53 protein-coding genes, 1 tRNA gene and 1 riboswitch (1 of these 55 only partly in view) are annotated in these 55,368 nt (G+C 69.8%); of the genes, 23 read left to right on the plus strand and 31 right to left on the minus strand.

The annotated features are described in order from the left end of the window. Positions 1-393: 393 nt before the first annotated feature. Entirely contained in the window at positions 394-840 is a 447-nt protein-coding gene (locus tag C5708_RS15970; RefSeq protein WP_242922662.1) for an Rrf2 family transcriptional regulator, read from the plus strand. A 3-nt stretch (positions 841-843) separates the two neighbouring features. Here the strand turns inward: C5708_RS15970 and C5708_RS15975 are convergent, their stop codons facing one another. After that, entirely contained in the window at positions 844-1,275 is a 432-nt protein-coding gene (locus C5708_RS15975; RefSeq protein WP_242922664.1) for a CBS domain-containing protein, read from the minus strand. Between the two features lie 73 nt (positions 1,276-1,348). Then, positions 1,349-1,993 (minus strand): rhomboid family intramembrane serine protease, encoded by a 645-nt coding sequence (locus C5708_RS15980; protein ID WP_242922666.1) that lies wholly within the window; start codon positions 1,991-1,993, stop codon positions 1,349-1,351. A gap of 258 nt (positions 1,994-2,251) precedes the next feature. Here C5708_RS15980 and hfaA point away from each other — a divergent pair, with 258 nt between their 5' ends. The 3 genes from hfaA to hfaD are packed head-to-tail and all read left to right on the plus strand — an operon-like array spanning position 2,252 to position 4,866. After that, positions 2,252-2,680, plus strand: coding sequence for a holdfast anchoring protein HfaA (gene hfaA / locus C5708_RS15985; RefSeq protein WP_242922668.1), 429 nt, complete (start codon positions 2,252-2,254; stop codon positions 2,678-2,680). 1 nt (position 2,681) lies between these two features. After that, a complete protein-coding gene (gene hfaB / locus C5708_RS15990; protein WP_242922669.1) occupies positions 2,682-3,698 on the plus strand; it encodes a holdfast anchoring protein HfaB in 1,017 nt (338 codons plus the stop codon). Then, on the plus strand, positions 3,667-4,866 hold the full coding sequence (hfaD, locus tag C5708_RS15995) for a holdfast anchor protein HfaD (protein WP_242922670.1): 1,200 nt from the start codon (positions 3,667-3,669) through the stop codon (positions 4,864-4,866). The genes hfaB and hfaD overlap by 32 nt, the downstream gene beginning before the upstream one ends. Here the strand turns inward: hfaD and C5708_RS16000 are convergent. After that, the gene (locus C5708_RS16000; protein WP_242922671.1) at positions 4,853-5,251 is read right to left on the minus strand and encodes an NUDIX domain-containing protein; all 399 of its coding nucleotides are present in this window, start codon (positions 5,249-5,251) and stop codon (positions 4,853-4,855) included. The two genes, hfaD and C5708_RS16000, sit on opposite strands and share 14 nt — an antisense overlap. Positions 5,252-5,381: 130 nt before the next feature. Between C5708_RS16000 and C5708_RS16005 the strand changes: the two genes are divergently transcribed. Beyond that, on the plus strand, positions 5,382-8,279 hold the full coding sequence (locus C5708_RS16005) for a M16 family metallopeptidase (RefSeq protein ID WP_242922672.1): 2,898 nt from the start codon (positions 5,382-5,384) through the stop codon (positions 8,277-8,279). An 83-nt stretch (positions 8,280-8,362) separates the two neighbouring features. On the opposite strand, the gene C5708_RS16010 is transcribed toward C5708_RS16005, so the two are convergent. Next, positions 8,363-9,145 (minus strand): hypothetical protein, encoded by a 783-nt coding sequence (locus C5708_RS16010; protein ID WP_242922673.1) that lies wholly within the window; start codon positions 9,143-9,145, stop codon positions 8,363-8,365. A 171-nt stretch (positions 9,146-9,316) separates the two neighbouring features. Here C5708_RS16010 and C5708_RS16015 point away from each other — a divergent pair, with 171 nt between their 5' ends. After that, positions 9,317-9,865 (plus strand): PAS domain-containing protein, encoded by a 549-nt coding sequence (locus tag C5708_RS16015; protein WP_242922674.1) that lies wholly within the window; start codon positions 9,317-9,319, stop codon positions 9,863-9,865. Between the two features lie 11 nt (positions 9,866-9,876). On the opposite strand, the gene C5708_RS16020 is transcribed toward C5708_RS16015, so the two are convergent. From C5708_RS16020 to C5708_RS16030, 3 genes are all read right to left on the minus strand, one after another. Continuing rightward, positions 9,877-10,821: an aldo/keto reductase gene (locus C5708_RS16020; protein WP_242922676.1), complete on the minus strand. Its 945-nt coding sequence runs from the start codon at positions 10,819-10,821 to the stop codon at positions 9,877-9,879. A 79-nt stretch (positions 10,822-10,900) separates the two neighbouring features. After that, the gene (locus C5708_RS16025) at positions 10,901-12,562 is read right to left on the minus strand and encodes a choline dehydrogenase (RefSeq protein ID WP_242922677.1); all 1,662 of its coding nucleotides are present in this window, start codon (positions 12,560-12,562) and stop codon (positions 10,901-10,903) included. Positions 12,563-12,650: 88 nt separating this feature from the next. Further along, positions 12,651-13,307 (minus strand): DUF998 domain-containing protein, encoded by a 657-nt coding sequence (locus C5708_RS16030; protein ID WP_242922678.1) that lies wholly within the window; start codon positions 13,305-13,307, stop codon positions 12,651-12,653. Between the two features lie 151 nt (positions 13,308-13,458). On the opposite strand from C5708_RS16030, the gene C5708_RS16035 reads away from it, so the two are divergent. From C5708_RS16035 to C5708_RS16045, 3 genes are all read left to right on the plus strand, one after another. Continuing rightward, positions 13,459-14,079 carry a TIGR02466 family protein gene (locus C5708_RS16035; RefSeq protein WP_242922679.1) on the plus strand — a complete coding sequence of 207 codons (621 nt, stop codon included), beginning with the start codon at positions 13,459-13,461 and terminating at the stop codon, positions 14,077-14,079. Positions 14,080-14,201: 122 nt separating this feature from the next. Next, positions 14,202-14,630, plus strand: a complete 429-nt coding sequence (locus C5708_RS16040; RefSeq protein WP_242922680.1) for a class I SAM-dependent methyltransferase — start codon at positions 14,202-14,204, stop codon at positions 14,628-14,630. A 115-nt stretch (positions 14,631-14,745) separates the two neighbouring features. Next, complete coding sequence (locus C5708_RS16045; RefSeq protein WP_242922681.1) at positions 14,746-14,976, plus strand: flagellar basal body rod C-terminal domain-containing protein; 231 nt, start codon at positions 14,746-14,748, stop codon at positions 14,974-14,976. 98 nt (positions 14,977-15,074) lie between these two features. Here the strand turns inward: C5708_RS16045 and rpoD are convergent, their stop codons facing one another. Both rpoD and dnaG read right to left on the minus strand, forming a co-directional pair. After that, positions 15,075-17,030 carry an RNA polymerase sigma factor RpoD gene (gene rpoD / locus C5708_RS16050; RefSeq protein ID WP_242922682.1) on the minus strand — a complete coding sequence of 652 codons (1,956 nt, stop codon included), beginning with the start codon at positions 17,028-17,030 and terminating at the stop codon, positions 15,075-15,077. A 76-nt stretch (positions 17,031-17,106) separates the two neighbouring features. Next, positions 17,107-18,987 (minus strand): DNA primase, encoded by a 1,881-nt coding sequence (gene dnaG / locus C5708_RS16055; RefSeq protein ID WP_242922683.1) that lies wholly within the window; start codon positions 18,985-18,987, stop codon positions 17,107-17,109. 155 nt (positions 18,988-19,142) lie between these two features. On the opposite strand from dnaG, the gene C5708_RS16060 reads away from it, so the two are divergent. After that, on the plus strand, positions 19,143-20,282 hold the full coding sequence (locus C5708_RS16060; protein ID WP_242922685.1) for an acyltransferase: 1,140 nt from the start codon (positions 19,143-19,145) through the stop codon (positions 20,280-20,282). Here the strand turns inward: C5708_RS16060 and C5708_RS16065 are convergent. The 6 genes from C5708_RS16065 to C5708_RS16090 all read right to left on the minus strand — a co-directional run bounded on the left by C5708_RS16065 (position 20,279) and on the right by C5708_RS16090 (position 23,801). Continuing rightward, the gene (locus C5708_RS16065) at positions 20,279-20,638 is read right to left on the minus strand and encodes a hypothetical protein (protein ID WP_242922687.1); all 360 of its coding nucleotides are present in this window, start codon (positions 20,636-20,638) and stop codon (positions 20,279-20,281) included. The genes C5708_RS16060 and C5708_RS16065 overlap by 4 nt on opposite strands. Further along, positions 20,631-21,008, minus strand: coding sequence for a hypothetical protein (locus C5708_RS16070; RefSeq protein WP_242922689.1), 378 nt, complete (start codon positions 21,006-21,008; stop codon positions 20,631-20,633). Before C5708_RS16070 ends, C5708_RS16065 begins: the two co-directional genes overlap by 8 nt. 334 nt (positions 21,009-21,342) lie before the next feature. Then, complete coding sequence (locus C5708_RS16075) at positions 21,343-22,215, minus strand: sigma-70 family RNA polymerase sigma factor (protein WP_242922691.1); 873 nt, start codon at positions 22,213-22,215, stop codon at positions 21,343-21,345. Between the two features lie 35 nt (positions 22,216-22,250). Continuing rightward, a complete protein-coding gene (locus tag C5708_RS16080; RefSeq protein ID WP_242922692.1) occupies positions 22,251-22,637 on the minus strand; it encodes a hypothetical protein in 387 nt (128 codons plus the stop codon). Positions 22,638-22,758: 121 nt separating this feature from the next. Continuing rightward, on the minus strand, positions 22,759-23,457 hold the full coding sequence (locus tag C5708_RS16085) for an HAD family hydrolase (protein WP_242922694.1): 699 nt from the start codon (positions 23,455-23,457) through the stop codon (positions 22,759-22,761). Between the two features lie 89 nt (positions 23,458-23,546). Further along, a complete protein-coding gene (locus C5708_RS16090; RefSeq protein ID WP_242922695.1) occupies positions 23,547-23,801 on the minus strand; it encodes a hypothetical protein in 255 nt (84 codons plus the stop codon). 181 nt (positions 23,802-23,982) lie between these two features. Between C5708_RS16090 and C5708_RS16095 the strand changes: the two genes are divergently transcribed. Beyond that, positions 23,983-25,707 carry a phospholipase D-like domain-containing protein gene (locus C5708_RS16095; RefSeq protein WP_242922696.1) on the plus strand — a complete coding sequence of 575 codons (1,725 nt, stop codon included), beginning with the start codon at positions 23,983-23,985 and terminating at the stop codon, positions 25,705-25,707. A gap of 7 nt (positions 25,708-25,714) precedes the next feature. Here the strand turns inward: C5708_RS16095 and C5708_RS16100 are convergent, their stop codons facing one another. Together C5708_RS16100 and C5708_RS16105 are read right to left on the minus strand one after the other, a co-directional pair. Further along, positions 25,715-25,963 carry a DUF1272 domain-containing protein gene (locus C5708_RS16100; protein ID WP_242922697.1) on the minus strand — a complete coding sequence of 83 codons (249 nt, stop codon included), beginning with the start codon at positions 25,961-25,963 and terminating at the stop codon, positions 25,715-25,717. 17 nt (positions 25,964-25,980) lie between these two features. Continuing rightward, on the minus strand, positions 25,981-27,717 hold the full coding sequence (locus tag C5708_RS16105; protein ID WP_242922698.1) for a D-aminoacylase: 1,737 nt from the start codon (positions 27,715-27,717) through the stop codon (positions 25,981-25,983). Positions 27,718-27,916: 199 nt separating this feature from the next. Between C5708_RS16105 and carA the strand changes: the two genes are divergently transcribed. The 4 genes from carA (at position 27,917) to C5708_RS16125 (ending at position 34,509) form a co-directional block, all read left to right on the plus strand. Beyond that, complete coding sequence (gene carA / locus C5708_RS16110) at positions 27,917-29,083, plus strand: glutamine-hydrolyzing carbamoyl-phosphate synthase small subunit (RefSeq protein WP_242922699.1); 1,167 nt, start codon at positions 27,917-27,919, stop codon at positions 29,081-29,083. Positions 29,084-29,138: 55 nt separating this feature from the next. After that, positions 29,139-30,281, plus strand: coding sequence for a patatin-like phospholipase family protein (locus C5708_RS16115; protein ID WP_242922700.1), 1,143 nt, complete (start codon positions 29,139-29,141; stop codon positions 30,279-30,281). 144 nt (positions 30,282-30,425) lie between these two features. Further along, entirely contained in the window at positions 30,426-33,713 is a 3,288-nt protein-coding gene (gene carB, locus C5708_RS16120; RefSeq protein WP_242922701.1) for a carbamoyl-phosphate synthase large subunit, read from the plus strand. Positions 33,714-34,122: 409 nt separating this feature from the next. Beyond that, positions 34,123-34,509 carry a nuclear transport factor 2 family protein gene (locus C5708_RS16125; RefSeq protein ID WP_242922704.1) on the plus strand — a complete coding sequence of 129 codons (387 nt, stop codon included), beginning with the start codon at positions 34,123-34,125 and terminating at the stop codon, positions 34,507-34,509. A 36-nt stretch (positions 34,510-34,545) separates the two neighbouring features. Here C5708_RS16125 and C5708_RS16130 read toward each other — a convergent pair whose 3' ends face one another. Beyond that, positions 34,546-37,263 carry a TonB-dependent receptor gene (locus C5708_RS16130; RefSeq protein ID WP_242922705.1) on the minus strand — a complete coding sequence of 906 codons (2,718 nt, stop codon included), beginning with the start codon at positions 37,261-37,263 and terminating at the stop codon, positions 34,546-34,548. Positions 37,264-37,433: 170 nt separating this feature from the next. Then, a complete protein-coding gene (locus C5708_RS16135) occupies positions 37,434-38,270 on the minus strand; it encodes a DMT family transporter (protein ID WP_242922706.1) in 837 nt (278 codons plus the stop codon). A 170-nt stretch (positions 38,271-38,440) separates the two neighbouring features. Between C5708_RS16135 and greA the strand changes: the two genes are divergently transcribed. The 3 genes from greA (at position 38,441) to C5708_RS16150 (ending at position 40,549) form a co-directional block, all read left to right on the plus strand. Continuing rightward, entirely contained in the window at positions 38,441-38,914 is a 474-nt protein-coding gene (gene greA, locus C5708_RS16140) for a transcription elongation factor GreA (RefSeq protein ID WP_242922707.1), read from the plus strand. Positions 38,915-38,998: 84 nt separating this feature from the next. Continuing rightward, complete coding sequence (locus C5708_RS16145; protein ID WP_242922708.1) at positions 38,999-39,988, plus strand: ELM1/GtrOC1 family putative glycosyltransferase; 990 nt, start codon at positions 38,999-39,001, stop codon at positions 39,986-39,988. A 27-nt stretch (positions 39,989-40,015) separates the two neighbouring features. After that, on the plus strand, positions 40,016-40,549 hold the full coding sequence (locus C5708_RS16150; RefSeq protein WP_242922709.1) for a hypothetical protein: 534 nt from the start codon (positions 40,016-40,018) through the stop codon (positions 40,547-40,549). On the opposite strand, the gene C5708_RS16155 is transcribed toward C5708_RS16150, so the two are convergent. The 5 genes from C5708_RS16155 to C5708_RS16175 form a co-directional block, all read right to left on the minus strand. Further along, positions 40,546-41,460: a hypothetical protein gene (locus C5708_RS16155; protein ID WP_242922710.1), complete on the minus strand. Its 915-nt coding sequence runs from the start codon at positions 41,458-41,460 to the stop codon at positions 40,546-40,548. The two genes, C5708_RS16150 and C5708_RS16155, sit on opposite strands and share 4 nt — an antisense overlap. After that, on the minus strand, positions 41,457-42,398 hold the full coding sequence (locus C5708_RS16160) for a glycosyltransferase (RefSeq protein ID WP_242922712.1): 942 nt from the start codon (positions 42,396-42,398) through the stop codon (positions 41,457-41,459). Before C5708_RS16160 ends, C5708_RS16155 begins: the two co-directional genes overlap by 4 nt. Next, positions 42,395-43,549 (minus strand): GNAT family N-acetyltransferase, encoded by a 1,155-nt coding sequence (locus tag C5708_RS16165; protein WP_242922714.1) that lies wholly within the window; start codon positions 43,547-43,549, stop codon positions 42,395-42,397. The genes C5708_RS16160 and C5708_RS16165 overlap by 4 nt, the downstream gene beginning before the upstream one ends. 122 nt (positions 43,550-43,671) lie before the next feature. Then, on the minus strand, positions 43,672-44,169 hold the full coding sequence (locus C5708_RS16170) for a GAF domain-containing protein (RefSeq protein ID WP_242922716.1): 498 nt from the start codon (positions 44,167-44,169) through the stop codon (positions 43,672-43,674). Between the two features lie 14 nt (positions 44,170-44,183). Beyond that, on the minus strand, positions 44,184-44,750 hold the full coding sequence (locus tag C5708_RS16175) for a TMEM165/GDT1 family protein (protein WP_242922718.1): 567 nt from the start codon (positions 44,748-44,750) through the stop codon (positions 44,184-44,186). Between the two features lie 66 nt (positions 44,751-44,816). Next, positions 44,817-44,939: riboswitch (yybP-ykoY riboswitch) on the minus strand. Positions 44,940-45,091: 152 nt separating this feature from the next. On the opposite strand from C5708_RS16175, the gene C5708_RS16180 reads away from it, so the two are divergent. Both C5708_RS16180 and C5708_RS16185 read left to right on the plus strand, forming a co-directional pair. Then, positions 45,092-46,390, plus strand: a complete 1,299-nt coding sequence (locus C5708_RS16180; protein WP_242922720.1) for an amidohydrolase family protein — start codon at positions 45,092-45,094, stop codon at positions 46,388-46,390. Beyond that, complete coding sequence (locus tag C5708_RS16185; protein ID WP_242922722.1) at positions 46,387-46,920, plus strand: GNAT family N-acetyltransferase; 534 nt, start codon at positions 46,387-46,389, stop codon at positions 46,918-46,920. Before C5708_RS16180 ends, C5708_RS16185 begins: the two co-directional genes overlap by 4 nt. A 108-nt stretch (positions 46,921-47,028) precedes the next feature. Here the strand turns inward: C5708_RS16185 and C5708_RS16190 are convergent, their stop codons facing one another. Beyond that, positions 47,029-47,856 (minus strand): oxidoreductase, encoded by an 828-nt coding sequence (locus C5708_RS16190; protein WP_242922724.1) that lies wholly within the window; start codon positions 47,854-47,856, stop codon positions 47,029-47,031. A gap of 100 nt (positions 47,857-47,956) precedes the next feature. Here C5708_RS16190 and C5708_RS16195 point away from each other — a divergent pair, with 100 nt between their 5' ends. Beyond that, positions 47,957-48,859 carry a LysR family transcriptional regulator gene (locus tag C5708_RS16195; RefSeq protein ID WP_242922725.1) on the plus strand — a complete coding sequence of 301 codons (903 nt, stop codon included), beginning with the start codon at positions 47,957-47,959 and terminating at the stop codon, positions 48,857-48,859. A gap of 123 nt (positions 48,860-48,982) precedes the next feature. On the opposite strand, the gene C5708_RS16200 is transcribed toward C5708_RS16195, so the two are convergent. The 3 genes from C5708_RS16200 to C5708_RS16210 form a co-directional block, all read right to left on the minus strand. After that, positions 48,983-49,447: a chemotaxis protein CheW gene (locus tag C5708_RS16200; RefSeq protein ID WP_242922726.1), complete on the minus strand. Its 465-nt coding sequence runs from the start codon at positions 49,445-49,447 to the stop codon at positions 48,983-48,985. Further along, positions 49,447-50,949 carry a PAS domain-containing methyl-accepting chemotaxis protein gene (locus C5708_RS16205; protein WP_242922727.1) on the minus strand — a complete coding sequence of 501 codons (1,503 nt, stop codon included), beginning with the start codon at positions 50,947-50,949 and terminating at the stop codon, positions 49,447-49,449. The genes C5708_RS16200 and C5708_RS16205 overlap by 1 nt, the downstream gene beginning before the upstream one ends. A gap of 514 nt (positions 50,950-51,463) precedes the next feature. Further along, complete coding sequence (locus C5708_RS16210) at positions 51,464-52,069, minus strand: DUF3011 domain-containing protein (protein ID WP_242922728.1); 606 nt, start codon at positions 52,067-52,069, stop codon at positions 51,464-51,466. A 120-nt stretch (positions 52,070-52,189) separates the two neighbouring features. Between C5708_RS16210 and C5708_RS16215 the strand changes: the two genes are divergently transcribed. After that, positions 52,190-52,999 (plus strand): transporter substrate-binding domain-containing protein, encoded by an 810-nt coding sequence (locus tag C5708_RS16215; RefSeq protein WP_242922729.1) that lies wholly within the window; start codon positions 52,190-52,192, stop codon positions 52,997-52,999. A gap of 350 nt (positions 53,000-53,349) precedes the next feature. Here the strand turns inward: C5708_RS16215 and C5708_RS16220 are convergent. Further along, positions 53,350-53,422 (minus strand) — tRNA-Ile (locus C5708_RS16220). Between the two features lie 187 nt (positions 53,423-53,609). Between C5708_RS16220 and C5708_RS16225 the strand changes: the two genes are divergently transcribed. After that, positions 53,610-54,356 carry an SIMPL domain-containing protein gene (locus tag C5708_RS16225; protein WP_242922730.1) on the plus strand — a complete coding sequence of 249 codons (747 nt, stop codon included), beginning with the start codon at positions 53,610-53,612 and terminating at the stop codon, positions 54,354-54,356. Positions 54,357-54,408: 52 nt separating this feature from the next. Here the strand turns inward: C5708_RS16225 and C5708_RS16230 are convergent, their stop codons facing one another. Further along, positions 54,409-55,308 (minus strand): penicillin-binding transpeptidase domain-containing protein, encoded by a 900-nt coding sequence (locus C5708_RS16230; RefSeq protein WP_242922732.1) that lies wholly within the window; start codon positions 55,306-55,308, stop codon positions 54,409-54,411. After that, positions 55,305-55,368 carry the 3' portion of an aspartate 1-decarboxylase gene (gene panD, locus C5708_RS16235; protein WP_242922733.1) on the minus strand. The gene runs 293 nt beyond the window's last position, so only the last 64 of its 357 coding nucleotides appear in the window; its start codon lies off the right edge, out of view; its stop codon occupies positions 55,305-55,307. Before panD ends, C5708_RS16230 begins: the two co-directional genes overlap by 4 nt.

The raw sequence follows: 55,368 nt of genomic DNA on the forward strand, positions 1-55,368 counted from the left end.
CGGTGAAGAGCGGCGTGTTTAAAAGCCGCTAAACCCTTTGTCAACCGGCTCTTTCGAGCTTTTTTCTCATCGTCGGCAGGGCCGTTTCAGAGACCAAAAACCACCCACGGGCCGCCGAGGGGCTTCCCTCACAAGTCCGGAGCGATTCAGTTGAGGCTGGGGAACCTAGTCTCGAACCCTTCCGAAATCAAGAGAGTTTTTCGCTCTCCGTCGCCCGGCGGGCCCGCCGTTCCCCGGCGAGGGGCGGCTTGTAGGCGGCCCCTCCGGACGGCGCAAGCGCTCATTTCATCAAACCGTCGCTTTTCCACAGGAGCGCGACCTGTCCACAGACCGCGGCGCCCTTGCCCCCTCGCCTTCCCCTCCCCTATTGGAATGCAGGGAGATCGAACGGACATGCTGTCACACAAAGCCCGCTACGCGCTGCGCGCCCTGGTGGAACTAGCGCGCGAAGGCGAAGGCGCCCAGCTCACCTCCGGCGAGATCGCCCTGCGCGCCGACGCGCCGCGCAAGTTCCTGGAGGCGATTCTGCTGGAGCTGGCCCGGCGCGGCCTCATCGTCAGCCGGCGGGGCAAGTTCGGCGGCTACGCCCTGGCGCGCGACGCCGGCGCGGTGAGCTTCGCCGAGGTGATCCGCATCATCGACGGCCCGCTGGCCCTGGCGCCCTGCGTCAGCAAGACCGCCTTCCGCAAGTGCGACGACTGCCCGGACCTCGACACCTGCGCCCTGCGCGAGGCGCTGAGGCAGGCGCGTGACGCCACCGCCGACGTGCTGGAAGGCTACAGCCTGGCCGCCGCCGCCAGCCTGGGCGGCGGAGTGGACGGCCCGCTCGAACCGGCCTGAGGTTCAGCCGGCGGCGATATAGGCCTTGAGGTGCTCGGCCTCGGCCTCGGTCTCGGCGATCTTGTTCTTAACCAGGTCGCCGATCGACACGATGCCGACCAGCCGCCCGTCGCGGACCACCGGCAGGTGGCGCACGCGACGGTCGGTCATGCGCGCCATCAGCGATTCGACCGTCTCGGTTGGTTTGGCGAACAGCACTTCGCGGGTCATGCAGGCGGAGATCGGCTGGCTCAGCCCGGCCGCCCCCTGTTCGGCGACCACCCGGACGATATCCCGCTCGGAAAGGATGCCGACAACCACGTCGTCGCCTTCGATCACCACCATGGCCCCGACCCGCCGCGTGTGCAGGAGGGCGGCGGCGGCGGCCACCGTCTCGGCGGGCGAAGCGGTGAACACCAGATCGCCCTTCTCCTTCAGAATCTGGGAAACAAGCATACGCGTACTCCCTCGCTCCTTTGGTCGAACAAGGGTCTCGCAAATCGCGTCCCGGATCAAATCCTAACGGCGGTCAGGCCCGGCGCAGCGCCCGGGCGAACGGGCCGACCAGCAGCAGGCCGGCGGCGTAGCCGGCCACGTGGGCCTCCCAGGCGATCGGCGCTCCGCCCGACCCCGGGGCCGAGCCGAACAGGCCGAAGGCGACATTGATCACCAGCCATGCCCCGGCCATGGCCAGCACGCCTCGGCTGGCGAAGGGCGCGAGGCCGCGAGCGCCGGGAGCGACGCGCGAGGCCGCCCCCAGGAAACCCGACACCGCTCCCGACGCGCCGATCAGCGGCGCCAGGCCGTGCGGGTGCGCCAGGGCGTAGCCGAGGCCCGACAGCACTCCGCACACTATATAGAAGAGCAGGAACGCTCCGGCCTGGACGGCGCGGGGCCCGAAAAGCCGGGCCACCGGCGCGCCGAAAGCCAGCGCGCCCAGCGCGTTCATCCCGGCGTGAATCCAGCCGCCATGCAGGAAGAGCGAGGTCAACAGGGGCAGGACGCGCCCTTCGGACAGTTCGGCGGGGACCAGGCCGTAGCGGGCGATCAGGGCGTCGCCGCCGCCCAGGACCTGTCCGGCGTAGCTCGCCAGGATGGCCGCCACGACGACCAGCACCTGCCAGGGGGCGTTGAATGCGGGAGCCTGGTCGCGCTGTCGACGCTCGTCGTCCAATACCGCTTCTCCATCCTGCATCCGCAGGTCTAGGCCGCCCGGCGCCATGAAAGTCATGCAGCATGCGGACGGTTCGCCCGCGCCTCATCCACGGGGGGCCTAGTTACGGCAGCCGTCGCCCCATTTCGAGACTTTTCGTCTTTCGCGTGTCAAGCTTAACGAATTCGCGATATCTGCGGCCGTAAAGCAATCCCTGCAATTCTGTTCGCTGCGCCCGTCATGACGTCGGTTGCGGCCTGGCTGTGGGGGAAGGCCGACATGGCTGACATGCTCAAGATCGCCGCGCCACTGGCCCTGGGCGTCGTCGCCCTGGCGGCCGGCGCGGCCTCCGCCCAGACCATGACCACCAATTCGGCCTCCTATAACGCCGGCTACGGCCGCATCGCCGGCCAGGAGAACCGCGCCGTCGAGTTCAACACTCGCGACGCCAACGGCAACCGGGTGATCGTCGACGGGGTCATGCTGACCGGCGCGGACCAGAGCAACTTCTCGCGCACCAGCAGCGGGTCCCTGGACGCCATCAGCGGCGTCGGCGGCCTGGGCTCGTCCACCGCGATCGGCAACAACCTGAGCGTGATCACCCAGGGCAACTACAACACCGTCATCGTCAACTCGACGCAGACCAACAACGGCAACGTCAGCGCCGGGACGAACGTCTCCGGGGGCGTGGGGTCCAATGGCAAATAAGATGAACATGCGCCGGGCCGCGACGGCGGTCCTGATCGCGGCCGGCTCGATCGCCCTGGCCTCCTGCGGCACCGTGGCCGGGCCTGGCGGCAACTACGCCAGCCCGATCGGCAACGCCCCGGTCACCACCAATCCGACGCCCTATTCGCCGGCCCTGGTCTGCCTGGGCGACTACGCCCGCAAGTACAACATGAACTCGCCGCGGGTCGCGGTGGGCCGCATCGCCGACTACACCGGCAAGGAAGAATCCGACGGCTCCGGCCGCAAGGTGACGCAAGGCGCCTCGCTGATGGCCATGACCGCCTTCGGCAAGGCCGGCGCGCGGCTGGTCGAGCGGTTCGACACCAGCGTGTCGGAACTGGAGCTGAAGTACGCCAACAACAAGCTGATCGCCGACGGCGACCCGCCGCCGCCCGGCGGCCCGGTCGATTACCGCAAGATCATGGCCGGCCAGGTGCCCGGCTCCGACTTCTATCTGGTCGGCGGCATCACCGAGCTGAACTTCAACATCCACTCGGCCGGCGCCACCGCCTATGTCGGCGCGGTCAAGGCCAAGGACCCGAAGGGCAACCTCGGCGCGCGGGTGTTCGTGATGAACATCGCCATGGACCTGCGCCTGGTCGACACCCGTTCGCTGGAGGTGGTCGACGTCATCTCCTACCAGAAGCAGATCGTCGCCCGCGAGGTCAGCGCCGGCTTCTTCGACATCCTCAACGGCAACGTCTTCGACCTGTCGGCCGGATCGGGCGCGCTCGAACCGGTGCAGCTGGCCGTGCGCTCCCTGATCGAGCGGGCGGTCGTCGAGATGATGGCCAACCTCTACGGCATGCCGGGCCCGCAAAGCTGCCTGCAGACCGATCCCCTTGGCGCGGGCGCCCGCACCACCGGACTGACCGGCGCGTTCACCCCGGCCTACAACAATGTGGCGACCAACAATGCGCAGACTCGCGAAGATCCTTCTCGCTGGAACGCTAATCGCGATTCCAATGTCTCCGCCGCTCTGCGCGGTCGCTACTAGCCAGACCGTCTCGCCGCCGAGCAGCGTCCTGAACAACCAGGTGCAGCTCGGCGACGTGTTCGCCACCCAGACCCTGAACGTCGTCGACGTGTCGGGGACGACGTCGGCCGTCACCACCGCCACCGGCAACAGCCTGTCGGGCGCCGTCCAGAGCGGCTCGGTCGACGTGCGCTCGACCCAGTCGCTGAGCGGCGCGGTCGACGCCTCGACCCTGCTCAACGCCGGCGGCTGGACCGGCTCGCAGGTGACCATGGTCACCTCGGCCTCGGGCAACGCCGGCACCGCCGCTTCCTATGGCGGCGGGGCGCTGACCGGGACGTTCAGCCAGAACGCCGGCCCGACCACCGTGACCGCCACCAACCAGTTCGAGGGCCCCAACGCCCAGATGGGCGGCATCAACAACGCCACCCAGGCCGTCGCCAACTCGCAGTCGATCGCCGTGGTCGGCGGTTCGGCCGACGTCGCCATCCGGCAGACCAGCCAGGCCCTGACCCAGGCCGACGGCGGCGCGGTGTACAGCTGGACGCCCGGGACGGCCAGCTTCACCGCCTCGGCCATCTCCAACAACGTCAACGCCACCGGCCAGAGCGGTTCGACCCAGAACCTCAACATCACCCAGAGCATGACCGGGGTGCGCACCCAGGCCTCGCACTTCATCACCGGCGGCAACAGCCAGACGGTGAGCGGCCAGACCACCGCGGCGGCCAACAACGTCGCCATCAGCAACGACACCGGCCCGCTGACCGTCGCCGTCAACCAGGACAATCAGAGCTATCTGCGCTCGCAGGCGGACGTCTCGTCGTTCCTGTTCGGCCTCGGCTCGGCCAACGCCTATGGCGTCGGCAATTCGGTGACGGCCGGCAATCTCGGGACCTCGACCTCGATCGACAACACCCAGAACAATTCGGGCGGCGGCGTCGACGTGGTGTCGAACTACACCGGCAACACCGGCTACGACGCGTCCAGCTCGGCCACCGCCGTCGGCAACTCGGTCACGGCCTACGCCTGCTCGACCTGCTCGGGCACGGTCAAGGCCAACAACAACCAGATCAACAGCGCCGACATCGGCGCCAGCAGCACCTTGACCATCAACGGCTCCAACCGGTCGGTGGCCGGGGTGTCCACCGCCATCGGCAACACCGCCACCTTCTACGTCAGCCACCCCTGAGGCGCAGGGCCGGCAGGACCGCCAGCCGCAGCAGCGGCGCCAGGTCCGGGCCGTCCCCGCCGACGGGCCGCCAGACGACGTCCTCGATCTCGGCCCGGGCGCGCGCCTCCCCCGCAAAGGCGGTCACGAAGATCCGGCCGCTCACCTGACGGCCGGGCTCGTTGGCGGCGGGCGCCGAGAACTCGCCAAGTTCGTCCAGGTCGGCCGGCGCCAGGCGCACGCCGATCTCTTCCTCCACCTCGCGCACGGCGCAGTCGCGCGCCGATTCGCCCGGCGCATACTTGCCGCCGGGCAGCATGAACCGGCGCGAGCCGCGCTTGCGGACGAGCAGGATGTCGCCGCCCCGGATCAGGGCGACCGCGGCGATGCGGATCGAAGCGGGCATGCTCGCATCCTGTCCGGATTCGCCCAGGTCGCGCCGCCTTCGCGACAACGACGCAAAATTCGGTCTTGCCGTGGTCATGTTCGCATGGCGATCTTCCGCCTTCGATCCCATGCCCAAGGCTCTCCCCTTCATGAACCACACCTTCCGCCTGGCGCTGCTGGCCAGCGTCAGCCTCTCGCTCGTCGCCGGCGGCGCCGACGCCGCCGTGCGCCTGCCCCATTTCGGCAAGGACAAGGCGGCCGCCCCGGCCGCCGCCGCGCCGGCCCAGGCCGACGCCGGCAGGAGCGCCTGGCCGCAGGCGGCCTCGGACGTGGCGGCCGACCCCGCCATCCGCTTCGGCGTGCTGGCCAACGGCATGCGCTACGCGATCATGAAGAACGCCACGCCGACCGGCCAGGCGTCCATGCGCCTGCGCTTCGACGCCGGCTCGCTGATGGAGCGCGACGAGCAGCAGGGCCTGGCGCACTTCCTGGAGCACATGGCCTTCAAGGGCTCAGCCCACGTGCCGGCCGACGAAATGGTCAAGATTCTCGAGCGGCACGGCCTGGCCTTCGGCGCCGACACCAACGCCTCGACCTCCTGGGACGAGACCATCTACAAGCTCGACCTGCCCAAGGCCGACGACGAGACGGTCGACACCACCCTGATGCTGCTGCGCGAGGCCGCCGACCAGCTGACCCTGTCGCAGGACGCCATGAACGGCGAGCGCGGCGTCGTGCTGTCCGAGGAACGCGCCCGCGACACCCCGCCCCTGCGGGTGTTCATGGCCCGCATGGACTTTTTCCTGAAGGGCCAGCTCGCGCCCCGCCGCATGCCGATCGGCAAGGTCGACGTCCTCAAGAACGCTCCCGTCTCGCTGATCCGCGATTTCTACAGCCGCTACTACCGTCCGGACCGGGCGGTGCTGATCGCCGTCGGCGACTTCGACGTCGACGCCCTGGAAGCCAAGATCAAGGCCAAGTTCGGCGACTGGAAGCCCGCCGGCCCCGCCGGACCCGAACCCGACCTCGGCGTGGTCGCCAAGCGTGGGACCGAGGCCAAGGTGTTCGTCGAGCCGGGCGCGCCGACCAGCGTCCAGGTCGCCTGGATCGCGCCGCCGGACCTGACCCCCGACAGCCAGGCCAAGCGTCGCCGCGACCTGGTCGAGAGCCTGGGCATGGCCGTCCTCAATCGGCGGCTGGAGCGGATCGCCCGCAGCGGCGAGCCGCCGTTCATCGGCGCCGGCGCCTTCCGCAGCAACCTCTTCCACTCGGCCCGGGTGACGGCCCTGGCCGTCTCGGCCCAGAACGACCGCTGGAAGGAGGCGCTGACCGCCGCCGAGCAGGAACAGCGCCGCGTCGTCGAGTTCGGCGTGCGCCAGGACGAGCTGGACCGCGAGATCGACGAGCTGCGCGCCAAGCTCAAGGCGGCGGCCGACGGCCAGGCCACGCGCCGCACCCCGGCCCTGGCCAACGAGATCGTCGGCACCCTGGCCGACCGCGAGGTCCAAACCAATCCGGCCCAGGACCTCGCCCTGTTCGAACAGCAGGTCAAAGGCCTGACCGCCGCCGAGGTCTCCAAGGCGCTGAAGGGCGCCTTCCAGGGCCAGGGACCGTTGGTGTTCATGGCCGCGCCGACAGCGATCGACGGCGGCGACAAGGCCCTGGCCGACGTGTTCGCGGCCGCCCAGAACGCCAAGCTGACCGCCGGCGAGGCCCAGGTGGCCAAGACCTGGCCCTATGAGACCTTCGGGGTTCCCGGCAAGGTCGTTGAGCGCAAGGAGGTCTCGGACCTCGACGCCGTGTTCGTGCGCTTCGCCAACGGCGTGCGCCTGACCGTCAAGCCGACCAAGTTCCGCGAGCAGCAGATCCTGGTCACGGCGCGGATCGGCGACGGCCGCCTGGGCATGCCCAAGGACCGGGTCACCGCCGCCTGGGCCGCCGGGTCGGCCTTCCCCGAGGGCGGCCTCGACCAGCTGTCGGCCGAGGAGCTCGACGCGGTGCTCCGCTCCAAGATCGTCGGCGCGCGGTTCGCGCTGGAGGACGACGCCGTCGCCATGAGCGGCGGCACGCGGCCCGACGACCTGCAGACCGAGCTGCAGCTGCTGGCCGCCTACGCCGTACACCCCGGCTGGCGCCCAGAGGCGTTCCAGCGAACCCGCACCTATGGCGAGACCCTGCACGACCAGCAGGACGCCACCGCCGCCGGGGTGATGGGCCGCGAACTGCCCGCCCTGATCCGTTCGGGCGACAAGCGTTGGGCCTTCCCGTCCCGGCAGGAGATCACCGCCAGCAAGCCCGAGGACCTCAAGGCGCTGCTGCAACCCCAGCTCGCCGGTCCCATCGAGGTGCTGGTGGTGGGCGACACCACGGTCGAAAAGGCCATCGACGCCGTCGCCTCGACGTTCGGCGCCCTGCCCGCGCGGCCTGACGCCGCGCCGCCCGCCGCCGGCGCGACCGTGGCGTTCCCGGCCGCGAGCGCCGCCCCGTCGGTGCTGACCCACAAGGGCCGCGCCGACCAGACCATGGGCTTCATGGCCTGGCCGACCGAAGACTTCTTCAGCGACATGCAGAGGGCGCGCACCCTGCGCATCCTCGGCGACGTGCTGCAGCTGCGCCTGACCGACGCCCTGCGGATCAAGCTGGGGGCCACCTATTCGCCGTCGGTGAGCGCCTCGTCGTCGTCGATCTATCCGCGCTACGGCTTCATCGCCGCCAGCATGGAGACGCCGCCGGCCACCCTCGACGCCTTCTTCACCGAGACCGCCAGGATCGCCGCCGACCTGCGCGCCAAGCCCGTCACCGACGACGAGCTGAAGCGCGCCAAGGCGCCGGCCATCGACTCGGTCGAAAAGCGCATGCAGACCAACGAGTACTGGCTGAACGGACTGGCCGGGGCCCAGACCGACGGCCGTCGCCTCGACGCCCTGCGCAGCGCCGTGCCGGCCCTGGAGCGGGTGAGCGCCGCCGACGTGCAGAAGGCGGCCCAGACCTATCTGCGCGACGACAAGGCCTGGAAGCTGGAGGTCAAGCCCGCCGCCGGCCAATAGGCCCTGGCGCAGGCATCGACAAAAAACCCCTCCCCGGTCGCCGGGGAGGGGTTTTCGTTTTCAGGTCCGACGAGCGGCCGCGATCAGTAGACCACCCCGCCGACGCCGCCGTCGAGGCTCATGGACGACGCCGTCTGGGTCGTCTCCTCGCGATAGGCGGTGTAGGTCTCGGTGCGCACCACGGTCAGGATCTTCTCGCCGGCGCCGTAACGGCGCAGCAGGCTGCGCTCGTTGCAGTCGCGGGCCGGCTTCTGCTTGCGGCATTCCAGGCGGCCGCCGGGCGCGTGGTAGAGGGCGTCGCCCTTCTGACAGTCGTAGGTCTTGTCGCCCAGCACGTACTGCATCCGCGTGCCGGCGATGCAGCGATAGATCTCGCCGTCATAGGCGTCGGCGATCTCGCGGTCGGGGGTGACCTGGGAAGCGGGGTGCGGCACGACCTTGTCGTCCATGCAGACGGCGCGCAGGGTCAGGCGCTCGGTCTTGGTGCGGGTCGCCTCGTAGGACGAGCGGCCGCCGCCGCCGCCGAGCACCGAAAGGTTCTGGATGATCCCCGGCGCGCCGGGGCCGGCGTAGAACCGCCCGCCGCCGCCGCCCATGAAATAGACCGCCGAGTTGCTGGCGGCCGAGGCCGAGGACGTCGCCGACGCGCTGGCGCTGGCGTTGACGCTGATCGCTATGGGCGGCGCCACATAGACGTTGATGTTCGGCACGTTGATGACCGGCCCGCCGCAGCACGGCGGCGGCGGAGGCGGCGAGCAGTTGCACGGCGGCTGCGGCGGCGCGCAGCACGCTACCGCGGCGCCGGCCGCGGTCAGCGTCACAAAGCCGACCACCGCGGCCAGGATGATGTTCAGACGCGCCAACATAGGACGGCCCCCCTACAATACGCCGCGAAACAAGCAAGAATCGCGCCGGAATCCCCGTCGCGCTTCTTCGCTCGCCCGTCCCATCCTGGGACGCTCCAGCCTGGCCCGGTCCTTCCTTGCAAACCGCATGCGGTCGAAAAGGCCGCGGAAGGGTCCGAAAGCAGGCTTTCGATGTTCCATTTAAATACGGAACGGTTGATAGACTATTGGCAAAGCCGGAAAGGCGAGGCTCGGATTCCGCCGCGGAGTTCGATCGACCCCGGCGATTTCGTCGATCTTCTGCCGCAGATCTTCATCCTCGGCCGCACGACTCCCGGCGCCTATTCTTTCCGGCTCGTGGGCGGGCTCATCGCCGACCTGCATCGCAGCGACCTGCGCCAGCGGGATTTCCTGTCGCTGTGGACGAGGCAGGACCGCTCGACCTTGCAGATGGCCATGGAGGCCACGCGCCGCACCGCCGAGCCCATCGTCATAAGCTGCGAGGCGTCCAGCGCCGCCGGCCAGGCGCGGTTCGAGATGGCCCTGGCTCCCCTGGCCGCCTCGCCTGCGGGCGAGGCCAGCCGCTTCCTCGGCCTGCTGCAGCCGACCTCCAGCCTGACGCGGATGGCCGCCCGGCCGGTCGAGCGCCTGACGGTCCGCACCATCGCCACCAACGGCTCCGAGGCCGCCGTCCGCCCCTATCTGCGCCTAGCGGCGCTGGACGGCCGGCTGACCGCCTAGAGTGGGATCGATCAGGCCGCGCTGGCTTCGTCCAGAACGCCGCGGGCCTCGGCGCCGAGAACCAGCCGCGCCGCGCCGGCGATCTCCTTGAACTGCTCGACGCTGGTGGCGCTGGCGATCGGAGCCGTCACCCGGGTCATCAGCCAGGCCAGGGCGACCTGGGCCGGCGTCGCCCCAAGCTCGGCCGACACCTTGTCCAACGCCGCGAGAATGGCGAAACCCCGCGCGTCGAGGTAGCGTTTCACCCCGCCGCCCCTTGGGCTCTTCGACAGGTCCGCCTCGGACCGGTACTTGCCGGTCAGGAACCCCCGGGCCAGACCGAAATAGGGAATGACGCCGATACCTGCTTCGCGGCAGGCGTCGGCCAGGCCGTCTTCGAAACCGGCGCGATCATAGAGATTGTAGTGCGGCTGCAGGGTCTCGTAGCGCGGCAGGCCGCGGCCGGCGCTGACCGCCAGCGCCTCCCTGAGCCGCGCGGCGTCGTAGTTCGACGCTCCGACGGCCCGCACCTTGCCGTCCTGGATCAGGCGGTCATAGGCCTCCAGCGTCTCATCCAGGGGCGTGCCGGCGTCGTCCTCATGCGACTGGTAAAGGTCGATATGGTCCGTCCGCAGCCGCTTCAGCGACGCCTCGGCCGACTTGACGATGTGGGCGCGCGACAGACCCTTGCCGCCCTCGCCCATGTCCATGCCGACCTTGGTGGCGATCACCACGCGGTCGCGACCGCCGCGCGCCGCCAGCCACTTGCCGATCACCGCCTCGGATTCGCCGCCGACATGGCCGGGAATCCAGCGCGAATAGACGTCGGCGGTGTCGATCGCGTTGAAGCCCTCGCCGACAAAGGCGTCGAGCAAGGCGAAAGAGGTCGCCTCGTCCGCCGTCCAGCCGAACACGTTGCCGCCGAACATCAGCGGCGCGATCTCCAGGCCCGAGCCGCCCAGCTTGCGCTTTTCCATGACCAGTCCCTCGTCGAAGCCCCTCGGCCCCGCATATAGGCGCGGCGGCGGCCCGGTTCGAGCCGCCGCCCCTGAGCGTTCAGGCCGCCCGGGCCGGCGCGCCCTCGAACACCGGCGCGTCGTCGGCGGGCAGGGCCGCCTTGCCCCGGATCATGTCGGAGGCCTTTTCGGCGATCATCATCGTCGGGGCGTTGGTGTTGCCGCCGACCAGGGTGGGCATGACCGAGGCGTCGACGACGCGCAACCCCTCCAGGCCCTGGACCTTCAGGGCGCCGTCGACCACGGCCAGGGGGTCGCCGGCCGCGCCCATGCGGCACGTGCCGACCGGGTGATAGATGGTCTCGGCCTTGGCGCGGATCCAGGCGTCGATCTCGGCGTCGCTCCGCACGGAAGGCCCCGGTGCGTATTCCGGCCCGCGGATCGACTTGAGCGCGGCCTGGTCGGCCACCTCCCGCATCATCTTGACCCCCTCGCGCAGGGCGCGGCGGTCCTCCTCGGTCGCCAGGTAGTTGGCGAAGATGGTCGGATCGTCGAACGGGTCGGCCGAGCGCAGACCGATCTCGCCGCGGCTTTCGGGGCGAAGCTGGCAGACGTGGACCGAGAAGCCGTCCTTCTCGACCGTGACCTTGCCGTGGTCCTGCATGATGGCCAGCACGCAGTGCAGCTGCAGGTCGGGGCGGTCGAGGTCCTGCCGCGACTTGAGGAAGGCGCCCGCCTCCAGGAAGTTCTGCCGCCCGAAGCCCTGGCCGAACAGCATGTAGTTCAGGCCGGTGATCAGCTTGTTGATCCCCTTGGAGTTGGAATAGGCGGTCTTGAGGTTCGGCGTCTCCCACGACAGCACTACGTCCAGGTGGTCCTGAAGGTTCTTGCCGACGCCCTTGAGGTCGTGCTGCGGCGCGACGCCGGCCTTCTTCAGGGCGTCGGCGTCGCCGATCCCCGACAGTTGCAGGATCTGCGGCGACTGCACCGCGCCCGAGGCCAGCAGCACCTCGGCGTCGGCGTAGGCCTTGCGGGTCTCGCCGTTCTGCATGAACTCGACCCCGACCGCCCGGCCCTTCTCCAGCAGGATGCGGGTGGTGCGGGCGCCGATCTCGCAGGTCAGGTTCGGCCGCTTGCCGAGGATCGGATGCAGATAGGCGGCGGCCGCGCTCCAACGCTTGCCGTCGCGGATGGTCAGTTGATAGGGGCCGAAACCCTCCTGCTGGTAGCCGTTGAAGTCCTTGGTGGTCAGGTGGCCGGCCTCGGCCCCGGCCTTGATGAAGCCCGAATAGATCGCGTGCGGCGACGAGGCCTTGGAGACGTGCAGAGGCCCGTCGCCGCCGTGCCAGGCGTCGCCGCCGCCTTCCAGGCTTTCCGAGCGCTTGAAATAGGGCAGCACGTCGGCGTAGCCCCAGCCGGTCAGGCCCGTCTGCCGCCACTGGTCGTAGTCCCGCGCATGGCCGCGAATGTAGATCATGCCGTTGATCGACGACGAGCCGCCCCAGCCCTTGCCGCGCGGCCACCACAGCTTGCGGCCGTCGAGATTGGGCTCGGCCTCGGTCCAGAAGCCCCAATTGTAGTCGCCCTTGGCCTTGATCAGTTCGCCGACGCCGGCGGGCATGCGCACCAGGATCGAGTTGTCCCTGCCGCCGGCTTCCAGCAGCAGGACCTTCGTTCCCGGGTCTTCGCTCAGGCGGTTGGCCAGCACGCAGCCGGCCGAGCCGGCGCCGATGATGATGTAGTCGTAGCGATCCAAAGCCATGGTCCCGAACGCCGCTCCCGCTAGGTTATCGTTGTTTACGGGAGAGACTGGCGCGGCCGGGGCGGCTCGGCAAGAGCGTTCCGCCGCCCTATTCGGCGGGAAGGGCTGCGGGTTCGGCGGCGGAGCCGCCGTCCGGCTCCCCGCGCGCCAGCCTGCGGTCGAACGCCCAGGCCGCCACGCCGATCCAGGCCATCAGCACGAAGGCGTAGGACCGCTCCCACCAGCCGACATTGTCCCAGTCGCACAGGTCGGGAAGAACGACGTGGCGGGTGATCGCGCCGATCACGCCCATCAGAACGAAGCTGCCGACCAGGAACAGCTTGAGCCCGAGGAAGTCGCGGCGCTTCGACAGGCCCCAGACCACCGCCAGGGGCGCGAACTGGATGGCCAGGCCCAGGTTGACCCATTGGTGCCGGGGGTCCGGCCAGGGGAATAGGCCCGAGACGATGATCGCCCCGCCGCCGACGGCGGCCAGGATCGCGGTCAGGCCGGCGGGGAACAGGCCGCCGCCGAGGGCGCGCAGGGCCAGGAAGAACCCTCGTCCGGCCAATACGCCGGCCGCCCCGCCCAGGCCGACGCCGAGGTTGAAGATGAACGGATGCGCCGCCTGCGGCCCGCCCAGCTCGCTGACATACTGCTTGGCGTGGCGCATCTCGGGATAGGCCAGGGACGCGGCCAGGAAGGCCCCGTAGCACAGCAGCGGCGCCGCCACCCCGGCCCACAGGAATAGGCGTCTCGCCTGCATCGTCCCAACACCTCGGCGGCTCAGGGCCGCGTCGGCGGAATTTCGCCGCAAAGCCGGCCGCGATCAAGCCGCCGTGATCGGGAGCCGCGACGAGGCCCGTCCTTTTCGCGCCGCCTTTGACAGCGTCGGCCCAAGCCGGCTAGTCGGACCCATGACCTTGCGCCCGCTGTTCGTCACCGAGATCTATGAGGCCAGCCTCGCCGCCGACCGGGGTTTCGAGGCGTTCAACGCCGAGCTCGAAGAGGCCTGCCGCATGCTGGCGGCCGAGGACCGCGCCGGCCGCGCCTGGTGCAAGGCCAACGGCTATGGCGGCTACACCTCCTACGCCTCGCTGGACGACCTGCCGTCGCGGGCCAGCGCCTTCGCCGACCTCAAGCGCAAGCTCGACCGGCATGCGGCGGCCTACGCCGAGGCCCTCGGCCTCGATCTGGGCGCCGGCCGCCTGCGGCTCGACAGCCTGTGGGTCAACCTGCTCAAGCCCGGCGCCAGCCACAGCGGCCACATCCACCCCCACAGCGTGCTGTCGGGCACGGTCTATGTCGTCGTGCCGCCCGGGGCCAGCGCGCTGAAGCTCGAAGACCCGCGGCTGCCGCTGATGATGGCCGCCCCGCCGCGCCGGGCGGACGCGCCCGAGACGGCGCGCAGCTTCGTCTATCTGCAGCCGCAGCCGGGGACGGTGCTGATGTGGGAGAGCTGGCTGCGCCACGAGGTGCCGGCCAACGCCGCCCGCGCCGACCGGGTGAGCGTCAGTTTCAACTATAGCTGGCGATAGCGGCGATTACTCTGTAAGCAGCGACGCGTTCGCCGCCCCTCCATTCCTGAGGCATGCGCGGCGCGCGCCACGAATACGCCTGAGACTCCCTTTCCTGAACCCGCTCGAACGGATAGGTCGCGGTGCCCCGGCGTCTCGCGCGCCGGTCCACGGAGGCCCGGTTCCCCTGTGAGGACCGGTCGATCACCCTGGCCTTCGCCACCTCCGTCTACACCCACCTGATGCCGGGCGCGATGCGGCGCTATCTGGAAGAGACCCGTCGCGTCCTGGCGCCGGGGGGCCGGGCGGTCATCACCGCCTTCCTGCTCGACGAGGACGTCGAGCGATGGATGGGCGAAAGCAAGACGGTGCTGAAGTTCCCCCACGCTCTCGACGGCGTGAAGGTTCTGGACGCGCGCTGGCCGGAGAACGGCGTCGCCATAGACCGCGACAAGCTGAAGACGATGATCGCCGAGGCCGGCCTCACCCTTCGCGGCATGCACGCCGGCCATTGGCGGCCCGAGGCGAGCTACGCCGGCGGCCAGGATCTGGTCGTGGTCTCCAGGGACTGACCTGGTTCAAGCCGGGCCGAGCCGGGCGGCTTCAGCATAGATTTCGCCGTTCACTACGTTTCGAAGCGCGCCCTTAAGCCTGACCGACCTACGCTCTCCCGCATAGGAGAGCCCCATGCTGGCCACACCCATCGCCACCGCGGCAAGCGGCATGATGAGCGCCGTCAACAAGCTGGACGTCAGCGCCCAACGGGTCGCCCAATGGGGCACGCCGCTGGGCAAGGACGTCGACCTCGTCCAGGAGACGGTCGCCCAGATCCAGGCCAAGACCGAGTTCAAGGCCTCGGCCAAGGTGCTGAAGACCGCCGACGAGATGCTGGGAACCCTGCTCGACATCAAGGCCTGACGCCGTCAAGGCGGCCCGAAACGAAAAGGGGCGGCCCGACGGACCGCCCCTCTCGTCATTCCTGATGCTTGTCCGGGCCCCACGCGGGGCGCGGCCTTCTAGCTGTCGAGGAAGCTGCGCAGCTTGCGCGACCGCGACGGGTGCTTGAGCTTGCGCAGGGCCTTGGCCTCGATCTGGCGGATGCGTTCGCGGGTGACGCTGAACTGCTGGCCGACTTCCTCCAGGGTGTGGTCGGTGTTCATGCCGATGCCGAAGCGCATGCGCAGCACGCGCTCCTCGCGCGGCGTCAGCGAGGCGAGCACGCGGGTGGTGGTCTCGCGCAGGTTCGACTGGATGGCGGCGTCGATCGGCAGGACGGCGTTCTTGTCCTCGATGAAGTCGCCGAGGTGCGAATCCTCTTCGTCGCCGATCGGGGTCTCGAGGCTGATCGGCTCCTTGGCGATCTTCAGGACCTTGCGCACCTTCTCCAGCGGCATGGCCAGCTTTTCGGCCAGCTCTTCGGGGGTCGGCTCGCGGCCGATCTCATGCAGCATCTGCCGGCTGGTGCGGACGATCTTGTTGATCGTCTCGATCATGTGCACCGGGATGCGGATGGTGCGCGCCTGGTCGGCGATCGAGCGGGTGATCGCCTGGCGGATCCACCAGGTGGCGTAGGTCGAGAACTTGTAGCCGCGGCGGTACTCGAACTTGTCGACGGCCTTCATCAGGCCGATGTTGCCTTCCTGGATCAGGTCCAGGAACTGCAGGCCGCGATTGGTGTATTTCTTGGCGATCGAGATGACCAGGCGCAGGTTGGCCTCGACCATCTCCTTCTTGGCCTGGCGGGCCTCGCGCTCGCCCTTCTGCACGGTCTGGACGATGCGGCGATAGTCGTCGATCGGCACGCCGGTCTCGGTGGCCAGCGCCGCGATCTCCTGGCGGATGTCGCCGATCTGGCCGTTGTCGTTTTCGGCGAACTTGGTCCACCGCACGCCCAGCTCCTTGACCTTGTCGGTCCAGGTCGGGTCGAGTTCGGCGCCGAAATAGGCGCGCAGGAATTCGGCGCGGCTGATGCCGTAGCTGTCGGCCAGCCGCAGCAGGCGGCCTTCCAGGCCCATCAAACGCTTGTTGATCGCATAGAGCTGTTCGACCAGCGCCTCGATGCGGTTGTTGTTCAGCTTCAGCGTCTTCAGGTGCTGGATGATGGTGTTGGACAGCGCCTCGTAGGCCTTGCGGTCGGCCTCGGGCAGGTCCGCGCCCTTCAGGCGATGATTGACCAGCTTGTCCTGCAGCTTGCGGAAGGCTTCGAACTCGCCGGCGATGGCGTCGAGCGTGGCCATCACGCCGTCGCGCAGCTCGGCCTCCATGGCGCTGACCGTCGGGCCGGCGCCGTCGTCGAAGTCGTCGTCGCCCTCGCCTTCGCCGCCCTCGCCTTCGGCCTTGGCCTCGCCGCCGGCCTCGTCGTCGACGGGCTCGTCCGGCTCGGCTTCCTCGCCCGTGGGCATCGCCGCGGCGTTGGCGCCGCCATAGGTCTGTTCAAGGTCGATGACCTCGCGCAGCAGGATGCGGCCCGAGCCCAGCTCGTCGCGCCAGACCATGATCGCCTCGAAGGTCAGGGCGCTTTCGCACAGGCCGCGAATCATCGTGTCGCGGCCGGCCTCGATGCGCTTGGCGATGGCGATCTCGCCCTCGCGCGACAAAAGCTCGACCGAGCCCATCTCGCGCAGATACATCCGCACCGGATCGTCGGTGCGGTCGTAGGCGGCTTCCTTCGGGCTCTCGGCCACGGCCGAATCCTCGCGGACGGCCACTTCGCCGCCCTCGGAGCCCTCGGCGTCCTCTTCGGCCTCGACGACGTTGACGCCCATCTCGCTCAACATGGCGAGGGTGTCCTCGATCGCCTCGGACGTCACCTCGTCGGAGGGCAGGACCTTGTTCAGCTCGTCCATGGTGACGTAGCCGCGCGCCTTGGCCTGCTTGATGAATTTCTTGACGCCGGCGTCGGTAAGGTCGAGCAACGGGCCGTCGCTGGTGGTTTCCGGCGGTTCCGTCCCGTCAGTCGTCGTCGTGCTCATCTAGCTCTCCGAACCGGCGGCGGCGTCCGCGCATCCGGCTTAAAATGCATGCAAGCGGCCGGCAGGCCCCTTTAATTTAAGACCCGCCGTCCGTCCAAATCGTTCCCGTCTTGACCGCCCGCTTGAGACCGTCGCGCTCGGCTTTCATACGCTCGATCGCCGCCATGCCCTCCCGTCCGGCAAGATCGCTCTTGGCGGCTTGGATGGCGCTCTCGAGCGCAGCCATTCGCGTCATAACCTCGAAGGCGTGCGACCATTGGGACCTGGCTGTTGCGAGCGAAGCATCCGGGATCAGGAATGGCGCGCCCGATTTCGCGGCGGCCTTGTCGATTTCGCTCAGCAACGGGCCGAATCCTCTTCCCGCCAAATGGCGTTGCAATCCTTCGCTGTCAAGCACGTCGGCGTCCAGACGCAGGCGAATGATTTCCCTCGCCAAATCGATGAGCCCCGGATCGCCGAAGCCATGACGCTGCAGCGTCTCCAGATGATCGTCCAGCCGATGGGGGTCGGCGAGGGCCGCCTGGGCCAGCGCTGCGGCGGTATGCTCGATCGACGGCCCGCCCCGCGTGGCCTTGGTTTCCGGAAAGGGACCGGCCAGTTCGCGCGCCCCGCGCCAGCCGCCGCGTCCGGCCGGGCCGCCGCGTCCGGGCCTTGCGAAACCGCCGTCCCGCTCGGGCCGGACCGAGGGGAACAGCCCGTCGTAACGGCCGAGCAGGTCGTCGCGATAAGCCTGGGCCAGGTCCTTGTCCTGGATGGCGGCGGCGGCGGCGCGCAGGCGCGCCTTCAGCCCCGCGCGCCGCTCGGGCGTGTCCAGCGGCTCCAGGTCGCGCTCGCGCACGAACAGCGCCTCGACGAAGGGCGTGGTCTGGGCGAGCTGGGCCTTGAGCGCGGCGGGCCCCTGCTCGCGCAGGACGTCGTCGGGGTCCTTGCCGCCGGAGACGATGGCGAACTTGAAGCTGCGGCCGGCCTTGAGCAGGGGCAGGGCCCGGTCGATGGCGCGGCTGGCGGCCCGGCGGCCGGCGTTGTCGCCGTCGAAGCACAGGGTCGGCTCGGCGTGCGAGCGCCACAGCAGCTCCATCTGCTCCTCGGTCAGGGCGGTGCCCATCGGGGCCACCGCCGCCACGCCGGCCCGCTGGCAGGCGATGACGTCCATGTAGCCCTCGACCACCACGAACGGCGCGCCGACGTCGCCGGCCGAAGCCAGCTTGCGCGCCTCGGCCAGGCCGTAGACCAGCCGCCCCTTGTGGAAGACGCCGGTCTCCGGGCCGTTGAGGTATTTGGCGCGGGCCTGCGGGTCCATGGCCCGGCCGCCGAACGAGACCACCCGCCCCCGCGCGTCGGCGATGGGGAAGATCACCCGGTCGCGGAAGCGGTCATAGGGTGCGCCGCCGTCCTCGGGCGCGATCAGCAGGCCGGCCTCGACCAGGGCCGCCGGCTGGGCGCCCTTGGCGACCAGATAGTCCTTCAGAGCGGTGCGCCCCTGCGGCGAAAAGCCCATGCGGAAACGGGCCCATTCGCTTTCGGGCAGGCCGCGCCGCTCCAGATAGGCCCGCGCCTCGCGCCCGGCCGGGCGGCGCAGTTCGGCCTCGAACCACTTGGCGGCCATTTCCAGCCAGTCGCCGAGCGAGGCGCGCTTGCGGTCTTCCTCGGCCGACCGCGAATCCTGGGCCGGCATCGGCACCCCGGCCTCGGCGGCGAGGCGCTCGACCGCCTCGGGAAAGCTCAGCCGCTCGGTCTCCTGCAGGAACGAGATCAGGTCGCCGTGCTTGCCGCTGGAGAAGCAGTGATAGAAACCCTTGTCGTCATTGACGAAGAACGACGGCGACTTCTCCTTGGTGAAGGGGGACAGGCCGGCGTACTCGCGCCCCTGCCGCCGCAGCTTCACCGTCCGGCCGATGACGTCGGACAGGCGGAGGCGGGACTTGATCTCGTCGAGGAAGTTGTCGTCGAAGCGCACGTCGCATCTTTACGCGCCGGGCCGCGGGCCGTCACGCCTGGAAGTCCGCCGTCCCGCCCGCGCCGACCGCGCGGTTTCAGCGCCGAAACACTTCAACTTGACGTGAGGTCGGCCGATCCCGCAGTGAGGCGGACGCATCGAAGCGGAACCGCCCCTTGTCCCAGACGCGCCGGTCGCCGGCCCTCCTCAAGCCCGAGTCCCAGGACATGCTGCGCCTGGACGCGCTGCGCCTGATCGCCGCGCTCGGCGTCGTGGTGTTCCACTTCAACCGCTACCTCGACCTCGACGGGCGCTGGGACGCGGTCAACCACACGGTGCGGGCCTTCAACCTGTTCGTCGACCTGTTCTTCGTGGTCTCGGGCTATGTGATCTCGTCGGTCTATGCGACGCGGATCACCTCGCTCGGCGCCTATGGCGACTTCCTGCTCAAGCGCGTCGCCCGGCTCGGCCCGCTGCACTGGGCGACCCTGGCCTTCTACGTGGTCCTGGCGGTCCTGGCCTACGCCGGCGACCCGCGCTTCCACGACCCCGCCCGCTACGACTTCGCCTGCCTCGCCCCCAACCTGCTGCTGGTCCACGCCTGGGGAGCCTGCAACCACCAGACCTTCAACTTCGTCAGCTGGTCGATCAGCGCCGAGTGGGGACTCTACCTGCTGTTTCCCGCGCTGCTCCTGCTCGTCCGGCGCGGCCCCGTGCTGACGGCCGCCGTCGCGGCTGCGTGGCTGGCCCTGCTGTTCGCGGCCTCGCTGCTCCCCGGCGCGCGCCATCCCTTCTATGAATGGACGGCCGATTTCGGCCTGCTGCGCGCCGTGCCCGGCTTCCTGATCGGGATGCTGGCCTTCCGCCTGCGCGCGCGGCTGGCGGCCCTGCCCGCCGCCGGCCCGGTCGGCTGGACCCTGCTGGCGCTGTTCTTCGTCGGCGCCGCGCTGGGCGCGCACAAGGGGGCGCTGCTGGTCAACCTTTACGCCGCCGCCGTGTTCATCGCCGCCGGGGACGCCTCGGGCCGCCGGCCGAGCGCGGCGACGCGGGCCCTGGCCCCGTTCGGCCAGCTCACCTATTCGCTCTACATGCTGCATCCGCTGATGCTGTCGATCGGCCTCAACCTGATCGGCGGCGGGATGCTGCGCCTGACCGGCGACGCCATGCGGCTGTGGGTTCTGGGCTGCATGGTCGTGCTGTTCCCGCTGTCCTACCTGTCGCTGATGCTGTTCGAGCGCCCGGCGCGCCGCTGGATCTCGACCCTGCGCTGGCGGCCGGCGCCGGGCGCTGCGGCCCCCGCGGCCGGCGAGCCCTAGGTCGACGCGGGGCCGCTCCAGTCGCGCCAGCCCAGGCCGACGCCGCGCACCACCGGCATCCCTTCGAGCAAGCGGGCCAGCCGGTCGGCCAGGGCCGGAGCCACCGCCTCGACCTCGATCTGGATGCACACCACCTCGCCCTGGCGGTCGAGGGTGACCCCGCTCAGCCGCACCTGGCGGACCGTGAACGGGCCGAGCACCCGCATCAGGGCGTCCGGCTCGTCGTGGACGTAGAGGATGAACCAGTAACGGCGTACGGCCGCGCCCGCCTCGTCCGCCGCCGCTCCCTGCGCCGCCCCGACATGCCCCGCCCCCGCGCCTTGCGCCGCCTGCGCGGCCCCGCTCCCGTCAGCCACGACGAAGCCCTTTCACCAGTTCGTGGTCGTCGCGCACCAGCCCGTCGGCGCCGGCGAAATAGGTCCGGCGCAGCAGCACCCGGCCGTCGCTGTCGAAGGCGCTCAGCCTGAGCACGTCGATGGCGGCCTCGCCGTCCTCGGTGGCCCAGACCAGCTCGCGCTGCGGCCGCGCCTCGGTCTCGGACGACCAGGCCGCGTCGAGCGCCGCCTCGACGGTGAACAGCTGCTCCAGCGAGCCGCCGGCGAACAGCGTCGCCTCCAGCCGGGCGGTGTGCTGCATCAGGGATTCGTTGCTCAGCACGCGCGCGAAGCGGCGCGCGGCCACCGCTGGCGCGGGCTGATCGGCGTCTGATCGAGAGGGGGCGTTCATGGCTTGTGGTCCTTGGCTGGTGAGGGCTGGGACCGGCGAGCGCGCAACAAAAAACCCCGCTGCCTTATCGGGAGCGGGGTTGCTGATCTTGCGATCGCCGGCGTTTTTTAGTGCGCGCGCGGTCGCCCCGTTCCCATGTGGCAGGGGGTAATAATTACGGTTTTGGCGAGCATGAGCGCAGCGCAGGCGGGAGCGCCACGCGAACCGGCGAGGGTCACGTCGAGGCGGCTGACGAAGGCGAAACGCGATTGCATTTCGACGCTGTTCTCCCTGAACTGCGGCCCCTCCTATACGCAAGGCGAGGGCGCGGCGCAACGCCTGGTTGGAGGCGTGTTCAGACGCCGATATGCCCCAGCTTGTCGGGGTTGCGCACGATGTAGACGCCGCACACACGGCCGGCCGCGTCGAGGTCGAAGGCGATGGTCTGCGGCCCGTCCGGATCGGTCATCACCAGGCCGGGCAGGCCGTTGACCCTGGCCGGATGGTACTGGGCGGTGCGGTAGTAGGCGTACTTGCGCGAGATCCCCGTCAGGAAGCGGATGATCTTGGCCGCGCCGAAGATCGGGTTCAGGGCCGCCGACCGCTTGCCGCCGCCGTCGGAGATCAGCACGGCGTCGTCGGCCAGCATGGCGGCGAGCTGGCTGGGATCGCCGTCGCGGGCCGCCTGCATGAAGGCCGCCACCATGCGGTCGGCGTTGGCGCGCTCGACCTCGAAGCGCGGCCGCGCTTCGCGGACATGGGCCTTGGCGCGGGCGGCGAGCTGCCGGCAGGCCGCCTCGCTGCGATCCAGGGCGGCGGCGATCCGGCCGTAGTCCTGGTCGAAGACCTCGCGCAGCAAAAACACCGCCCGCTCCAGCGGCGACAGCCGCTCCAGCGCGAGCAGGAAGGCCACCGACACGTCCTCGGCCCGCTCGTCGGCGCTCTCGGCCGGCGCGGCGCCCGCCGCCTCGACCAGCGGCTCGGGCAGCCAGGCCCCGACATAGACCTCGCGCCGCGCCCTGGCCGATTTGAGCCGGTCCAGGCACAGCCGCGTCGCCGTGCGCACCAGCCAGGCGGCCGGGTCGGTGATCTGGGCCTGGTCGGTACGCCGCCAGCGCAGCCAAGCGTCCTGGACCACGTCCTCGGCCTCGGCCACCGAGCCGAGCATGCGGTAGGCCAGGCGGCGCAGCCGCCCGCGCTGGGCCTCGAACGTCTCGACGTCGTTCATGCGGCGATCTCCCTCGGCGACCATCAAGGACCCTATCAGGCTTCCCGTCCGTTCCGCCTCGGCGGCGCGGCCAGCCAGAGGCTGAGCAGGGCGGGCAGGAAGACGCCGGGCAGGTCGCGCATCAGGTCGTGCAGGCCGTGATGATGGGCGGCGGCGACCAGATGGATCGCCGCGTGCAGGACCAGGAAGGCGCTGGCCGCGACCAGGGCCGGCCAGGCCGGGCCGCCCTTCCAGGCGAACCAGGCCAGGCCCAGGGCCGTGACCAGATAGGCCGCGCCGATGTCCTGGACGAAGTGGGGATTGAACGGCCCGGTCTCGGTCACGCCCGGCACGGCGCCGTACCACCACAGGGACGCAAAAAGCTGGGCCAGGGCGTTGACGCCCAGCAGCAGGGCCAAAAGGCCGGCGATCGCGCGCTTCAAATCCGCCTCCATGTCTTCCTTCACGCCAAGGACGAGACGGCGGGGCGGACTGTGACATCGACGCCGCCTGGGCGCCGACGAACGCGGCGCGCCTTCCGGGACGACGCGCGCAGGAAACGGGCTAGCCGTTCAGCCCGTCCACCCAGGCCGGCAGGTCGGCGATCGACGCCAGCTCGGCGAAACGCGGATCGCCCGTAGGGGCGTCGGCCGCCTCGTGCGCCCAGATCAAGGGATAGGGAACCAGGGCGGCGTAGGCCCCCGCCGCCAGCGCCGGCAGGATATCGGACCGCATGGAGTTGCCGGCCATCGCCGCCTGCTCGGGGCCGGAGCCGTGGCGGTTGAACACCCGCACATAGGTGTCGGCGTCCTTCTCGCTGACGATCTCGACCGCCTGGAAGAGGTCGCCCAGACCCGAGGCGGCCAGCTTCTGCTCCTGGTGGAGCAGGTCGCCCTTGGTGATCAGCACCAGGCGATAGCGTTTGGACAGGGCGTGCAGCGCGCCCTCGACGCCGGGCAGCGGCTCGACCGGCTCGCTCAGCATCTCGCGGCCGACGGCGAGGATCTCGCGGATGACCCTGGTCGAGACGGCGCCGTCGGTCAGCTCCATGGCGGTCTCGACCATCGACAGGGTGAAGCCCTTCACGCCGTAGCCGTAGAGCCGCAGGTTGCGCTTCTCGACCTCGGCGAGGCGAGCCTCCAGCGTGGTCTCGTCGGCGAAGTCGCTCAGCAGCTCGACGAAGCGTTTGTGGGTCAGACGGAAGATCGTCTCGTTGTGCCAAAGCGTGTCGTCGGCGTCCAAGCCGACAGTCGTAATCGTCACCTAAACACCTCTTGCGCGCCGCGCGCTCGTCTGGCCTTCCCCTTATAGGGCGCGCGCGCCGGCGTCGACCGGCCCCAGGCCGCCGGCGCCTAGCGGTCGTCGCCGTTGCGCCAGCGCCAGGGGCCGTCGCTCTTGCGCCAGGAGATGAACACGACAAGCGCCGTCAACCCGATGACCGCCGCGAAGTAGCGCCAGGGATGCTGCTCGGCGTAGCTGGAGCCGAACAGGGTCACGGTCAGGGCCATGGCGGCCACGTAGAGCGCCACGACCACCCAGCCTTCCCAGCTGCAGGGCAGGCCCGCGCCGAAACCGTACCGCTTCACCCGAAACCACGGCTTGCCCATGATCGCGCCTTTCGCTCGCCCTCAAAAGTAGGCGCCTCGCCCGCGAACGTGAAGTGCGTCCGCCGTCCGAGGCGGCCAGACCACATGCGGCCAGACCACATAATGTCGCACCCACTCCGGCGTGCATATATTCGTCACACGCGTCGCGATATAGGTAACGCCGTTATCCGGAGAGCGGGCGATGACGATATTCGAGAACCGCCAGACGCAGGACGGCTTGACCCTGAAGCTGCGGCGCGGCGAGCGCATGTGCCTGCTGGGCATGGATGTCGACGCGCCCGAACCCGACTTCGTCGGCTTCGCCATCGACGTGAAGTCGCCCGGCGGCGACTACGTCCCCTTGCGCAACCGCATCGCCTTCGACTACGCGGCGGCGGCCCAGCCGGGACCGAACGGCTATCGCAACTACGACTCGCACGCCGCGCCGTTCCAGACCTTCCGCTGGATCCATTTCCCCTATTTGCCGCAGCCCGGAACCTACGGCTACCGCGTCACCAAGCGGCACATGAAGCCGGACGGCTCGCTGGTCGACGGGGCCCAGGTCGCCCTCGACATCCCGCTCGACCCGGTCTGCTATCCCGATTTCCTCGACATCGGCTTCACCCGCAACTTCGCCTCGTCCCAGGCCTTCGACGAGCGCTATCCCGACCCGGCCCTGCGCGCGCAGATCCTGCCCCAGAGCGGCGCCGACCGGCTGGCGCTCGACAAGTCCAAGGTGCTGGGGCCGGACGGACAGCCCAGCGACGTATTCCAGTGGCTGGGCTTCGAGGCCTATCAGCTGCTGTTCGACTTCCTCGACCAGGCCGTCGCCGACCCGACCGTCACCGTCGACGCCCTGGCCTTCGACCTCGACGAGGCCGACGTGGTGCGGCGCCTGGAGGCGCTTGGCCCGCGGCTGCGCATCGTCATCGACAATTCCGCCAGCCACCTGCCGGCCAGCAAGGCCGAAAGCCTGGCGGCGGCGCGGCTGGCGGCGTCGGCCGGGGCGGACCACGTGACGCGCCATCACTTCCAGCGGCTGCAGCACAACAAGGTGCTGATCGCCCGCCGGGGCGGCCAGCCGTTCAAGGTGCTGTGCGGATCGACCAACTTCTCGTACCGCGGCCTCTATATCCAGGCCAACAACATGCTGGTGTTCAGCAACGCCGACGTCGCCGGCCTGTTCGGCCGCATGTTCGACCTGGCGTTCCAGGGCCCCGACGCCCTGGGCAAGGACCCGCTGAGCAAGGCCTGGCAGGTGGTCAGCCCGGACAACGGCCCGCCCGTGCACCTGTGCTTCTCGCCGCACGCGGACGCGGCCCTGTCGCTGGGCCCGGTGGCCGGGGCCATCGACCAGGCCGCGTCGTCGGTGCTCTATTCCGTCGCCTTCCTGTCGCTCGATAAGACCGGCCTGGTGCGCAAGGCGCTCGACCGGCTGATGGGCCGCCCGCTGTTCAGCTACGGCGTCGTCAACCAGGCGACGGGGCTGCAGGTCACCAAGCCGGACGGCTCCACCGCCCTGGTCGACTTCGCCTATCTGGCCGCCCATGCCCCCCCGCCGTTCTCGGCGGAATGGAGCGGCGGCGCGGGCATCCACATCCACCACAAGTTCATCGTCACCGACTTCAACCTGCCCAGCGCCAAGCTGTTCACCGGCTCGTCGAACCTGGCGGTGGGCGGCGAGCAGTCGAACGGCGACCACCTGATCCAGATCTCGGACCCGCTGATCGCCTCGGCCTACGCCATCGAGGCCCTGCGCATGTTCGACCACCTGCACTTCCGCACCAAGATGCAGGCGGCGGGCGCGGCGGCGACCGGGCCGATCACCCTGGCCAAGCCGCCGGCCGCCGGCCAGCCGGCCTGGTGGGCGCCGTTCTATGTCGACGGCTCGCAGAAGGCCCGCGACCGGACGATGTTCTCCAGCTGACGGCGGCTCAGGCCGCCGCGCAGGCGGAATGGGGCTTCAGCACGCGGACCGTCGAGGCCGGATAGCGCGCCAGCAAGGCCGCCGGGCGGACCGGGCGGGCCGCGAAGCCGCCGCCGCAGTTGGGGCAGGCCCCGCCCAGCCGCGTATCGACGCAGTCGGCGCAGAAGGTGCATTCGAAGGTGCAGATGCGGGCCTGGTCGCTGTCGGGCGGCAGGTCGCGGTCGCAGCATTCGCAGTTGGGGCGCAGCTCCAGCATCGTCTTCGTCTCCCTCGCTATTTGGCCCAGGCCCAGTCCGACGCCTTGGCGCGGCAGCCGCCGCCGGGCGCGCCGGTCCAGGCCCGCCCACGCACGAAGCGGCCGGTCGCCGCGCCGGTGGGCTCGCCGTCCTTCAAGGCCACGCCGCCGTTGACCAGCACATAGGACATGCCGGTCGAGAACTGGTGCGGTTTCTCGTAGGTGGCGTGATCCTGCACCTTGGCCGGGTCGAACACCACCACGTCGGCGAAATAGCCGGTCTTGAGCAGGCCGCGATCCTTGAGCGACAGGTTGGCGGCCGGCAAGGCCGACAGCTTGCGCACCGCCTCCTGCAGGCTCAGGGCCTTGTCCTCGCGCACGTACTTGGCCAGCACCTTGTCGAAATTGCCGTAGGCGCGCGGGTGGGCGTTGGATTTCAGGAACACGCCCTCGGGCGCCGGCGCGCCCTCGTCCGAGCCGAAGCTGACCCAGGGCAGCGCCGTCTGGCGGCGGACATTGTCCTCGGACATCAGGAAGTAGGCGACCCCGATGCGGGTGCCGTCCTCGATGACCAGGTCGATGGCGGCGTCCTCGGGGCTCTGGCCGCGCATCTTGGCGACTTCGGCCAGGGTCTTGCCGGTCAGCGGCTTGAGCTTGTCGGTCTTGAAGGCCAGCAGCAGCGTGCCCTCGGCCCCGGCGTGGACATAGAGGTTCTCGTAGCCGGCGTCAGGGTCGCGCATCTCCTTGATCACGCGGGCGCGCACGGCCGGGTCCTTCAGCCGCTCGATCCAGGCCTCGCGCCCGCCCGCCTGCACCCAGGGCGGCATGGCGGCGTCGAGGCCGGTGGCCCCGGCGGTGTAGGTGTACATGTCGGCGGTGATGCGGGTCCCGTCCGCCCGCGCCTTCTCGACCATGCCGATCACCTGGTCGAGCTTGCCCCAGTTGGCGCGGCCGGCGACCTTGAGATGGTAGATCTCGGCCGGGCCGCCCGAGCCCTTGGCGATGTCGATGGTCTCCTGCACCGCCTCGGTCAGGCGATTACCCTCGCTGCGCATGTGGCTGATGTACATGCCGCCGCAACGGGCGCTCTCGGAGGCCAGGGCGACCAGCTCGGGCGTCTTGGCGTAGGCAGCCGGCGCATAGATCAGCGACGAACCCAGCCCCAGGGCGCCCTCCTCCATCGACTGGCGCACGAGGCTGCGCATCTGGTCGAGCTGGGCCGGCGTCGGCTGCACGTCGCCCTCGCCCAGCACGTAGCCGCGCACGGTGGTCGCCCCGACGAACGAGGCGACGTTGGGCGAAATCCCGCGCTTCTCCAGCTTCTCGAAATACTGGCCGAAGGTGTCCCAATCGACGTCGTACTTGATGTCGCTCTGCCGTTCCTTGGCCAGGCGCTTCATGTCGGCGCTGAGCGGGCCCATCGACTCGCCCTCGCCCATCACCTCCAGGGTCACGCCCTGGCGCAGGTCGCTCTGGCCGCGGCCGTCGACCAGCAGGGTCTCGTTGGCCCAGCTCAGCATGTTGATGAAGCCGGGCGAGACCGCCTTGCCCTTGGCGTCGATCTCCTGGGCCCCGCGCCCCGGCGCGTGCGGGCCGACATAGGCGATGCGGTCGCCCTTGACCGCCACGTCGCCGACGAACGGGGCGCCGCCCGAGCCGTCATAGACGGTTCCGCCGCGGATCACCGCGTCGTAGTCCGGCCGGGCCGGCGAGGCCCCCATGCCGAACACCACGGCCGAGGCCGCGACCGACGCGGCGACCAACTTCCTATGCATGTCCTCACCCTTCATTCTCGTTTGGCGCGAGCCTAAGGCGAGCGCGCCGTTCGTGTCGAGTTCCGTCGCGCCCCAGGCGGGGTTGACCCTGTCCCCCGCGCCCCCTAAACACGCGGCCGTTTATCCGGCGGGCGGGGGTTTGCCTCCGCCCGCCGTTTTGCGACTATCGCCCCGCCCGCCGCAATTGGAGACTCCGCCCATGACAAAGACGCTCATGCCTGGAGTCACCGGAGTTCTGGTCCTGGCCGACGGGACGGTCCTGCAAGGGATCGGCGTCGGCGCGGTCGGAGACGCCGTCGGCGAGGTCTGCTTCAACACCGCCATGACCGGATACCAGGAGATCCTGACCGATCCGTCCTACATGGCCCAGATCGTCGCCTTCACCTTCCCGCACGTCGGCAATGTCGGCGTCAACGTCGAGGACATCGAGCAGTTCGGGGACGGCGCGGCGACCGCCGCCGTCGGCGCGATCTTCCGCGACGTCCCGACCGCGCCGGCCAACTGGCGCGCCGACGGCGACCTCGACGCCTGGCTGAAGCGCCGGGGCGTGGTGGCGCTGGCCGGCGTCGACACCCGCTCGCTGACCAAGGCCATCCGCGAGAAGGGCATGCCGCACGGCGTCATCGCCCACGATCCGGAAGGCGAGTTCGACCTCGACGCCCTGGTCGCCAAGGCCAAGGCCTGGAACGGCCTGGAAGGCCTCGACCTGGCCAAGGACGCCTCCTGCACCCAGTCGTTCGTGTTCGACGAGGGCCTGTGGCGCTGGCCGGAGGGCTACGCCAAGGCGGGCCAGCCCAAGTACGAGGTCGTGGTCGTCGACTACGGCGTCAAGCGCAACATCCTGCGCGCCCTGACCAGCGTCGGCGCCCGCGCCACCGTGGTGCCGGCGAACACCACCGCCGAGGAGATCCTGGCCCGCAATCCGGACGGCGTGCTGTTGTCCAACGGCCCCGGCGACCCGGCCGCCACCGGCGAGTATGCGGTCCCCGAGATCAAGAAGCTGATCGACAGCGGCAAGCCGGTGTTCGGCATCTGCCTCGGACACCAGATGCTGGCCCTCGCCGTCGGCGCCAAGACGGTGAAGATGGAGCAGGGCCACCACGGGGCCAACCACCCGGTCAAGGACCTGACCACCGGCAAGGTCGAGATCGTGTCGATGAACCACGGCTTCACCGTCGACCGCGACAGCCTGCCCGCCCCGGTGCAGGAGACGCACGTGTCGCTGTTCGACGGCACCAACGCCGGCATCGCCCTGGCCGACAAGCCGGTGTTCAGCGTCCAGCACCACCCCGAAGCCTCGCCCGGTCCCACGGACAGTCTTTATCTGTTCGAACGCTTCGCCGGCCTGATGGACGGCCAGCGCTAGACAATTCGTCACCAACGCCGTTCAAACTGCGCGCATGTGGCGATCGGCGTTCAAGATGGCGAGGTGGTTGGCGGCGGCGACGGCGGCGCTGGCCCTGACGGCCTGCGGGTCGCTGCCGCGCGAGACCTACACGGCTCACGAACTGACGCGGGCGGCGCCGGAAGGCTTTTCCGACGTCCGCTTCAACGCCGACGACCGTGAAGCCACCCTGGCCTTCGCGAAGACGGCCGGCGAGGAGTTGCAGGCGCACGCGTTCAAGAACATGGACGTCCTGGCCCTTTCCGGCGGGGGCGCCAACGGGGCTTACGGCGCGGGCGTCATCGTCGGCTGGACCGCCACCGGCCATCGTCCTGACTTCGCCATCGTCACCGGGGTCAGCACCGGCGCGCTGACCGCGCCGTTCGCTTTCCTGGGGCCGGCCTGGGACCCGCGCCTCAAGCACGCCTACACCAGCGGGGCCGCCAACAACCTGCTGCAGTCGAAATGGCTCAGCGCCCTCTATACGCCCGGCATCTTCAGCCCCCGCCCGCTGGAGACCCTGGTCAACGCCTATGTCGACAGGCCCCTGCTGCGCGCCATCGCCGCCGAACACGCCAAGGGCCGGCGGCTGCTGATCGCCACCACCAACCTGGACAGCCAGAAGGCGGTGATCTGGGACATGGGCGCCATCGCCAGCCGCGGCGACGACAAGGCCCTGCAGCTGTTCCGCAAGGTGCTGGTGGCCTCGGCCAGCATTCCCGGCGTGTTCCCGCCGGCCATGATCGAACTGGACGGCGCCGACCGCCGGCGCTTCCGCGAGATGCACGTCGACGGCGGGGCGACCGCGCCGTTCGTCTCGGTGCCGGAATCGATGCTGCTGTGGACCGGCGAACAGGATGACCCGACGCACGGCGATTTCTACATCCTGGTCAACGGCAAGCTGCAGGCCAGTTTCGGCATCACCCGGCGCAACACCCTCGCCATACTGTCGCGCAGCTACGACACCATGTCGAAGTCGACCACGCGGGTCTTCATCGCCGCCAACAGGGCCTGGGCCCAGCGCAACGGCATGAAGCTCTACACCACCGCCATCCCCGACGACGTCACCGCCGAAGGCTTCAATTTCGATTCCCGCAGCATGACGGAGCTGTTCAATATCGGCTTCGAACGGGCCAGGAACGGCACCGCCTGGACCAGTCCGCAGCCGGACGCGCCATGAAAGCGCATGGCTAAGCCCCTTTAACGGCCTTTAAGAATTGAACTTGCGCGCCACGCGCTCTAAACGACCGCCTTAACCTGAAACCTATCCGAGGGCGGGCGCGCGGCGGCGCGCGACCGACCTTTCGCGCGCGACGAGACCGGCATGCCCAAACGCACAGATATCCAGTCGATCCTCATCATCGGCGCCGGCCCGATCGTCATCGGCCAGGCCTGCGAGTTCGACTATTCCGGCGTGCAGGCCTGCAAGGCCCTGCGCGGCGAGGGCTACCGCATCGTCCTGGTCAATTCGAACCCGGCCACGATCATGACCGATCCGGACGTGGCCGACGCGACCTATATCGAGCCGATCACGCCGGAGATGGTCGAGAAGATCATCGCCAAGGAACGGCCCGACGCCCTGCTGCCGACCATGGGCGGCCAGACCGCGCTGAACACCGCCCTAGCGTTGGAGCGCATGGGCGTGCTGGAGAAATACGGCGTCGAGATGATCGGGGCCAAGGCCGAGGTCATCGACAAGGCCGAGGACCGGCAGAAGTTCCGCGACGCCATGGACAAGCTGGGCCTGGAAAGCCCGCGCAGCCATGTCGCCCACACCCTGGAAGAGGCCAACGAGGGCCTGGAGCTGGTCGGCCTGCCGGCGATCATCCGCCCGTCGTTCACCCTGGCCGGCACCGGCGGCGGCATCGCCTACAACGTCGAGGAGTTCAAGGAGATCGTCGAGCGCGGCCTCGACCTGTCGCCGACCACCGAGGTGCTGATCGAGGAGTCGGTGCTGGGCTGGAAGGAGTACGAGATGGAGGTCGTCCGCGACAAGGCGGACAACTGCATCATCGTCTGCTCGATCGAGAACATCGACCCGATGGGCGTGCACACCGGCGATTCGATCACCGTCGCCCCGGCCCTGACCCTGACCGACAAGGAATATCAGTGGATGCGCGCGGCCTCGATCGCCGTGCTGCGCGAGATCGGCGTCGAGACCGGCGGCTCCAACGTCCAGTTCGCGCTCAATCCGCGCGACGGCCGCATGGTGGTCATCGAGATGAACCCGCGCGTGTCGCGCTCGTCGGCCCTGGCCTCCAAGGCCACCGGCTTCCCGATCGCCAAGGTCGCCGCCCGCCTGGCCGTCGGCTACACCCTCGACGAGCTGATGAACGACATCACCGGCGCGACGCCGGCCTCGTTCGAGCCCAGCATCGACTATGTCGTCACCAAGATCCCGCGCTTCGCCTTCGAGAAGTATCCGGGCGCCGAGCCCTACCTGACCACCTCGATGAAGTCGGTCGGCGAGGTCATGGCCATCGGCCGCACCTTCGCCGAGAGCCTGCAGAAGGCCCTGCGCGGCCTCGAGACCGGCCTGACCGGCCTCGACGAGATCGATATCCACGGCGCCGGCGATCCCGAGACCGGCAAGGCCGCCGTCGTCCGCGCCCTGGGCGTGCCGACCCCCGACCGCCTGCGCGTCATCGCCCAGGCCTTCCGCCACGGCCTGACCGTCGAGGAAGTCGCCGCCGCCTGCTCGTACGAGCCTTGGTTCCTGCGCCAGATCGAGGAGCTGATGGCCCAGGAGGCCAGGCTGCGCACCCACGGCCTGCCGGCCGAGGCGACCGCCGTGCGCAAGCTCAAGGCCCAGGGCTTCTCGGACGCCCGCCTGGCCAAGCTGACCGGCCAGACCGAAGCCGAGGTCCGCGCCGCCCGCCACGCCCTCATGGTGCGGCCGACCTTCAAGCGCATCGACAGCTGCGCGGCCGAGTTCGCGGCCGTGACGCCCTACATGTATTCGACCTACGAGACCGGCGCGCTGGGCCAGGTTCCGGACTGCGAATCCGAGCCGTCCGGCCGCAAGAAGGCGGTCATCCTCGGCGGCGGTCCGAACCGGATCGGCCAGGGCATCGAGTTCGACTACTGCTGCTGCCATGCCGCCTTCGCGCTCGACCAGATCGGCGTCGAGTCGATCATGGTCAACTGCAACCCCGAGACCGTCTCGACCGACTACGACACCTCCGACCGCCTGTACTTCGAGCCGCTGACGGCCGAGGACGTGCTGGAGCTGCTGGCCGTCGAGACCTCGAACGGGACTCTGCTCGGCGTCATCGTCCAGTTCGGCGGCCAGACCCCGCTGAAGCTGGCCCACGCCCTGGAGCAGGCCGGCGTGCCGATCCTCGGCACCACTCCCGACGCCATCGACCTGGCCGAAGACCGCGAGCGCTTCCAGCAGCTGCTGCACCGACTGGAGATCGCCCAGCCGGTCAACGCCATCGCCCGCTCGCGCGACGAGGCTTTCGCCGGCGCGCACAAGGTCGGCTATCCGGTGGTCATCCGCCCGTCCTACGTGCTGGGCGGCCGGGCCATGGAGATCGTCCGCGACGACGAGCAGCTCGACCGCTACATCCGCACCGCCGTGCAGGTGTCCGGCGACAGCCCGGTGCTGATCGACCAGTACCTGTCCAAGGCGACCGAGGTCGACGTCGACGCCCTGTGCGACGGCGAGACGGTGTTCGTGGCCGGGGTCATGGAGCACATCGAGGAGGCCGGCGTGCACTCGGGCGACAGCGCCTGCTCGCTGCCGCCGTTCTCGCTGAAGCCGGAAACCATCGCCGAGCTGAAGCGCCAGACCGAGGCCATGGCCTTCGCGCTCCAGGTCCGCGGCCTGATGAACGTGCAGTTCGCCATCGAAGAGCCGCACTCGGACGCTCCGCGCATCTATGTGCTGGAGGTCAATCCGCGCGCCAGCCGCACAGTGCCGTTCGTGGCCAAGACCATCGGCCAGCCGATCGCCTCGATCGCCGCCAAGGTGATGGCTGGCGAATCCCTGGCCAGCTTCGGCCTGACCGACAAGCCCTACGACCACATCGCGGTGAAGGAGGCGGTGTTCCCCTTCGCCCGCTTCCCCGGCGTCGACACCATCCTCGGTCCGGAAATGCGCTCGACCGGCGAGGTCATGGGTCTGGACTGGGTGCGCCCTGGCGAAACCCTGGCCCCGGCCTTCGCCCGCGCCTTCGCCAAGAGCCAGCTCGGCGGCGGCGTCAGCCTGCCCCGCGCCGGCTGCGCCTTCGTCTCGGTCAAGGAAAGCGACAAGCCCTGGATCGTCGAGCCGGTGCGCCTGTTGCAGGCGGCGGGCTTCAAGGTCGTCGCCACCTCGGGCACCTGCGCCTACCTCAAGGCGCAGGGCGTCGAGGTCGAGCTGGTGAAGAAGGTGCTGGAAGGCCGGCCGAACATCGTCGACGCCATGAAGAACGGCGAGGTCCAGCTGGTGTTCAACACCACCGAGGGCAAGCAGTCGCTGGAGGACAGCTTCTCGCTGCGCCGCACCGCCCTGATGATGAAGATCCCCTACTACACCACCACCGCCGGAGCCCTGGCCGCCGCCCAGGCCATCGGCTCGGCGTCGGAAGAACAGCTCGAAGTGCGGTCGCTGCAGAGCTACGCCTGATCGGAACGCCGGGGCGGCGCAGGCCGCCGCCCCGTATTCCCTGTGAGTAGCTAGTCCCTGAAAGTAATAGGCGCGGTTCGCGCCGTCATGCCGCCCGCTCTTGAGGCAGCACCGCTTGAAACGACCGTCCTGAGCCGCAAGGGCACAGGTCGTTTCGCCCGAGCTTTTCGATCAGTTCCTTGTCGCCGTGGACCACCCGGTCGCCGCGCTTGACGCGCGTTTCGGACGGGTAGGATTTGCGACGCTTAGAGGTGACCTCGAAAGCAGTCGAGGTCCTGGAAATCGCGTGGCTTGCGCATGTCGGCCTCCTCTGGCTGGTGCGGGCCGCGCCAATAACCCTAGGGGGTTCGGGTTGTATAGACGGGACGCCCGCCCATCTTCGTGAAGACCTCGCAGGGAGACGGACCGCATGCCCAGCCGTGAACGCGTCCAGGACTTCATCGCCACCGTCGAATCCGGCCGGCATGTCGAGGCCATCGAGCAATTCTACGCCGAGGACGCCTCGATGCAGGAGAACCAGGCCCCGCCCCGGCGCGGCCGGCGCAACCTGATGGACGGCGAGCAGAAGGTGATGGAATCGTTCGAGGCCATCCACACCCGCCCGGCCGAGATCGTGCTGATCGACGGCGACCGCGTGGTGATCAACTGGGTGTTCGACTTCATCCTGGCCGACGGACGCCGGTTCACCTTCGACGAGCTGGCCCTGCAGCTCTGGAGCGGCGACCGCATCGTCGAGGAGCGGTTCTATTACGATCCCGGACAGCGCCGCCCCGCCGCGCCGGCCCCCGGCGGCTGACGCCGGAGGCCGCCTCGAAGAACCCTGCGGGCCCGCCTAGCGGCCGCTCTTCGGGCCGAAACGGTAGTCGAGCTGCAGCCAGGTCTGGCGGCCGTACTCGTCGTACCAGCCGACCGGATAGTACGGCCAGCCGCCGCTCTTATCGACCGGATAGCGGTCCGCGATGTTGTTGACGATGAGGCTCACGGCCGCGCGGTCGGTCAGCCGGTAGCGGACGCTGCCGTTGAACACCGCATAGCCCGACCACGATCCCGAAGCGTCGTTGCGCGGGATCGCGCCATAGCGGACGCCGTAGAGCGTCGCGGTCCAGCGGCCGATGTCCCAGGTCAGGCTGGCCGTGGCGCGGTCGCTCCAGTCGGCCTGATGGGCGGGGTCGCGGACATAGTCGACCTTCGGGTCGCCGCTGAACTGCTGGTAGGTGTGTTCGAACACCTTGGTGTAGGTCAGGTTCACCAGCACCGCGCCATACTGGTCGAAACGCCAGCGCAGATTGGCGCTGGCGTCGAGGCCCCGCGTCCGCTCGCTGGAGGCGTTGATCGGGTTGACCGTGATGTTGTTGACCTGGTTGGGATTGACCGCCGCGTCGCCCGGAGTGCGGTCCACCCGCGCGACATAGTCGCGGCAGATGGCCGAGTTCGGATCGACCGCCGCGCCGCTGACCGAGCGGCCCAGCCGGCAATCGGCCTCGGTCTTGAGGATCAGCTCCTGGTTCAGGGAAGTGACCTCGTTGCTGATCTCGATGTCGTAATAGTCGAGCTGGAGATCGAAGTGGCGGTTGGGCGACCAGACCCCGCCGACGGTGAACGAACGCCCTTCCTCCGGTTTCAGCGCCGCGCTGCCGGTGCGCAGGAAGTTCATGTTGTACTGGATGTTGCAGCTCGAATAGGCCTGCCCGGCCAGCCGGCACTGATAGTAGTCGGTGACGCCCGGATAGTAACCCCGGGTCTGGGTCTCGAAGACGTAGCTCATGTCGGGCGCGCGGAAGCTGGTCGAGTAGCTGCCGCGCAGCAGGAGCGTGCTGGTCGGCCGGTATTCCAGGCCGATGCTGTGCGTCTCGGCCCCGACGCTCTGGCCGCCGTAGCTGTAGTTGTCATAGCGTTCGGCCAGGGTCGCGGTCAGCTGGGCGAAGATCGGCGCGCGCAGCTCCACGCCGACGGCCTGGCGGTTGCGGTGGCCGCTGGAGCGCGTGGTCTGGCCGGTGTTCCAGGCCGCGCCCTGGTTGATGCGCGGGTCCGGATTGTTCTCGAACCCCTGGTCGCCGGCCTCCAGCACCAGGGCCGCCTGCAACGGCCCCGCCGGCAGGGCGAACAGCGGCCCGTTGGCGCTCAGGCTGAAGTCCTGGAGGTACGACCGGTCCTGCTCGACGAAATTGGCCGACAGCGCCCCGAACTCGGCGGGGGTCAGCGGCGTGTACAGCCGGCCCGGCGCGGGGGTGAAGGCGGCGTAAGCGCCGCCGAAGGCCGAATGGGTCCCCTGCTGCGGGCCGCGGAAGAAGTCGTCGATCCCGGCGAGCAGGCGCACGCGGCCCTGGTCGCTGGAATATTCCGAGCGGTTATAGGCCAGCTCGTAGCGCCAGTCCTCGCCGATGCGCCCGCGCACGCCGGCGGCGGCGTTCCACGAATCCTCGGCGTAGCGGCTGCCCGCGCCGAACTCGCCGCCCATCTCCTCGGGCGTGAACACCCGGTTCCAGGTCTCCAGCCGGCCGCTGGCGTTGTTCCAGAACGTCCGGCTCCAGCTCAGCGAGCGCACGACGTTCTTGACGTCGGCATGGCCGTAGAAGAGATCGCCGAACACCTCGGTCCGGTCGTCGACATGATAGGTCAGGCCGACATGGCCGGCGGCGACGTCGCGCTCCGTCTGGATGGTGCGGTAGTTGTAGTAGCCGTCGCTGCTGCAGTACGAGCCGCCGCTGACGGCGGGGTATTGGGTCATCGTGCCGCCCTGCAGCCCGGCGAGGGCGGCGCAGGCCCCGGCCGGCGGGTCGTAATAGACCTTGGTCGCCGGGTTGCGGTTCGAGAACATCGCCGGCGGAACCACGCCCGGCTTGGCGTAGCGGGTGTAGGCGTTGGACAGGTCGCGCTGGCGCCACCAGATCGGGTCGCGGCCGCTGAACTCCGCCTCGGCCGTCACGTCCAGCTTGCCGAACGACCGCCCGCCGATCGCCTGGACGCGCCAGTTCTCGCCGCCGCCCTGCTCGGTCCCGCCGTAGCGGACGCTGAGGTCGAGGCCGTCGGCCTGCCGGCGGGTCTTGAGGTTGACGACGCCGGCGATGGCGTCGGAGCCATAGACCGCTCCGGCCCCGCCGGTGAGGATCTCGATCTGGCTGATCGCCGCCGAGGGGATGTTGGCGAGGTTCACCGCATTGACCGAGCCGTCATAGGCCACGGGATAGTCCGCCATCCGCCGCCCGTTGAGCAGCACCAGGGTATGGTTGGGGCCGAGCCCCCGCAGGTTGATGACGTTGGCGGCCGGCGTGAAGGTGCTGCCGAAGTCCTCGCCCTGCACCGAGCCGGTGTTCTGGGTGGCCTGGGTCAGGGCGTCGAACACGCTGCGGAACGCCTTGGAGTCGATATCCTGCGCGGTGATCACCGTCACCGGCGCGGCGCCTTCCAGCTTGGTCCGCGGAATGCGCGAGCCGGTGATCACCACCTCGTCCACGGCGGCGGGCGCCTGATCCGGCGCCGTCTGGGCGTAAGCCGGCGCCGCCGTCGCCAAGGTCAGGGCGGTCAACGCCAGCAGGCGTCGTTTGGTCATGCAGGTCACAGGTCAGTCCCCAAGGTCCCGTCGGGGCGCGCCGCGCCGCCGACTTATTCCTACCGATCAAATAGGAATAAACACCGCGGACAGCGCCCAAGAAAATCTGCCCCAGGGCGCAGAGTTCTTCGGATTGACGGACGGGCCTCGCCTTCCCTAGCGGAAACCGCTCACCCGGCGGCGAGCAGGACCGCCGCGCCGGCGCCGATGGCCAGCACCCCGGCGATCCGCTGGGGCGTGACGCGCTCTTTCAGGACGAAGACGGCGATGACCAGGGCGAACAGGATCGAGGTCTCGCGCAGGGCGGCGAGACGGGGAATCTCGCTCAGCCGATAGGCCCACAGCGCTAGGCCGTAGGTGACGATCGACAGCGCCCCGGCGATCAGGCCCGGCCGCCATTCGCCCCGCGCCGCCACCAGGAAGGCCGGCCCGCGCCAGATGGCGAACAGCCCGCCGACGCCGGCCCCCAGCGTCAGATAGACCCAGGCGATGTAGCTGGGCGCCGACGGCGCGGCGCGCACCCCCTTGGCGTCGAGCACGGTGTAGAGCGCGATGCAGACGCCGGTGGCCAGGGCCCAGCCCAGGGCCCGCCGATCGACATGGCGGCCAAGGCCGACCGTCATCACCCCGCCCGACACCAGCACGATCCCCAGGATCACCGGCCAGGTGATCGGCTCGCCCAGGGCCGCCACCGACACCGCGGCGGCCAGGACCGGTGCCACCCCCCGCGCGATCGGATAGGCGACCGTCATGTCGGCCCGTTCGAACGCCTTGATCAGGCAGATCAGGTAGACGAGGTGCGTCGCCCACGAGCCGGCCAGCCAGATCCAGGCCCCGTGCGGCGGCGGCAGCAGCAGGACCGCCGGCAGGACCAGCAGCGCCGAGAAGCCGTCGATCAGCGCCCGGCTCGACATCTTGTCGCGGCCGGACTTCAGTATGGCGTTGACGACGGCGTGCGCCGCGCCGGAGACCACGATCATCAGGGAGGCGGCTTGGGCGGTGTTCATGCCCCGGCAACAGAGCCGGAGTCGGCGTTCTTCGCCAAGCCGCACGGGGAAGGCGAACCGGAACCTCTTGAACTTCGCGGGAGCGCCCCCTATCCTCGCAGCCCCCGGACGCCAGCGCCCGCGGCCGGACCACTACCTCCCCAAAGGGCCAAGCCGAGCTAAAATCCGCAATGGAAAAAGTGCCGATGACCGGCGAGGGTTACCAGACCCTCGACGAAGAACTGAAGCGTTTGAAGACCCAGGAGCGTCCGGCGGTGATCGCCGCGATCTCCGAGGCGCGCTCGCATGGCGATCTGTCGGAAAACGCCGAGTACCACGCCGCCAAGGAGCGGCAGGGCTGGATCGAAGGCCGCATCGCCGAGATCGAGGACAAGCTGGCCCGCGCCCAGGTCATCGACGTGTCGAAACTGTCGGGCGGCCAGGTGAAGTTCGGCGCGACCGTCAGCGTCGTCGACGAGGACACCGAAGAGGAAGCCCGCTACCAGATCGTCGGCGACCACGAGGCCGACGTGAAGCTGGGCAAGATCTCGCTGTCCTCGCCGCTCTCGCGCGCGATGATCGGCAAGGAAGTCGGCGACGTGGTCGAGGTCAACACGCCCGGCGGCGTGAAGGCCTATGCGATCCTCAAGGTCGAGTGGATCTAGGCGGCTCCGGCCGCCTGCCGCCATTGCATCGACGCCACGGCGCGGGGACCTCTCCGCGCCGTCGGCCGTTCAGGATCACGGTCGATGACCGAGGCCGCTAAGCCGCTGCAGATCTGGGCCGTCTCGGACGGCCGCGCCGGCATCCAGGCCCAGGCCGTCGGCCTCGCCGAGGCCGTCGCCCGGCGGACCCGCGCCCAGGTCACGCTGAAGACGGTCGCCTGGAAGGGCCGCGTCGGCCGCCTGCCCTCGCTCCTCAACATCCTGCCCAGGCGCTGGATCGCCCCGGAAAGCGGCATGGCCCCGCCGTGGCCGGACCTGTGGATCGCCGCCGGCCGGGCCACCCTGCCCCTGTCCATCCGCATGCGGCGCTGGTCGCGCGGCGCGACCTTCGTGGTGCAGGTCCAGGACCCGCGCCTGCCCTCGCACCTGTTCGACCTGATCGTGCCGCCCCGGCACGACCGCGTGCACGGCGACAACGTCGTCGCGATCACCGGCTCGCCGCATCGGGTGACGCCCGAGCGCCTCGAAGCCGAACTGGCCGCCTTCCGCGAACAGATCGAGGCCCTGCCGCGCCCGCGGGTGGCCGTGCTGGTCGGCGGCAAGTCCAAGTCTTTCGACCTGTCGGCCAAGCGCGCCGCCGAGATCGCCAACTCGATCCACCTGCCGGTCGCCCAGGAGGGCGGCGCGATCCTGCTGACCTTTTCGCGGCGCACGCCCGATCAGGCCAAGGCGATCATCGCCTCCCGGCTGCGCGGCCTGCCGGGGATCGTCTGGGACGGAACCGGCCCCAATCCCTATTTCGCCTTCCTGGCGGCGGCCGATTTCATCCTGGTCACCGAGGACTCGACCAACATGGCCACCGAGGCGGCCTCGACCGGCAAGCCGGTGTTCATCCTCAAGATGGACGGCCACAGCCTGAAGTTCCGGCGGCTGCACGAGGAACTGGAGCGGCACGGCGCGGCGCGGCCGTTCGGCGGCGCCTTCCACGGCTGGCGCTACGAACCGCTGGCCGAGACCGACCGGGCGGCCGGCGAGATTCTCCGCCGGATGGCCGAACGGCGCGCGGACGGCTAAACCGGGGCCGCGCTCGCTGGGGGTATCATGGCGTCGATTCCGCAATCCTTGATCCGCACGGCGGCCGCGCTTTCCGCGCTGGCCGCGCTGGCCGCCTGCAAGCCGGCCGAACGCTCCCTGGCTTCCGTGGGCGTCCGCACGTTGCAGCCGGTCTCGACCACAGCCAAGGCCGTCACCGGCGAACTCGCCCTGTCCAAACGGGCGTTGTCCTTCGCCGACGACCTCACCTACCAGACGGGGGCGGTCCACGTGGTCCCCGCCTCGGAAGACTACGGCAAGGGCGGCGGGACCTGGGCGGCGCTGCTCAAGACGCCGCCGTCGGCGAAGGTCGAGATCCGCGCCGTCACCTCCGAGACGGTGGGCGCCCAGGCGGAAGGCGAAGGCCTGTGCGGCAAGAACAAGACCACCCACCTGGCCCTGGTCGAAGGCCGCTCGCCCCGCGGCGCGCCGGCCCTGCACGTGATCGCCTTCAAGGGCTGGGGATCGCCCGGCCCCTATGACGATCCCGACAGCCTGTGCGGGGTGTTCACCTACGCCGCCCAGGCCGAGCCGGACGACTAGGCCGGCAGCAGCACCCCCGGCCGCGTCGCGTCCAGGGTGAAGGAGGTCGGCAGCTTGCGCTCGAAGGTCTTCTGCAGGCCGGCCGCCTTCCACGCCCGGGCCAGCCCGACCTTGGCCATCGCCGCCGGGCCGAAGCCGTCCTGGACCTTGGGCCGCATGCCGGCTTTGCGCCTGAGCACTCCGTTGGCGTAGATGACGTTGGCGCGCATCACCGCCGCCGGCGTCAGGTATTCGATCGACAGCGAGACGTTGAGCATCGGGCCGTTCTCGATCCGGTGCGGGGCGTTCTGCCGCCAGGTGGCCATCTTGCCCGGCGTCAGGTCGAAGACCTCGGCCGCCGCGTCCCAGGCCGGATCGAAGGCGAACTGCTCGGCGGTCTCGCGCAGGACGATGCGCTCCAGCTGCTCGTCGCCGATATAGGGCTCGCCCACCGGATAGACCCAGACGCGCTTTTGGCCGCGCACCTGCCACAGCGACACCAGCGCCACGTCGAGATGGTAGAACACCTGGGCGCTGGCCGACGAGATCAGCAGGCCGAGGTCGCGCTTGAAGGTGTGCAGGCCGCGCACGTGGCGCTCCTTGTCGGCGAAGATCTCGTCGCACAGCGCCGCATACTCGGGCAGGTAGCGGTTGGCCGCGCGCAGGTTCAGCCAGATGCGCCCGGCCTTGGCCGCCTCCAGCAGCGCCTCGCCGCCCAGGTCGCCGGCCGCCCCGCGCCGCCAGCTTTCCCAGTCGACCGGGTCGTCGCCCATGGTGAAGACCCCGAGCTTGTCGCGCGGATAGCGGTCGAGCACCGCGATCAGGCCGGCGTCGTCGAACATCGGCCGCTCATGCAGCGCGTGCTCGAAGCCCAGGCTGCGTTCGCCGAAGGCCGCCGCCTTGTCCGCCGTCCAGTCCCGTATCACGCTCATGTCGTACTCTCCGGCGCACGCAGTCCGTAAAAATGAATCTTGAAAGGCCCCCACCACAGGGTCTTGCCCAGGCCGCGCGCGGCCCGGTCCAGGGTGAAGGCGCGGTTGGGCGCGCGCAGCAGCCACTTGGCCGCCGCCAGCACGCCGTAGCCTGTCGCCTGGATCACGCCCACCGCCATCCACCGCGCCACGCCCAGCCGGTCGGGCGGGTCGGCCGCCGCGCAGTTCGACGACGGTCCCTGCCCGTAGGCGAAGGCACGGCGGATCGTATAGTCGAGGCTCAGCCGCTCGGGCGCGGGGTCCTCCCAAACCCAGGCGTCGGGGGCCCAGCCGAAGCGGCGGCCGGCGGCCCGCATCTGGCCGAACAGCATGTCGTCCTCGCCGCCGATATGGTTGCGCAGCGGCGAGAACGGCCGCAGCGGATCGGGCAGGCTGGCGCGGACCAGCAGGCTGTCGCCGCAGCCGTAATAGTGATCCACCACCCCTTCCTCGGCCGGTCCCTTGCGCGAGAAGAAGTCCTCCAGATAGGCGCGGTGCACGCCGGTCTCGGCCGGCGCGCGGGCGCGCACCGGGCCGAACACCGCGTCCGCCCCCAGCCGGGCCTGGGCGGCGATCAGGGCCGCGAGCCAGCCGGGCGGCGCCTCCTCGTCGTCGTCGAGGAAGGCGATCATCGCGCCCTTGGCGACGGCCAGGGCGGCGTTGCGGGCGTTGGCGACGCCGGGCTCGGGCTCGTGCACGTAGACGACGGGAAACGGCGCCTCGGCCGCCAGGGCGGCGACGCCCGCCGCCGCCGACGGAACCTGGTCGTTGTCGACCACCACCAGCTCCAGCGTACGCGGATCGAGGCCTTCCTGGCGGATGATCGAACGGACGGCTGTCGCGAGCGGGCCCGGCCGGCGCTGGGTCGGGATGACGACCGAAACGCGCGCCGCGCTCATGGCGCCTCCGGATCGCGGCGGCTGGCCTCGCGCCGGCCATGGCCGGCGATGGCGTCGAACACGCCGCGCACGCGCCCGCCCAGGGTCAGCTCCAGGGTGGCGATCTGCTCCAGCCGGCGCCGGACCCGTCCGACGATGGGCTTGCGGTCGGCTCCGGCCAGGGCCCACGCCCCCTCGATCGAGCCGGCGACGCGGCCGGCCGAACCGGCCGCCAGGATCTGCCCTTCGGCCAGCGCGGTCCGCTCGCGGCCGTAATGGCGCTTATAGTGGTCGTGCCCGGGGCCCATGTCGTAGATGCGCAGGCCCAGGGCCGGCATCACCCGGATGACCCGCGACAGGAAGATCTGCCCCGGCGACCAGGGCGCGAAGGCCGGATCGGTCGAGGCGATCCACGGATGGTACCAGTCGCCCAGCCGCACGCCGAAATGGCCGGCGATCAGGGTGTCGCCGGCGTGGAGGGTGATCATCAGCCCCTGGAAGTCGCCGTCGCGATCCTCGAACAGGCTGCGCATCAGGCCGTCGGTCCATTCGGGCCGCAGGAAGTCGTGGGCCCCGGTGCGGTGAAGCTGCTCGCGCTTCCAGGTCAGCAATTGCTCGAACGCCGCCGAAGAGACGTCGGGCGCCTCCAGCCGGATCTCGCCATGCTCGCGCTCGAGCTTGTGCTCCAGTCGCCGCCAGTTCTTGAACCGCTTGGCGCTGGCGGCGCGCAGGTCCTCGAAATAGGCGTCGGGATCGCCGTCGAGCACGATGGAGAAGGCTTCGGATTCTCCCGCGCCGCCCAGGTCGAACACCCCATGCGGATCGAGCAGGCCCGAGAATCTGAAGGCGCTGAAGCCGGCGGCGGCCAGGGCTTCGCCGCCGCGCACGGGCGCGTCCGGCGCGGTGATCAGGGCGTGATAGTCGGAGAACGGCGCGCCGATGGGCCGGGCCAGGCCGCCCGGCCGCCGATGCAGCGGCAGCAGGCCGACCAGCTTGCCCGCCAGGCGGAACAGGGCGACGCGGGCGTCGTCCCGCACCCCGCCCACCGCGCAGGCGAAATCCGGCCCCAGCAAGGGGTTCCCGAACGCAGGCGTCCGCGCCTGCCAGTCCCGCCACGCCGCCACGTCCTCGGCGGCGAGCTCCGATGGATGAAGCACGTTTGCTTCGATCATCCTGCTCTCGCTTCTCGACGCCACCGATCATAGTACAAGCGGGTTCGCGGAACACTTAACGTGTCCCTATCTGGCCCGCCCCATCGCTGGCGCAGCGCCTCCAGCAAGCGACGGGCCAGAAATCAGCCGCCGAAGGTTTCGGCCAGGATTCGCTCGATGCCGGCCTGATCCACCGCGTCGAAGGCGGCCGGGCGGTCGGAATCGACGTCGAAGACCGCGATCAGCCGCCCCTGGCCGTCCAGGACCGGGACGACGATCTCGCTCTGCGAGCGGCCGTCGCAGGCGATGTGTCCCGGAAAGGCATGGACGTCCTCGACGAGCTGGGTCCGGCGCGTGGCCGCCGCCGTCCCGCAGACGCCCCGGCCGAACGCGATGCGCAGGCAGCCGAGCGTGCCCTGATAGGGACCGACCACCAGTTCGTCGCCCTTGGCCGGGTCGACGACATAGAAGCCGGTCCAGAAATAGTGCTCGAAGCTGTTGGCCAGCATCGAGGCCACCGTGGCCATCCGGGCCGTCAGGTCGGGCTCGCCGTCGAGGACCGAGGCGACCTCGGCCGACAGCTCCGCATAGCGCGCCGCCTTGTCGGCCGAGAGGGTGAGGTCGTTGAATGCTTCCGCCATGTCCCAGAGATAGCCTACCCTTTCAGCGCTTCAATGAGGGTCCAGAGGCCGAGGCCCGCGAAAATCACCGCCGCGCCCATGCGCACGTACTTCAGCGGCACGATCTTGGTCGCCGCCTCGCCCAGATAGACCGCCGGCACGTTGGCCAGCATCATGCCGATCGTGGTGCCCGCCGCCACCCAGGCGATGCTGTGGAACCGCGCGCCCAGGGCGACGGTGGCGATCTGGGTCTTGTCGCCCATCTCGACCAGGAAGAAGGCGACGGTGGTGGCCACATAGACCCCCATCTTGGCGGCGTCGCCCTTGATGTCCTCTTCCTTGTCGGGGATCAGCGCCCACAGCGCCATGGCTATGAACGACACCGCGACCAGGATGCGGAACCACCGGCCCTGCAGGATGTCGGACACCAAGTAGCCGACCGTGGCGGCCAGGGCGTGGTTGGCCAGGGTGGCGGTCAGGATGCCGGCGATGATCGGCAGGGGCTTCTTGAATTTCGAGGCCAGGACGATGGCCAGGAGTTGGGTCTTGTCGCCGATCTCGGCGAGGGCGACGACGAAGGTCGAGACCAGGAGGGCTTCCATCGGGTTTGATCCGGGCCGGGCGCGTTCCGCCAATGGCGCCCGCACCCCTTCGCCCGGCCGGCCGGAAGGGGGGAACGCCATTGGTCTCGCCAAGCCGGGCCTGATCGGCCTCGCCCGCCTGCGCCATGGCCGAAGCCAAGTGTGTTGACGCAGACTCCGCTGAACGCGCGGACGGCTACTCCCCAAGGGACGGGGCGCTGTAGCCCGGCCCGCCGGCCGGCGCAAGCCCGCCGTGCGCCCCCAGCCGGCGCGCGCCCATGGCGGCCGATGCGACAAAGAGGCTTTTCGCGGCGCGCGCGACGCCGCAAGCTGGCGGCTTCGAAAAGGGGGAACACCGTCCAATGAAGCAAGCCGCCGCACTCGCCGTCGCAGCCGTCGCGGGCCTCGCCGCCGCCGGCGCGGCCAGGGCCGAGACCGTCTACCTGACCGCTGCGCGGATGATCGATCCCGTCGCCGGCAAGACGGTCGAACGGCCGGCGGTGGTCATCGAGAACGACAGGGTCAAGGCGGTCGGCACGACGGCCAGCCTGCCGGCCCCGGCCGGGGCCAGGCTGGTCGACCTCGGCGCGCAGACCATCCTGCCCGGCCTGATCGACATGCACGTGCACATGACCGCCCGCGCCGACCAGGGCGGCTACAACTCGGTCAGCGTGATCCCGGTCAACGAGGCGATCAGCGGCGTGGCCAACGCCTGGAAGACTTTGCAGGCCGGCTTCACCACCGTGCGCAACGTCGGCGCCGGCGGCTTCTCGGACGTGGCCCTGCGCGATTCGATCAACGCCGGCGAGACCATCGGCCCGCGCATGTTCGTCGCCGGACCGGCCCTGGGCGCCACCGGCGGCCACTGCGACGACAACCTTCTGCCCTATGGCGTCTACCACAAGGTCGAAAGCGTCGCCGACGGCCCCTGGGAGTTCCGCGCCAAGGTGCGGCAGGTGCGCAAGTTCGGCGCCGACCTGATCAAGATCTGCGCCTCGGGCGGGGTGCTGTCCAAGGGCGATTCCGTCGGCGCCCAGCAGATCAGCCTCGAGGAGATGACCGCCATCGTCACCGAGGCCCACGCCCTGGGGATGAAGGTCGCCGCCCACGCCCACGGGACCGAGGCGATCAAGGACGCCATCCGCGCCGGGGTCGACACCATCGAGCACGCCTCCCTGGCCGACGAAGAGGCGTTCAAGCTGGCCAAGGCCAAGGGCGCGGCCTTCGACATGGACATCTACAACGACGACTTCATCCTGAACGAAGGGGCCAAGAACGGCATCCTGCCCGAGAGCCTGGAGAAGGAGCGGATGATCGGCCTCAAGCAGCGCCAGACCTTCCAGGCGGCGCAACGGGCCGGCGTGACCATGACCTTCGGCACCGACGCCGGCGTCTATCCGCACGGCGACAACGGCCGGCAGTTCGCCAAGGAAGTGCAGTGGGGCATGACCCCGATGCAGGCCATCCAGTCGGCCACCGTCACGGCCGCGCAGCGCCTGGGCGACCTGGGCAAGGGCCTGGGCGAGATCGCCCCCGGCGCCTACGCCGACATCATCGCCGTCGACGGCGACCCGCTGGCCGACGTCTCCCGCCTGGAGCACGTCGCCTTCGTCATGAAGGGCGGCGTCGTCTACAAGGGACCGGGCGCGATCAGCCGGTGAGCGCCTCGCCGGTCCAGATCATGTCCGACGCCTTCTCCATCCGCCCGATGCGCGAAGCCGATCTCGACGCGGTGCTGGCGGTGCAGGCCCAAGGCTATCCGCCAGCCCTCCGGGACGGCCGCGAGGCCTTCGCCAGCCGCATCACACTGGCGCCGAGCGCCAACCTCGTGGTCGACGGGCCCGACGGCTGCGCCGGCTATCTGGTCAGCCATCCCTGGCTCAGCCGCTCGCCGCCGCCCGTCGACACGGTGCTGGACGGACCGCCGCCGCGGCCCGAATGCTGGTTCATCCACGACCTGTCCGTCGCGCCGGCGGCCCAGGGCGCGGGCCTGGCGCGGCGGTTGTTCCTGGCCGGCGCGGCGGCGGCCGAGACGCTGGGCCTGCGCCGGTCCGAGCTGATCGCCGTCGAGGGCGCGGCGCCGTTCTGGCTGCGGCTGGGCTACCTGCCCGTCGCCGAGGTCGGCGACGCCCTGGCCGACAAGGTGGCGGGCTACGGCGCCGCCGCCCGCTACATGGCCCGCGAGGCCTGACCGCCCGCCGGCGAGCGCGGCTTCCAGGGGCGATGTGCGCCGGCTCGCGACGCGCCGCCCCGCGCCCGCGATTTGACCGCCGGCGCCGGAGCCTGCCCGAAGGCCGGGTTACGTCGCGTCGGTGGCCAGCGAGACATCCTTCCAGGCCGCGACCTCGACCTGGCGCGAGGCGAGCTGTTCCTCGACGAAGCGAAGGGCGTCGCTGCCGAGCAGGAGATGCGCCGGCGGATCGTCCGACATCGCGACCTTCAGCATCGCCTGGGCGGCCTTGGCCGGGTCGCCGACCTGCCGGCCGCTGAACTCGATGCGGCGCTTGCGGATCGGATCGAAAACCGCGTCGTAGTCCGCGATCGACCGCTCCGCCCGCACCATCGAGCGTCCCGCCCAGTCGGTGCGGAAACCGCCCGGCTCGATCGCGGTCACCTTGACGCCGAGGTCTTTGACCTCCTTGCCGAGCGTCTCCGAAATGCCCTCCAGGGCGAACTTGCTGCCATGGTAGTAGCTGAGCCCGGGGAAGGTGACGACGCCGCCCATCGAGGTGATGTTGAGGATATGCCCGCTGCGCCGTTTGCGCATGGCGGGCAGCACCGCCTGGATCATCGCCACGGCGCCGAACACATTGACCTCGAACTGGCGCCGCAGGTCGTCGATCGACGATTCCTCCAGAACGCCCTCATGGCCATAGCCGGCGTTGTTGACGAGCACGTCGATCGCGCCGACGCGGGCCTCGATCGCGGCCACCGCCGGCGCGATCCGCACGGTGTCGGTGACGTCGAGGATCACCGCATGCGCGTTCGGGCCGAGCGCTTCGAACGCCTCGACGTCGCCTGCCTTGCGCACGGTCCCGACGACGACATGGCCGTCCTCCAGGGCCGCTTGCGCCAGCGCGCGGCCGAATCCGGACGAAACGCCGGTGATGAGAAATGTTTTCGCCATGGCGGACCCCTTTTCAATCGGTTGCCGGCCTCAAGATAGGGCGATTGATTGATGCGACAATCGGCATAAAATGAGATGATCCAATGAAGGATGCAGCACAATGCTGGAGACCGGCCTGTTCGAGCTGAACGCCGTGGGCGCGATCTCCGCGCATCGGAGCTTTCGCGCCGCCGCGGTCGAACTTGGCGTTTCGCCTTCGGCGCTGAGCCATGCGATCGCGGGACTGGAAGCGCGGCTCGGCGTCCGCCTCATCAACCGCACCACGCGCAGCGTCGCCTTGTCTGAAGCCGGAGAGCGGTTCCTGGCGCGCGTCAATCCGGCGTTGCAGGAGATCGCCCGCGCCGTCGAGGACGTCAACGCGTTCCGGGACACCCCGACGGGAACGCTGCGCATCAACCTGAAGGAGCGCGCGGCGCACCAGATCCTGCGGCCGGTGGTCGCGACCTATCTCAGACGCTATCCCGACATGAACGTCGAACTGGTGATCGAGGGCCGCCCCGTCGACATCGTCGCGGAGGGATACGACGCCGGCGTCCGCCTCGCCGAGGCGGTGCCGCAGGACATGGTCGCGGTTCCCTGCGGCCCGGATTCGCGCTTCGTCGTGGTCGGCGCCCCGGCCTATCTTGAAAGCGCGCCGGCGCTGCGGTCGCCCGCGGACCTGCTCGCCCATTCCTGCATTCGCCGGCGGCTGTCCGGCGGCAAGCTGTACCGGTGGGAGTTCGAGAAGCGGGGCGAGGAGATGTCCCTGGACGTGCCGGGCCAGCTGACGCTGGACAACGACCTTCTGATGGTCGAGGCCGCGATCGAGGGGCTTGGCCTCGCCTTCCTGAGCGACTTCTGGGTGACCGGGCATCTCGCCGCCGGAACGCTGAAGGCGGTGCTGCAAGACTGGACGCCGCCCTTCCCCGGACTGCGGCTCTACTATCCCCCTCATCGGCATATGACCGCCGGACTTCGGGCGTTCATCGACCTGCTGCGCGAGGAGACGAGATCGGCGCCCTAGGGACGGACAGCGACGCGGTCTGCGGGCCCCAGGAGCCGCCTCGCCGTTGCTTCCCCTGGCCCCGGAAAGCCCCTGCGGGCCTCCGGGACGCCATTGAGATCGTCAACCCGGCCGGTCCCGCCCCTAGGCGGCGACCCGCGTGTCGACCGGCAGCAGGTTGGCCACCACCAGCCGGCTGAGCAGGCCGCCCTCCCTGGGCAGGATGGCGTCGACGAAGGTCTCGCCGGTGCTCGATTCGACCGCTGGCGGCGGCTGCATCAGCGCCTCGTCGACGACGAAGGTGTCCTGCACGGCGTCGACCAGCAGGCCGGCGATGCGCTCGCCGTCCTGCACCACCATGATGACATGGCGGCTGGACGCCTCGGTGTGGCCGAGGTCGAGCCGGTCGCGCAGGTCCAGCACCGGCATGATCGCCCCGCGCAGATTGATGACGCCGAGGATGTAGCGCGGCGTGTGCGGCAGCGGCGTCGCCGCCGTCCATCCGCGAATCTCGCGCACCGCCCGGATGTCGATGCAGAATTCCTGGCCGGCGATCTCGAACGAGATCAGCTCCAGCGTGCCGCCCCCGGCGGTCTCGTTCTCCTGCATCAGAACTCCTCCCATTGCTCGGCGCGCGCGCCGCCGGCCCCGGCGCGGGCGAAGGCCTTCACCTTGGCCTGGGCCTTGGCGACCGGGTTGCGGGCGGGCGCATGACGCTCCGGATCGGCCAGTTCCGGCCGACCGGCCGCGTCGCCGGTGCGGAACTGCGACACCAGCCGGGCCAGCTCGGCCGCCTCGGTGTTCAGGCCGCTGGCGGCGGCGGTGGCCTCCTCGACCATGGCCGCGTTCTGCTGGGTCACCTCGTCCATCTGGTTGACGGCGCTGTTGACCTCGTTGAGGCCGGTGGCCTGCTCCTGGGCGGACTGGGCGATCTCGGAGATCAGCCCGTCGATCTCGGTGACCTTGGAGACGATGCCGGTCAGGGCGTGGCCGGCCTCGCCCACCAGCTTGACGCCGCGCTCGACCTGCGAGGTCGAGGACGAGATCAGGGTCTTGATCTCCTTGGCCGCCTCGGCCGACCGCTGGGCCAGGGCCCGCACCTCCTGGGCGACGACGGCGAAGCCCTTGCCGGCCTCGCCCGCCCGGGCCGCCTCGACCCCGGCGTTCAGGGCCAGCAGGTTGGTCTGGAAGGCGATCTCGTCGATGACGCCGATGATCTGGCTGATCTGCTTGGACGAGCCCTCGATCTCGCCCATGGCGGCCACCGCCTCGCGCACCACGTCGCCGGAGCGCTCGGCCTCCTGCTTGGCGCCGGAGGCGGCGCTGGACGCCTGCTTGGCCCCCTCGGCGCTGCGCTTCACCGTGGCGGTGATCTGGTCGAGAGCCGCCGCCGTCTCCTCCAGGTTGGCGGCCTGCTGCTCGGTGCGGCGCGACAGGTCGTCGGAGGCGCTGGCGATCTCGTTGGCGCCGTTGCGCAGCGAACCCGTCGCGCCCGAAATGGCGTTGAGGGTGTCGCGCATGCTTTCGATGGCGCTGTTGTAGTCGTCCTTCAGGCGGCGGTAGTCGCCGTTGAAGGCGGCCTCGACCCGGGCGGTCAGGTCGCCGTCCGACAGGCGGCGCAGGCTGTCGGCCAGGGCGTCGACCACCTCTTTCTGTTCCTGCTCGGCGCGGGCGCGCTCGGCCTCGCTGCGGGCGAAGGCCTGTTCGGCCTCGGTGATGTCCACCGCCAGCTTGATCACCTTGTAGGGCTTGCCGTCGGCGCCGATGACCGGGTTGTAGGAGGCTTGCAGCCAGATCTCCCGGCCGCCCTTGGCGATCCGGCGGAACTTCTTGGCGGCGAAGACGCCCCGGTTCAGTTCGCGCCAGAACTCCTTGTAGTCGGCCCCGACCGCCTCGGTCGGGTCGACGAACATGCTGTGGTGCCGCCCCTCGATCTCGGCGGCGGTGTAGCCCATGGCGTTGAAGAAGTTCTGGTTGGCGGTGATGATGGTGCCGTCGAGCTGGAACTCGATCACCGCCTGCGAGCGCATGATGGCGTCCAGCTTGCTGGCGGCGTCAGCGGCCCTTTCGGCCGCGCCCCGATCCTCTCGAGCCGATTTGAAGAATTGCATTGGCAGGGGTCCCCCCGATCGCGTTGAACCGGAAACGAACGCCACAGAGCACGCTCCACTAAGCGCGCGTGGATCCGAAGACGATGATCGCGAACATCGTCCCCGGATGCGTTATTTGATGGGCGACCATCCTAAATAGGGAGTTAATGGCATAGATTATGCAAAATTGATCCGCCATCCTATTCTATATTCAGAATACCGATACCCAATTTGACGTACCCCACATACGAAATACCATACGCATCGACTATATATTCAACACGATGCCGTTAATCATTGCATCCCGAAGTCTATACACATGAAGATATACGCGGCAGCCCCGCCTCGCGACCTGCCGCTGGCGACCCGTCGCACACGATAAAGTTGATATATGCAATCCAGGCGCTTGCGTGACGCCGGCTCGACTGTGATCCGGGCCTACCGCCGGCCGGCTGGAACGCGCGAAATCGCGCCCGCGCCCGCAGCCTTCACGCCGCCGTGATCGACCGCGACAATAGCGCGCGGCGGCGGCCGGTCAGTTCAACGTCACCCGCGCATAGCGGCCGTCGAAGGCGCATTGGAAGCTGTAGGTCACCGCGCGCGGCCCGGCCTGGGCGGTGACGTAGCCGTCGACGGTGTAGCCGCCGCGATAGTCGGGCCGCGTCGAGGTGATGCGGTCGATCCGGGGCGAGCGGCCGTAGCGCGCGGCCTGGCTCATCGCCTCGTTCGAGCAGGCGTCGGTGGCCGCGCCGGAATCGCCGGACGGCGACGGCTTGGAGGACTTGTCGTCGCCCTGGCTGGCCAGGGCGCCCAGGATCAGCCCGCCGATCAGCAGGCCGCCGACCAGGGCCGCGGTGTTGTCCTTGCCGCCCTTGCGCTCGGCGACGCGGAAACGGGCGCGGCAACCGCGATCGACCCAGACGCCGCGGTCGTCCCACCCCCAGGTCCGCCCCTCCTCGCACTGGCCGTCGCCATAGCTGTACTGCCGGTCCAGCCACACCCCGCCGCGCGTATCCGCCCGGCAGTAGTTGCGGCCGTAGTTGTAGGACGAACAGTCGATGTACGAATCGGCCCGGGCGCGGGCCGGCGGCGGGCCGAAGGTCGCGAGCAGCGTGGCGGCGATCATCAACTGGGCGCGCATGGCGGACCTCTCGTCTGGATGACGGCCAAGCCTAACCCCGCCAACCGCGAGTTGAGAATAGACCTTGTCTTGGCTGGACAAAGATATTCAAGATCAACCTGTCAATTCAGCGAGGCGCCCATGCGCGGACCGGGTCCCATCCTTGTCGCCCTGTGCCTGAGTTCCATCTCGCTCGCGGCCCGGCCAGCCTTCGCCGACGCCCTCGACGCGGCGGCCAAGCGCGGGGCGCTGCGGGTGTGCATCGCCGACTTCGCCCCCTACGCCGCCAAGACCCCGAAGGGAAACTGGATCGGCCGCGAGGTCGACATCGCCGACCGCCTTGCCGCCGACCTGGAGCTGAAGCTCGACCTCGTCGCGACGCCGTTCGGCGACCTGATTCCCGCTCTGGACCGGGGCGACTGCGACCTGGTCGCCGCGTCGCTGTCGATCACGCCCGAGCGCCTGCGCAAGGTTTGGTTCAGCCGCCCCTACGGCGAATCGGGCGTGCGGCTGGTGATACGCAAGGGCGGCGCGGCCGCCCTGCCCGACCTCGACAAGCCGGACGCCGCCATCGCGGTGGTCCGCGGCCGGGTCGCCGAGACGGCGGTCCGCGCCGCCCTACCGCAGGCCGCGATCCAGGCCTACCCGACCCTGGCCGCCGCCCAGGCCGCCCTGGCCGAGGGCAAGGCCGACGCCCTGGCCGAATCCTCGCCGACGCCCGACCTGTTGGCGGCCGACGCCCCCGACCGCTTCGCCCTGATCGGCGGCGAGCCGCTGACCCGCGACGCCGAGGCCTTCGCCGTGCGCAAGGGCGAGGCCGACCTGCTCAACTATCTGAACGGCTGGGTCGAGATCCGCCGCCGCGACGGCTTCCTGGCCCGCACCGACGCCTACTGGCTGACCGGCCTCGACTGGGCGGGACGGCTGAAGGCCGGCCCCGCCAAACCCTAGCAGCACCGGCCTCGCCCGACGGTCGACCGCCGCAGCGTCAGGCTCCGGCCACGCCGGAAGCGGCGCAGCCGCTTCCGGCGGCTCCAGCCCTGACGAAGTACTGCTTCAGGCCGGCCGCGCAAGCGCCCGCAAGGGCGCGAGGCTTGAGATTGGACATCTGATCGCGCCCCTTCGGCGGGTGTTGGCGAATATCGCGATCAGTCAATTCGGGACGAGCGCCCCAGACCCGAAACATTCGCCTTACCGAGCGCAGCCAGAAGCGTTCTCACGGAGAAAATTCACGCAAGAATCGACATGCAAGCCGCAGACCGTTCAGGCGCCTGACTTCAGTGGAATGTTCGCAATCCCGGTAGGCCCGGCAGGACTCGAACCTGCAACCAGACCGTTATGAGCGGTCGGCTCTAACCATTGAGCTACGGGCCCCCCGGATCGGGCGGGGTGGCCGCCGCACGCGAGGAAGCGACGGGTTAGCACGGGCTGTCAGCGGCTTAAAGCTCCGGTTCATGTGCGCCTCTCTATGGAACGGAGCGTTGAACGTGATCGCGCGCCCCGCGTTATCGCCACGACCGCAACGTCCGGGCGCATCCCGCGCCCGTTCTGGAGACAAGACATGAAGACCCTGACCCGCGCCGTCGCTCCCCTGTTCCTCGGCGCCGTCCTGGCGACGAGCGCCCTGGCGAGCGCGCCGGCGCTGGCCGCGCCAACCGGAGCCGACGCCGTGTTCCAAGCCACCACCGTCAACCTGTCCGCCTACGGAGAGACCCGAATCGCCCCCGACATGGCGACCATCAATCTGGGCGTGAACACCCAGGCCCTGACGGCGGCCGACGCCATGCGCGCCAACGCCGACAAGATGACCCAGGTGATCGCCGCCCTGAAGAAGCAGGGCATCGCCGAGAAGGACATCCAGACCTCGAACATCGACCTGAACCCGCAATACGCCTACGAGCAGAACAAGCCGCCGCGCCTGACCGGCTACCAGGCGGTCAATCAGGTGGCGATCCGCGTCGTCGACCTGAAGAAGCTGGGCGGCGCGCTGGACGCGGTGGTCGGCGCCGGCGCCAACCAGATCAACGGCGTCAGCTTCGGCCTGCAAAACCCCGAGGCCGCCGAGAACGCCGCCCGCCGCGAGGCGGTCAAGGCGCTGGCCGCCAAGGCCGACCTCTACGCCCAGGCGGCGGGCTATCGCGTCGGCCGCCTGGTCAACCTGTCGGAAGGCGGCGGCTATTCGCCCCAGCCGCCGATGCCGATGGCGCGGATGATGATGGCCAAGGCCGACGCGGCCCCCACCCCGGTGCAGGGCGGCGAGCTGAGCGTGCGCATCGAGGTCAACGGCTTCTACGAACTGACCAAGTAGGCATGGCCCGCGACCGTCGGCGCCGTCCCTGGCGGGCGGCGTCGGCGGCGCGTCAGCCGCCGGCGTCCTTCGGCCACAGCCCGGCCTGGGCGAAGGCGTCCTTCAGCCGCGACTGCACCACCAGGCCCGGCGGGGCGTTGGCGCCCTCGACCGATGCGGCGAACACCAGGTCGCGGGACGGCGTCTTCAGCCGCCCGACCCACCAGCCGACCCCGCGCGAATTGTCCGCCTGGGTCGGACAGCTTCCAGTCTTGCCGCTGATCGCGTAGTCGCCGGTCTGGTCCTTGCGGATCTCGTCGACCATCAGCCCCTGCACGAACGCCGCCGCCCCGGGCTTGACCGGCAGCCGGCCGGCGTAGAGCCGGGCCAGGAACGCCGCCTGCTCCTTGGTCGACACCAGAAGGCCGCCGCCCACCGACGGCCCCATCCAGAACGAGCCGATCGGCCCGGCCGGATCGTGGTTGCCGTAGTCGAAGCTGCGGAACCGCTGGACATAGGCATCGCGGCCGACCTGCTCGGCGACCTTCTGATGCCACCACTGGATCGATTTCTTGAAGGCGGCCGCCGCGTCGGCGTCGGCCTCCCACGACTTGATCGGCTGGGGCGTCCCGTCCCACTTCATCGCGCCCGTCGGGGCGACCACGCCGGCGTCCAGGCCGATCAGGGCGTTGGCGATCTCGAAGGTGGCGCAGGGCGGCAGGCGCCGCATGCAGACGCTGGTCGAGCCGTAGGTGAACAGCTCGTCGCCCGACCGGGCGTCGGCGACGACGATGCAGGTGTCGGCGGCCCCGCCGAACGCGCCGTCGACCGCCGCGTCGAGGGCGTCGCGGTCCAGCCCGGCGCGGAACAGCGGCTTGCCGGCCTTGCCCCCGGCCTGGGGCGAGCAGGCCGCGACCAGGGCGGCCCCGAGCAGCGGCGCGAGACGGATCAGCCCCTTGAGGGCCGCGCTCATGCCGCCGTCTTGATGACGTTGCCCTCGTCGAGCAGGACGACGGCGGGCGAATAGTTGCGC

Source organism: Caulobacter sp. CCUG 60055 (assembly GCF_022750545.1).
Lineage (GTDB): Bacteria > Pseudomonadota > Alphaproteobacteria > Caulobacterales > Caulobacteraceae > PUIC01.

Coding starts and splice junctions, on each gene's coding strand:
- C5708_RS15970 (WP_242922662.1), top strand. CDS start 394: ATGCTGTCACACAAAGCCCGCTACGCGCTGCGCGCCCTGGTGGAACTA.
- C5708_RS15975 (WP_242922664.1), bottom strand. CDS start 1,275: ATGCTTGTTTCCCAGATTCTGAAGGAGAAGGGCGATCTGGTGTTCACC.
- hfaA (WP_242922668.1), top strand. CDS start 2,252: ATGGCTGACATGCTCAAGATCGCCGCGCCACTGGCCCTGGGCGTCGTC.
- hfaB (WP_242922669.1), top strand. CDS start 2,682: ATGAACATGCGCCGGGCCGCGACGGCGGTCCTGATCGCGGCCGGCTCG.
- hfaD (WP_242922670.1), top strand. CDS start 3,667: ATGTCTCCGCCGCTCTGCGCGGTCGCTACTAGCCAGACCGTCTCGCCG.
- C5708_RS16000 (WP_242922671.1), bottom strand. CDS start 5,251: ATGCCCGCTTCGATCCGCATCGCCGCGGTCGCCCTGATCCGGGGCGGC.
- C5708_RS16005 (WP_242922672.1), top strand. CDS start 5,382: ATGAACCACACCTTCCGCCTGGCGCTGCTGGCCAGCGTCAGCCTCTCG.
- C5708_RS16010 (WP_242922673.1), bottom strand. CDS start 9,145: ATGTTGGCGCGTCTGAACATCATCCTGGCCGCGGTGGTCGGCTTTGTG.
- C5708_RS16015 (WP_242922674.1), top strand. CDS start 9,317: ATGTTCCATTTAAATACGGAACGGTTGATAGACTATTGGCAAAGCCGG.
- C5708_RS16020 (WP_242922676.1), bottom strand. CDS start 10,821: ATGGAAAAGCGCAAGCTGGGCGGCTCGGGCCTGGAGATCGCGCCGCTG.
- C5708_RS16025 (WP_242922677.1), bottom strand. CDS start 12,562: ATGGCTTTGGATCGCTACGACTACATCATCATCGGCGCCGGCTCGGCC.
- C5708_RS16030 (WP_242922678.1), bottom strand. CDS start 13,307: ATGCAGGCGAGACGCCTATTCCTGTGGGCCGGGGTGGCGGCGCCGCTG.
- C5708_RS16035 (WP_242922679.1), top strand. CDS start 13,459: ATGACCTTGCGCCCGCTGTTCGTCACCGAGATCTATGAGGCCAGCCTC.
- C5708_RS16045 (WP_242922681.1), top strand. CDS start 14,746: ATGCTGGCCACACCCATCGCCACCGCGGCAAGCGGCATGATGAGCGCC.
- rpoD (WP_242922682.1), bottom strand. CDS start 17,030: ATGAGCACGACGACGACTGACGGGACGGAACCGCCGGAAACCACCAGC.
- C5708_RS16070 (WP_242922689.1), bottom strand. CDS start 21,008: ATGAACGCCCCCTCTCGATCAGACGCCGATCAGCCCGCGCCAGCGGTG.
- C5708_RS16075 (WP_242922691.1), bottom strand. CDS start 22,215: ATGAACGACGTCGAGACGTTCGAGGCCCAGCGCGGGCGGCTGCGCCGC.
- C5708_RS16090 (WP_242922695.1), bottom strand. CDS start 23,801: ATGGGCAAGCCGTGGTTTCGGGTGAAGCGGTACGGTTTCGGCGCGGGC.
- C5708_RS16095 (WP_242922696.1), top strand. CDS start 23,983: ATGACGATATTCGAGAACCGCCAGACGCAGGACGGCTTGACCCTGAAG.
- C5708_RS16100 (WP_242922697.1), bottom strand. CDS start 25,963: ATGCTGGAGCTGCGCCCCAACTGCGAATGCTGCGACCGCGACCTGCCG.
- C5708_RS16105 (WP_242922698.1), bottom strand. CDS start 27,717: ATGCATAGGAAGTTGGTCGCCGCGTCGGTCGCGGCCTCGGCCGTGGTG.
- carA (WP_242922699.1), top strand. CDS start 27,917: ATGACAAAGACGCTCATGCCTGGAGTCACCGGAGTTCTGGTCCTGGCC.
- C5708_RS16115 (WP_242922700.1), top strand. CDS start 29,139: ATGGCGAGGTGGTTGGCGGCGGCGACGGCGGCGCTGGCCCTGACGGCC.
- carB (WP_242922701.1), top strand. CDS start 30,426: ATGCCCAAACGCACAGATATCCAGTCGATCCTCATCATCGGCGCCGGC.
- C5708_RS16125 (WP_242922704.1), top strand. CDS start 34,123: ATGCCCAGCCGTGAACGCGTCCAGGACTTCATCGCCACCGTCGAATCC.
- C5708_RS16130 (WP_242922705.1), bottom strand. CDS start 37,263: ATGACCAAACGACGCCTGCTGGCGTTGACCGCCCTGACCTTGGCGACG.
- C5708_RS16135 (WP_242922706.1), bottom strand. CDS start 38,270: ATGAACACCGCCCAAGCCGCCTCCCTGATGATCGTGGTCTCCGGCGCG.
- greA (WP_242922707.1), top strand. CDS start 38,441: ATGGAAAAAGTGCCGATGACCGGCGAGGGTTACCAGACCCTCGACGAA.
- C5708_RS16145 (WP_242922708.1), top strand. CDS start 38,999: ATGACCGAGGCCGCTAAGCCGCTGCAGATCTGGGCCGTCTCGGACGGC.
- C5708_RS16150 (WP_242922709.1), top strand. CDS start 40,016: ATGGCGTCGATTCCGCAATCCTTGATCCGCACGGCGGCCGCGCTTTCC.
- C5708_RS16155 (WP_242922710.1), bottom strand. CDS start 41,460: ATGAGCGTGATACGGGACTGGACGGCGGACAAGGCGGCGGCCTTCGGC.
- C5708_RS16160 (WP_242922712.1), bottom strand. CDS start 42,398: ATGAGCGCGGCGCGCGTTTCGGTCGTCATCCCGACCCAGCGCCGGCCG.
- C5708_RS16165 (WP_242922714.1), bottom strand. CDS start 43,549: ATGATCGAAGCAAACGTGCTTCATCCATCGGAGCTCGCCGCCGAGGAC.
- C5708_RS16170 (WP_242922716.1), bottom strand. CDS start 44,169: ATGGCGGAAGCATTCAACGACCTCACCCTCTCGGCCGACAAGGCGGCG.
- C5708_RS16175 (WP_242922718.1), bottom strand. CDS start 44,750: ATGGAAGCCCTCCTGGTCTCGACCTTCGTCGTCGCCCTCGCCGAGATC.
- C5708_RS16180 (WP_242922720.1), top strand. CDS start 45,092: ATGAAGCAAGCCGCCGCACTCGCCGTCGCAGCCGTCGCGGGCCTCGCC.
- C5708_RS16190 (WP_242922724.1), bottom strand. CDS start 47,856: ATGGCGAAAACATTTCTCATCACCGGCGTTTCGTCCGGATTCGGCCGC.
- C5708_RS16195 (WP_242922725.1), top strand. CDS start 47,957: ATGCTGGAGACCGGCCTGTTCGAGCTGAACGCCGTGGGCGCGATCTCC.
- C5708_RS16200 (WP_242922726.1), bottom strand. CDS start 49,447: ATGCAGGAGAACGAGACCGCCGGGGGCGGCACGCTGGAGCTGATCTCG.
- C5708_RS16205 (WP_242922727.1), bottom strand. CDS start 50,949: ATGCAATTCTTCAAATCGGCTCGAGAGGATCGGGGCGCGGCCGAAAGG.
- C5708_RS16210 (WP_242922728.1), bottom strand. CDS start 52,069: ATGCGCGCCCAGTTGATGATCGCCGCCACGCTGCTCGCGACCTTCGGC.
- C5708_RS16215 (WP_242922729.1), top strand. CDS start 52,190: ATGCGCGGACCGGGTCCCATCCTTGTCGCCCTGTGCCTGAGTTCCATC.
- C5708_RS16225 (WP_242922730.1), top strand. CDS start 53,610: ATGAAGACCCTGACCCGCGCCGTCGCTCCCCTGTTCCTCGGCGCCGTC.
- C5708_RS16230 (WP_242922732.1), bottom strand. CDS start 55,308: ATGAGCGCGGCCCTCAAGGGGCTGATCCGTCTCGCGCCGCTGCTCGGG.